Raw genomic sequence first — 57671 nt, 5'->3', positions numbered from 1 at the left:
CATTAGCAACCAGAGACGGAATCCGTCATTGGGATCTAGGAGCCAGTCGAGGAATGAATGCTTCGGTCCAAGTGGACCGGGGAGAAGCCAAGCAAATGAAGGCGGCTCAACGCAGCTCGATCACAGTGCGCGTTTGGAATGAGCAAGGACTGGTTGGTGTGACAAGCACCTCTGACCTCTCACCAGGAGGGCTCGACAAAGCCCTCAAGGGCGCATATCAGGCCAGTTCCTTTGGCAATACAGAAGACATCCCAGGCTTTTCTCCATTGGCAACGGCACCGATCCCCGAGCTTGATCGGCCGCTGAAACCCTCTCAAAGCATTCAGACGTTGCTCAGCACTCTGAAAGATGTAGAAGGCGAGCTGCTTGCCAAACACCCTGCGATCGAAACCGTCCCCTACAACGGCTTAAGCGAAGGCAATAGCGAAAGGATTTACCTCAACAGCGAGGGGGCACTCCGCCACATGCAACGCACGCAGGCCAGCCTCTACCTTTATGCCCGTGCCGAAGAAAGTGGCAGAAAACCACGCAGCGGTGGGGCCGTACGCGTGGCGCTCGGCAGTGCTGATCTTGATTTGGGTGGCTGCATTCAGGAAGCCGCCGAACGCACCATCAGCCATCTCAATTACCAACCGATCGATACCGGTCGTTATTTGGTCTGTTTCACACCGGAGGCGTTCCTGGACTTGCTCGGTGCCTTTAGCAGCATGATGAATGCCAGATCCATTCTGGATGGCGTCAGCCTGAGCAGCAAGGAATCGCTTGGCCATCAACTCGCCGTGCCATTTTTCAATTTGCACGACAATGGTTTGCACCCCGCTCATGTGGGAGCAGCTGCCTTTGATGGAGAAGGAACACCAACCAAACGTCTCTGCCTGATTGGCAACGGCACCTTGGAGAATCTGCTTCATTCCGAGGCAACGGCACGTCAATTTGGTGTGCATCCCACCGGTCACGCTGGACTCGGAGCCAAGGTTTCGGTGGGACCAGATTGGTTTGAGGTGAGTTCAAGCAAAGGAGTCAGCGGTGCGGCGAGCCATCTCGACCATCGCAACGCCGGGGATACTTTTGTGTTGATCGAGAGTTTGAACGCACTTCATGCAGGTGTGAAGGCCAGCCAAGGTGCCTTTTCACTGCCGTTTGATGGCTGGCTCGTCAAAGATGGTGAGCGAATCTCTGTGGAAGCAGCCACGATCGCTGGCGACATCCGCGATGTTCTGAAAGGAATCGTTCACTTAGAGCCCAACGAAGTGGTGACCCATCAAGGCGTTTCACCACATGTCTGGGTGGATGGCTTAGCGATTACAGGCGAGGCCTGAGCTCCCCAAGATGAACATTTTGTTCTGGGGCACGCCCGACTATGCGGTGCCAACTCTGGTGGCACTGCATCAAGCCGGCCATACGCTGGTGGGAGTGGTCACCCAACCGGATCGACGCAGGGGACGCGGGAAATCCTTGATTCCATCGCCCGTAAAGGCCAAAGCCCTTGAGATGGGGTTGACGGTGTTCACGCCACAACGCATCAAGCAGGACGAAAACTGCCAAGAGCAGCTCGCTGAGCTCAAAGCAGACCTATCCGTGGTGGTGGCCTTCGGGCAAATTTTGCCAAAGAGTGTGCTGAATCAACCACCACTGGGGTGCTGGAACGGCCATGGATCTCTGCTGCCCCGATGGCGAGGTGCTGGACCCATTCAGTGGTCGCTGCTTGAAGGGGATGCCGAAACTGGCGTGGGTGTGATGGCGATGGAAGAAGGACTCGACACTGGACCTGTTCTGATTGAGCGAAATCTGTCGATTGGGTTGCTCGATAACCACCACACCCTGGCCGAACGTCTGAGCGCTCTCACCGCTGATCTCATGGTGGAAGCCATGCCATTGATTGAATCAGCAGGACACGGATCCGAGCCCGAACGTAGAGCACGACTCAAGCTGATCGACCAGGCCGATCGCCCTGGAGAAGCGAGTTACGCCCGCATGCTCAGCAAACAAGACCATCAGATCGACTGGTCAGCCTCGGCACTCACCATTCACCGCAAAGTGATGGCGCTCTATCCCAATGCAGTGACGATTTGGAATGACAAACGCCTCAAACTCTTGCATTGCGAACCGCTTATCAAGCGACTGAGAGAGGAGCTCCCGGCCGAGATACATCCCCTCATCGGGCGCTGGCCTACAGGAGGTCATCCTCCTGGAATCGTGTTGGGAACTGAGAAGGGACTCGGCATCGTCGTCAGCACGAGCGGCTGTCCGATCCTGGTTCGTGCAGCACAGCTCGAGGGGAAAGGGCGGAGCCAAAGCGATTCCCTTCTTCAACAATTAAACGCTCAACCTCAACAGCAATTCGGCACGTTTACGTGACGCATAAGTGTTAACGACGATACGTCCTAGTGCTACGGGTGTCCTGTCGTCGTCGCGATGAACTTCCTGAACGACGACCCCGTCCACCGCTTAGGTCGAGGGGGGTAGCACTGAGAACGGTGGGCTCAAACCCTGGAACATTTTCTCGACGTAGAGACTCACCCGTAACGCGCTCAATCGCCTTCAAGAGCAATGCCTCCTCAGCAGCAACCAAAGAAATAGCGTGGCCGGTTTCTCCAGCACGACCTGTACGCCCAATGCGATGTACATAGTCTTCGGCAACGTTTGGGAGGTCGAGATTCACCACATGAGGGAGCTGCTGAATATCAATCCCCCTAGCAGCGATATCAGTGGCAACAAGAACGCGCACAGAACCATCCTTGAATCCCTGCAAAGCCCGGGTTCGTGCCCCCTGGCTTTTGTTGCCATGAATAGCAGCCGCTAAGAGCCCCTGCTGACTCAAACGTTCCACGACGCGATTCGCTCCATGTTTTGTGCGGGAGAAGACCAACACCTGCATCCACTCACCACTGCGAATCAGATGACTGAGCAGATCAATTTTGCGGGCCATGTCGCATGGATGAACAACCTGCTCCACAGAGCGCACGGTTTGATTGGCAGGTGCAACCTGAATTTGTACGGGATGGTCAAGCAAACCCGTCGCTAACTTTCGAATTGGCGCACTGAAAGTGGCCGAAAACATCAGGGTCTGACGACGATCAGGAAGACGAGAAATCACCCTTCGGATGTCATGAATGAAGCCCATGTCCAACATTCGATCGGCTTCATCAAGCACCAAAAATTCAACCCGATCGAAACGCACAGCACCCTGCTGAAGCAGATCTAACAAACGGCCTGGAGTGGCAACCAACACATCAACACCCTTTTGCAGACGCTGAATTTGAGGGTTGATCTTCACACCCCCAAACACCACTTCGCTGGTGAGCGGAAGATGCTTGCTGTAGTCACGAACACTTGCCAGCACCTGGGCGGCAAGCTCGCGAGTCGGGGTCAGCACCAAGGCCCGAATTTGACTTCGCCCTGGACGAGCCCCATGGTTGAGGCGTTCCAACATCGGAAGCGTGAAGCCTGCGGTTTTACCCGTGCCTGTTTGGGCAGCAGCCATCACATCCCGGCCAGAGATCACAGCGGGAATGGCCTGCAACTGAATCGGCGACGGAGCGGAGTATCCCTTCTCCTGCAGAGCCTTCAGCAACGGCTGACTCAAACCAAGGGAATCAAAACCAGAGGTTGCGGACTCCGATGCGAGAGGGGAAGCGGGAATGGCCGGGAGGGCGAAAGATTCAGCCTAGATCCACACCTTCAACACTCCGTATAAAGGATGCGAGCCTGATTCCAAATCTGGTCAAGGTCCTCATCCGACAGGGCAAGCGCTTGCGAATGCACCATCCCCAACCACTGACGTCGGTTCTCCAAGCCCGTGCCATCAAAAAACTCTTCACCCGCTGCTAACACCCTGAATTTCAAAAATTCAAGCAGAACTGAGCGAGTTTTAATGCGTTCTGCATCCTTCATCAAGATTGAACCACCAAGATTTAGAATCACTCACAAAGTGTTGCTCATAGAAGAGCAATGGTCTAGGCATGATCAGAAATTGTAAAAAAACAAACAAACAGTAAAAACTCAAGAAGGGAAATTGTCAGATTAAACAGAAACATCTAACAAAGGACCAGAATAAAAACCAGAACAGATCACACCCATGACTAAACGCCAAAGGACAAGGCGGCCTACACAAGACCAAGCCATGAACAATAGTTCGTCTCCTGTGATTAGGGATGTAAGACTTGAATGGTCTCAGGATTCACTCCAAGTTCAAACCATTCACTCAAACGAATATGATCGATATAGGGAACTAGAATTTCCAAGACTGATGAATTTTGCCAATGCCTTGCCTTGGTTTCTGGATGAGGACGATAGACTAAACCTGGAACATTAAAATCATGAACACCAACTGAACGCAAACGAATCTTCCAAAACGAAAAGGTTTCAGGCGGATGCAAATGGGTCCATTGAAGATCGCGAAATAAATAATCTGGATTCTTCAGTTGTAGTTCAGCAGGAGAAAAAGAAAGATTTAAGGTGCCAGGCCAAAACGGAGAAAGATCAAGTCCTAACGCCGCAAAAAATGGTGCTTGCATCGCAATCGTGCCCTTGGGGTAGGGAGAGGTCTTTAATTGGCCTGCGTTCAAAGCTTGACCAGATGCAACTCCGTGTCCCTCAAGAAGAACAGCAGGATGCCAGAGAAGGGAGGACATCAGCGCGCTTCTCTATGCGCACAGCGATCGCAGGGTCCATCTGGCAACACGGCGCAACGAAGCAGTGGGGTCAAAGCATTGAAGCGGCAATCAGAATCTCCAATCACCCAACCATGACCAACAAAGTGTGCATCGGCAGGCTGCTTTTGAGCTTTAACAAGTAGAACAATCGAAGAGAGTTCATAGCGACCTGAACGTAATTTATATCGATGCCGTCGTTGCATCACGAGATAACTGGCCTGATCATGAAGAAACCATTGCCCTGGCATTGGAGGATCAATCATCTCCATGCGGTCGAGCAAAACGAGATTGATGGACTGACGTAATTCAACAAGCATCAGATCAAACTTCGTGTGACAACGGCTCTTTCCGTTGAGAAAAGCCCCAAATCATCAATAGCGCAACTGTCAACAGCGTCCACCATTCGGGGGGTTGCAAATCCGAAAAGATCAACGTAAAAATAAGCTTGATGCCCACTAAAGCAACCGCCAGGTAACCAGCAGTTTCTAAACGTGTGTAAACGTCAAGCCAACGAATGAATAACCCCGAGGTAAAGCGTAATGCAACAACACCAATAAAGGCCCCCGTAATAACAAGAATAAGTTGGTCACTAATCGCAACAGCAGCAGCAACACTATCCACTGAAAAGGCCAAATCGGTTAGGGCCAATGCCACGATCGTTCGTATGAAGGAGATCGATGAAGAATGCCCTGGGGATCCGGTGGAAGTTTGGGAGACTGATGGCTTGAACCAGATATGAGACAAGAAGAGCCACAGCAGATAAACACCAGCAAGTAATTGCAATGGTTTGAATGCCAACACCCACTGGGCCAATAAAATCAAGGCAACTCTGAGAAAAAAAGCAATTGCAATTCCATAGTCGAGAGCTCTCTTTTCCTTAACCGGGTCTTTTTGCTTTCGAGCAACAGCAGCTAAGGCAATAGCATTGTCGGCAGAGAGCACCAACTCCAAAGCCACAAGCACTGGAAGGAGAGGTAAGAGCTCAGCCCATCGATCAACACCATCGAGAAAAGGCGTTAGAGATGGTAAGGCTGCTGAATCCATCCCAACAGCTTAGAAATGGTTAACCCCCTCCAGAGGCATGAAGACAAAGGTCGAGATTTGCCACATCGATAGCAACCGATGTGTAGTACGTGTCAGCTGCTTCGAAGGCGAACAGGAATTCGGCAGCTCATTAGGAGAGGCTGCTGATGCAGAGCAAGCAGAAGACCGTGCTCGAGAGCGCTTAATGGATCGTCTCATGAAGGCAGAGGCAGCCCCTGAGCAAAAGCCACCAGCGGAGAGGCCTATAAAAAGACAAGAGATGGGCGATGCCAAACAGCTAAGAGAACAACAAGCTGCGGGCAAAAACGAGCAGAGCAAATCAGAACCATCGCCATCGGCCCCACCTCAAGATCAGGCATCACAACCAAAAGAAATCGCAGAACCAAGCGAAGCACCCACAGACCCAGATGATTGGAGCGAAGAGCTCACAGCTATCGATCTACAACTCAAGCGCATCGGTTGGAGCCGCGAACATGAGCAAATGTATTTAGAGCGCGCATATGGCCATGGAAGCAGGCACAAATTAACGAGATATAGCGATCTAGTTTCCTTTCTGAATAAACTTAAAAGTTTCGAAATTGGTGCTGAAGCAGTTTCAGTGCCAACTCCTCTACGCAGAAGCGACTTGATCACTCAAGGCGACGAAATGCTCACGACACTGAAATGGGATCAAGAAAGCGCAAAGACATTCCTGCAATCAAAACTAGGGGCAACATCAAGACAACAACTCAGTGACGAACAATTGTTTGAGTTCAATATGCTGTTAGAAGAGCAGCTAATGGCAGCAACTTCCTGACTAGGATTTCAGGCTAGAAATGTAGTATATGAAAGCCGTTGAGGAATTTAAATAGCCGCTAATGGATTAACTTTTGGGGTCTATCGGCGGAGATTGGTTGGAGATTGTGAGCGCGAGGGGGAGCTGCAAGTACTCCTTCTATTAAATAATTAATCCCATAATCTACAAAGCTGCTGTACATCGCCAGTGCTAGAACTCGTTCTAGAGTGAAATAAACCCACAGGCTAAAACTCCTCCATCAGCGGTTAAGCCGAACTGGAATTGCAAAAGCAAGTGGCAAAACCGATCACAAGAATGGAGCCAAAAGTAGGGCTGCCATGAACCCACCCCTAACCCTGAAAAGCTCAAACCTGAAGTACATGACACGGGATCCAAAATTGTTAACCGTCGCAAGTGTCGCAAGCGAGACTTCTTAAGGTTTGCTCCATGGCAAAGGATTTGTGTGCGCATACCGTGACTGAATGGATGAGGCAAATTCAATGGACAACAACACTCCCAAGAAAGGTGTGCTCTGCATGAAGTGGGATTCAGATGGCGAGCTTTCAACCCATGACACCGATGCATTGATCAAACGCCTTGCTAAGGCTGAAAAATCTCGTCGTACCATGCTTGATCACCATGAACGAAGAAGATGGAGATCACGCATGAACGGTGACATGAATTGTTGCGACACACTTGCTAGTTAGTGATTGCGTCATTAATGATTGGTTAGCAAACAACAAAAGAAAATAATTTGAAAACTCAAATTCAACGCTATAGAAACTCGCATCAGCAGACTGTACAGAGATTTAGCTATAACCTAAATTAGATAATCTCGTAGATCTAGAATAACTTACAAGATTATTTTACATTCTGCATGTAGATAGTACATGCCAAACAATGAAAACACTGGGGATGACTGCCAAACAAGCATTTAGTCTCTAGTATTTGGATATGAACTGGAGTCGTTTCATTTGGCAAAGCAGAACGAAATCAACCTTCCCTATTCTAGGAAAGAGATGGTGGATTCACTCTGTAACAAATGGGATTTGATGCGCGACAGAGATAATCATTCTGAGCAGCTCACTTCCGAACAATTTCGAGACTTAGCGCGTACAGAAACTGATGATGAGCTTTTTAAGGATTGCTGCAATACCGCCAAAAAAGAAGGTCTAACACTATCTGAATTCATGGAACGCTATGTATAGGCAAGCCTTTAGACTAGAAATAAATATATCAATGAACTGAATAGAGATGCTTAAACAAGCAAAGAACTAGCCTCCCAGGCGTTTACAAACCTGTCAAGTAAAGCCATAGGATACTCTAAACAATAACTTTTTTATCTACTAAAGTAGAATTAAAATTGATCATTTGACAATCCATCGAGTCCATATAGTACATGTGATATTTCATCTACATTGACCCAACTAATCTTCTCATCATCAACATCAACAACTTGAATCACATGATGACCACTAGGATCTCTGGCTTCTTTCTTGCAAGAAATAACCTGTCCCATCCACCAACTGTGGTCTTTCTTGAGAGTTACTTGGTTTTCCCCTTTAACAATGATGTAATCACCGGGCTTTACACCCAGAAAGGCTGGATAAGCCACCTGTCCATACGGAAATGGCATTCGCTCCTTAGCTTCATAACTCATGACTTCTGCCCTTTCTTCTACAGATCTAACCCACACAACAAGGGAATGCCACTTTGGATAGCGAAATGTAAAGGAAACCTAAAGCCAAGATCCTGAAGAGCATTGCTTCGGCCAGATCGCATCATGGTGAAGGCAAACCCTATTGGTAACGACTGATGCAGAAGATGGGACGAGTGACGAGAACATCACCTAGCTCTTGAGCCCAAAACCAACACGCAGAATTCAATCAATCCCAAGAAAGAAACAAAGAAAATAAGTATCTTAAAAAGGGAGGGGGTCAATCACTCAATATCTCTTTGAATCATCAATTACCATTGGATTTAATATCAAAAGGCAAACAATCTATATTAATCGAGGATCACCTCAAAAAGTATCATAGCCTGAAAGAACGAGTGGACATTCAAGTTATGAATGCCTCACTGGAACCTCAATATGGATGATGTAGCAGGCTGCGAGTGAGAACTCCTCTTTCATTGACCCACTCGCAGCACTTTCTCTATGCCTGCCTGATCAACTGATTCAGATCAGCAATCAAAGACTTTGCACATGGGGGAGCCAGGATGGGTGTCACAGATATCATCCAGAACTTTGTCATTGTGACGGTTTGCTGGATTGTCTAATCCACCATTCTCCTTAGGATCAAACTCATCAGATGAGTGCTTTTCATTTGTGCTGTAAGGAACTTTGAACTTTTCGTACTTATCGGTGATGTCTGTCATGATGAGCAAATAAGAACATAGTCATCTTAACAAGAGTTGGCGTCCAATTGATTAAATGAATATGTCGATCAAGCGACCTGGTATCAACTAGCACGGTTGAATTGAGTGCGGGTCTGAAGATGTCAGTATTTCATACTATTTAGTTGACACCATTCCCATATCCTTTGAGCGACAACGTAGAAAACTGGACGTCAAGCCAAGTCACGCGAAAAACCATTTGCAATTCCCATGCTCAAATCAGTACAAAAACATTAAACCAACAACCAAACGCCCTAAAAAGTAAAAATAGAAACAAGAGATTATCAAACAAATTTCATCAATAAATATATATCTAGCAAGAACTATTGGCCAGGCTAGCTGTTAAGCCTATTAAAACAATAAGGGGATTTAGAATAAAGACAGGAGCCAACTTAATAGAGGGCTTACAAAGGTAAGTCAATCAACCAAAGAACCATCCATAGCTATGAAGACCAATACCAAGAAGATTCACACCGATATAACAAACACCGATCACAATTAAGCCTGCGCTAGCCACCAGGGCAGGACGCCTGCCCTGCCAACCTCTGCTTAAACGTGTATGCAAATACGCCGCATAAACCAACCAGCAAATCAGTGCCCAGGTTTCTTTGGGATCCCAGCTCCAGTAGCTACCCCAGGCCTCATTCGCCCACACGGCGCCGCTAATGATCCCAACGGTGAGCAACAGAAAGCCAACCGTAATCGTGCGGTAGCTAAGGCTGTCCAATAGTTCATTCCGAGTGAACTGCACGGAAGACAACTGAACCTCAGAATTTCCCACATTGCCTAGTGGAGTCGCTAGCGCAGCACGCCGATACCCTCCACTTCCAATCGAACTGCTGCGCAGTTCCAAGGCATGACCACGATCCGTGACCAAGACAGCCACTGACAACAAAGAGCCCACTAAAAGGGCGGCGTAACTCACCATGATCACGCTCACATGCATCACAAGCCAGCTAGAACGCAGCGCTGGAACAAGCGGGGATGCTTCTTGCAACTGGTCAGGAAGCGCAAAGCTCGCAAAAGCAATACAACCCAAGCCCATCGGGGTCGCCGCCGCCGCAACAATCGGTGTTGGCCAGGATCTCTCCACTAAAAGCTGAGTGAGCGTGCATGCCCAAGCCAGGAAACACAGCGATTCATAGAGGTTGCTGATCGGGAAATGCCCCGACTGCCACCAACGAAGAACGAGTTGAGCCGTCAAGGCCAGATTGGCCGTTGCAATCAACAGCGTCACAAGGCCAGACGTCTTTTCTGAGCTCACTTTCCAGAAGGAGAGCGGTAAGGCCAACAGCAAAAGGGCGAAAGCAAACAATCCGAGCCCAAGAACCGGATCCATCCCAGCCAACTCCATGAACCACTTCACCGTTAAACAACTTGATTCTGACGCGTTTGGTTACCGGCTGGCCTGCCGCAACAACACTCCACCTCCTGCAAGAGAAATCAATACAGGCCCCCAAGCCGCCAAAAGGGGAGCCAAGGTGCCTTTAACACCGAGGGAACTAAAACTAAAACTCAACACGTAGTAAGCAAAAATAAGCACCACGCTGATACCAAAACCCTGACTACGGCTCGTTCTGCTGTTGGGCTTTGCTCCAAGGCTCGATCCGATCAAACCAAACACCAAACAAGCCATCGGGACGGTGAATTTCTCTTGAATTCGAACTCTGAGCCTGCGAGCTTCTTTGCGGTCACCAGCATCAGATAAAAGTTGTTCAGCCTCAATGGCTTCAGATACGGTCATATTGTTGGCATCCTTTGGTAATTTTGCGATACGTAATGGTGAAGGACTCAGCGGATAGAGGTATCGATCAAAGTCAGCTGAAGTTGTACTTCCTGATGGAGTTAAAGTAAGAATTTTTCCATCATTAAACTCCCACTTGGCCTGAGACTCATTCCAATTGGCCTTATCAGCAACAAGCATCTGCGTAAAACCAAACCGAGAAAAGTCTAAAACAGTTACACCAATCATTGTTCCTTCGTTGAACTCTCGTGCATAGAATAATTGGGTTAAACCCTTTCGAGAACGTCCATCAGGACGGGACACTCGGCCAAAGCGAGAATAAACAATATTGTCACCCTTTTCAGCTGCAATAGCTTTACCAAGAGCACGTTGTAATGTGAATTCCGCAGAACGATTTGTTCGTGGCACGATCACGTCGTTAAAAAGGAACGAAAGACTTGTCATCAACAATGCCAAGGCGATCGCGGGTGCAACCATCCGTCTCGCGGTCACGCCAACGCTTCGTAGCGCAGTCAGTTCACTATTGGCAGAAAGACGGCTATAGGCAAGCAGAGATGCCATCAAAGTGGCCATTGGGAAAGAAATCACCAAAAAGCTTGGCAACTTCAACAACAGCACTTGAATGGCGATCGTCCAAGGAAGATTCGATTCAACAATCTTGCGAACCAGATCAAACATCACCCCTACCGATAGGGACACCACAGTGAATGCTGTAAGGGCAAACAACAATGGGCCGATCAGTTCACCAAGAAGCCAACGATCAATTAATGGAATTCGATGAACAAGCCTACGAAGCTGACATTGAGCTTCAATCCAAAGATCATTGATCACAGCTGGAAACCCTCCCCAAGATAATGACGTCGAACGAGTGGGTCATGGGCTACTTCATCGGAACGACCAGAAGCGAGGATGCTGCCATCGGTCAAGATGTAAGCCCGATCAGTAATGGCAAGGGTTTCTCGAACGTTGTGGTCGGTGATAAGGATGCCCATTCCTCGCTCGCGTAATCCATGGATCATTTGCTGAAGATCCGCCACAGCCAATGGGTCCACCCCAGCGAAGGGTTCATCGAGGAGTAGATAGCGAGGACCCTCTAAACCAACGGCAAGGGCTCGGGCCACTTCGCAGCGTCTGCGTTCACCACCCGAGAGCTGATAACCACAACGATGAATGAAAGGCTCGAGATGAAAATCCTCGATTAATTGATGGAGTCGGTGATGACTATCAACCTTGGAAAGTCCGCTTTGAACCAACACAAGTTCAAGATTTTCTTGAACAGTCAAGTGACGAAAGACACTAGGTTCCTGCGGTAAGTAGCCAATTCCAAGACGAGCCCTTTGGGGCATCGACAGGTCCGCGACGGGATGTCCATCCAAAAGGATTTGACCACGATCAGGCCGCAATAACCCAATCACTAAATTGAAGCTGGTGGTCTTGCCCGCCCCATTGGGTCCGAGCAAACCAATCACTTCACCTGGCTTCAGTGTGAGCGAAAGGGAGCGAACCAAGGTACGGCCACCAAGGGTCAGAGTGACCTGATCAAGACTCAAACTCATGGCGTTAAGGGAGTCTGCGCATCAGGACTCTGCTTTAACAACAAGATGGACTGAACTTGCTGACCTGGGATGGGGTTCGCAAGAGCATGTTCATCATCAAGGTTGTACGTCAAGCGTTCAGCGCGAATACTGTTTCCATCGTCCCGCACCAGATCTACATCTCCGCTTAAAACAAGTTTCTCTTCCCTGCTGAAGTATTGCGCCTGACGCGACGTTGAGACTATGCCCCTAGGGGGATAAACAATCCGAACATTCCCAATGGCTGTCACAACACCCGTGATGTTGTCGGCACTTTGCATATCCGATTCAATCGTAATGAAATTGTCTTCACCTGCAGCTGTCTGTGCACGTACAGGAAAAACACAACCAGCAAAAACCAACAGGGCAGCAATGGATGAGAGTTTGGCAGTCCAGGTGGTCATTGTGCGCGCGGGAATGGAAAAACAGTCCACTTTCATTATCCCAGGCAATGGACTTGAAACTTAGGAGTGGTCACGTAACTCAGGAAATGGAAGTGAGACAGGATCGGTCTGTCGCTGAAGTGCTTCCAATCGCAAACGAGCCTGATCTCGAACCAAGGGCAAATCGAGACCAAGATCGCCTCGTTCTGCAGAAGAAAGACGTCCAACACCTTCACCCAACAAGATTGTTGCACCTCTGAGATTTCCCCGCTCTAAATGAACATGAGCAACTGCAATTTGTAGAATTCCTTGTAGCAAACGGCGGTCAGGTTCAGCCGTTTCATGCCATATCTCCTCAAAAGCATCGTGTGCTTCATACCAGGAACGTCGATTGAAAAGATCGACGGCCTGCTGGAATCGAGGATCGAAATGAGCGCTCAACGCTTAGCCATTTTTTTTGCAGGTAACTTTCTTAAGCGCATGGAATCAGGAGTAACTTCAAGCATTTCATCAGGTCCGATGTATTCCAAGGCGCGTTCCAATGTCATCTGAATCGGTGACTGCAGCGAATCCAAAACATCTGCACCAGCAGAACGAATATTGGTGACCTGCTTGGCCTTGCAGATATTGATTTCCATATCTTGCTGACGAGTGTTCTCACCAATAATCATCCCTTTATAAACCTTAGTGCCTGGAGTGATAAAGAATTGACCACGATCCTCTGCTCCTTTCAGGGCATAGAAGGTAGCTGTGCCTTCTTCAAATGCAATCAACACTCCATTCCTTCGGTTATCAAAATCACCCAACATCGGACGATATTCAAAAAATGAATGGCTCATGATTCCTTCTCCGCGAGTAGCGCGAATGAATTCACCACGGAAACCAATCAATCCCCTGGAAGGAACCACAAATTCAAGCTGCGTGCGGTTGTCAGAGCCGGTTTCCATATTTTGCATCTCACCTTTGCGCGTTCCCAGCTTCTCAATGCAGCTACCAACAGCAGCTTCAGGAACATCCATCACTAGTGTTTCCACAGGCTCACAAGGTGTGCCGTCGATGGTGCGGAAAATAACCTGTGGCTGAGTTACTTGAAATTCAAATCCCTCGCGACGCATCGTTTCAATCAAAATTCCGAGATGAAGTTCACCGCGACCACAAACAGAGAACCGATCAGGAGAATCGGTATCTTCGACCCGTAGAGCAACATTCGTGAGCAATTCACGCTGCAGACGATCTCGAAGCTGACGACTCGTGACAAATTTGCCCTCTTTTCCAGCAAAAGGCGAATCATTGACCACAAAGGTCATTTGAAGCGTAGGCTCATCAACCTTGATCAGAGGTAACGCTTTTGGTTCGTCAGGACAAGCAATCGTTTCGCCGATGTTGACATCGTCGAAACCAGCAACGGCGACAAGATCACCTGCAGATGCTTCTTCGATATCTACTCTTTGCAAGCCTTCAAAACCTAATAACTTCATAATGCGGCCTTTTTTCACGCTGCCATCATCTTTAATAAGAGTTGCTTTTTGACCCTGTCTGATAACACCATTATGAACCCGTCCAATGATGATCCGGCCCAAGAAATCTGAATAATCTAGGGTGGTGATTTGAAGTTGTAGTGGCTTTTCAGGATCTCCAACAGGGGGTGGAACATGACGCAAAATCGCATCAAAAAGAGGACGCACATTATCACTCTCTGTTTTCATATCTGGCTTCGCAAAGCCTCCTAAACCACTACCGAATAAATAGGGGAAATCACACTGGTCGTCATCAGCACCTAGCTCTAGAAAAAGGTCGAGAACTTTATCAACAGCCGTTTCTGGATCGACACGCGCACGGTCAATTTTGTTGACGAACACAATCGGCCTCAAACCCTGTTCGAGGGCTTTTTTGAGGACAAAACGAGTTTGGGGCATGGGCCCCTCATTGGCGTCAACGATCAGCAAACATCCATCCACCATGCCGAGCACACGCTCAACTTCTCCACCAAAATCGGCGTGGCCAGGGGTATCAACAATATTGATTCTCGTATCTTTATATGTGACAGCAGTATTCTTAGAAAGAATAGTAATTCCGCGTTCCCGCTCTAAATCATTGGAGTCAAGAACGCATGTTGGAACGGCCTCGTTGTCACGAAAGATTCCGGACTGGCTGAGCAGGGCATCCACGAGAGTGGTTTTGCCGTGATCCACGTGGGCGATGATCGCTATATTGCGAATCGCCTTATTCGGGGCGCTCATGAGGTCCGTAACGTTATAAAGGGAAACTTGGTAACGCCCGCAGGCGCAGCCGCGACATGCTATCTCAAAGTGAGACTTGTAACGCTTGATTTTCGCGCCCGATGCGCAAACTGCCACGCGTCAAGCCTAGTTAGTGATCGATTTATTCCCTCTTCCATACTTCGGCTGAGAGGGAGCAACCCAAAAGAGCATCGCTTTAAGGCTGAACCCACCGCAGAGTTATCTGGGTGTCTTCATCGAAAAGGTCCCAGCAAAAACGTTTGATGCCTGTATGCCACAGGGCGTATACCCCCCCTATCTGGGGCTTGACGTTGAACTGAGTATTGCGACAGCCAAAATCCACTTTCAGCGGATGCTCCACACCACTTCGATCTGTTCAGGTGGAGATGCCTGCACCAGTCAAGCAATTAACTGAAGTTCAAATAAAAATCAGCTCTCACTCGATCCAGCACCCAAGCCAAGCCCCCAGGTCTCAAGGAACCAAAGCAAGCTCACTGGATTAGCAACCTTCAAACTGAAGTCTCTAGGGCGAGGGCCTGGCTAACAAAATCCCCTCTGCCCAAACGCCACGACCTATCGCTACAGCTTCGTTGAGATCCGTCGGACGCTCAAAATCGGCAACAACCGAGTGATCGCTCCCTCCCCAATGTCTTGAAGGGCACAGACCTGCTCCAGGCGCCAAACGAGATCAATCAGCAATCACCAACCACTAACGCTGAATCCTGTTCGGCTCAGAAATAGGAAGAAATAAACCCGAGCCGAGGTCGGCGTCTAGAAACTCAAGACACCAGCCGAATCTGCAGCCAAGAGCAGATGGGAAAGCAATTCTGGGGAAAATGATGCCTTCAGCGACCAAGAGCCAACTGACGTGCGGGTTCAAATTGACGCAAAGCATCGGCGGAGCCTTCAAAACGCCAATGCCAAGGCTCATAGCTCACACCCTGTGGATTCACTTCAGGAAAGGACAACGTGAAGTGATAACTGGCGGCGTAATCCTGCAACCAACGGAATGCTGGAGTCGTCTCAAACGAAACCGAAAGATTGGTATCTGGGCGGCTGCCATCGCCAAGATCAATCGCATAGCCAGTGCTGTGTTCGGAATAGCCCGGCGGAGCAGAAACCTTGGCCCGTTCTTCAGCCGTTTGATTTCTTTCAGATTTCACATCAAAGAAAATCACCTGCTGCAAGTTATGAGAGCGATAGCCACTGATCAGCCGCAGATCGATGCCATCTGAAGCAGCGGCACGGCGCATCGAATCCAACGCAAGGGCTGCATCCTGATGCAATTCAATTCCAGCCTCAACAGTCACAAGTTGGCTGAGAATCGCCTCGTCATAAGGAAAGTGTCCAAGCAGACGACCATCTTGATCTGGCGGCGCTTCAATCCCTTCCACCTCAGGAACGGGAGCCGAGGAAAACAAAAAGGAGCGACGCGCCAGCAAACCGGGCCCTAACCAAACAGCAGCCAAACTGCCTCCCCCAACAAGGAGACACGCCAAAAACACACCAAAACCTCTGCTTCGCTGACGAGGAGCAGGTTTTGAGCGACGGGCAACAGGAATGTCATCCCTGCTGCTTCGGCGAGTAGCGACGACCCTTCCCAGAGGAATCATGCAGTGTTGTTTCAATCGTAAGGGGGTCCGCTAGGGCCTAGTAGCCCTTTTCAAGATGCGTGATTAGTTTGAAATCAATGACCCGGCGGAGTTTGCTGAGATGCTGAGAGTTGCCGTTGTCGGTGGTGGACCGAGCGGATCCTGTGCCGCAGAAGTGCTTGCACGGGCCGGCATCAAGACCTGGTTATTCGAGAGAAAACTCGATAACGCCAAGCCTTGCGGGGGAGCGATTCCGCTTTGCATGGTTGAAGAATTCGATCTTCCGGATTCGATCATCGACCGCAAAGTTCGGAACATGAAGATGATTTCACCCTCCAATCGGGAGGTTGATATCAAGTTGGACCCACTCGGGTACGACGACAATGCCTATATAGGTATGTGTCGGCGCGAGGTGTTCGACTCTTTCCTGCGCAATCGGGCTGCCGAGTTAGGCACCACTCTGATCAATGGCTTGGTGCAAAAGATCGACACGGGTGACAAACGCCAAGGTCCCTACACCATTCACTACGCCGACTACAGCTCAGGCGGGCCCACCGGTGAGCTGAAAAGCCTCGATGTGGATTTAATCATTGGTGCCGATGGAGCTAACTCCCGCGTCGCGAAAGCGATGGATGCCGGTGATTACAAAGTGGCGATTGCGTTCCAAGAGCGCATCAAGCTGCCAGCAGAAGAAATGGCTTACTACGAAGATCTCGCCGAGATGTACGTAGGCACAGATGTGTCCCCCGACTTTTATGCCTGGGTGTTCCCTAAATACGACCATGTCGCCGTGGGAACAGGGACCATGCAGGAAAATCAGTCGCTGATCAAAGGTCTTCAGAAAGGCATTCGCGAACGCGCTCGTAAGCGCCTGTTCAAGGGCGAAGTCATCAAGGTTGAAGCGCATCCGATCCCAGAGCATCCCCGTCCTCGCCGAGTGGTGGGCCGCATGGCTTTGGTGGGAGATGCCGCTGGCTACGTGACTAAAAGTTCTGGAGAAGGCATCTATTTCGCGGCAAAAAGTGGTCGCATGTGTGCGGAAGCGATCGTTGAAATCTCCAAAAACGGCACCCAGACGCCTACTGAAAAGGAGATCAAGAACACTTACCTAAAACGTTGGGACCGCAAGTACGGAGCAACGTACATTGTGCTCGATATTCTTCAACGGATCTTCTATCGCACCGATGCTGCCCGTGAAGCATTCGTCGAAATGTGCGATGACCAAGACGTCCAGAAGCTGACGTTCGACAGCTATCTGTACAAAAAAGTGGTGATGATGAATCCCTGGCAGCAGGTGAAGCTCACCGCTCGCACCCTTGCCAGTCTTCTCCGAGGTCAAGCCCTGGCCCCCTCGACCTACGACTCCGTTCCTTCAGCGGTGGGTCGCTCCGATGGTGACTTTCTTGCCGACGAAGCCGCCCAAGCAATCAAAGCGCAGACCTCTGGTCATGCAGCCAAAAAAGGCGAGGCGGAGATTGAGGAAGAGCGCCCCAAGGTCACGGCAGGCTGAAACCCTGCTGAGGCATCAGGACTGGATGCAATCAAATTGCGCCAGTACTGATGCCTGATTTTTCAAGACACCAAGAAGATTGAGGCGATTGCGGCGGACATCGAGATTGTCCGCCATCACCATCACGCTTTGCGGACCATCAAAGAAGGCCTCCAGCGCTTTCGCAGCACCCTGCAACCCTTCTGCAAGTTGGGTGTAATTGCGGGATTGAGCAAGCGGAGACAGGTCGTTCAGCGATTGCAATAGAGACGCTTCGCTTGCTGATTCGAACAAATCGGAGACCACCACTCCAGAAGGGGTGAGCTGATCGACGCCAAGATCTCCTTTTTCGGCAAGTTTTGCAGCTCGTTGCACCACAGCCTGGACCGCCTGTAGGCGCTCATCGCGACGAAGCTGATGCAGCAAAACAAGACGTTCGCGAGCATCCACTGGATCGCTAAGCAAACGCGTATCGCCAACGGTCTCTCCGGCCACGGCTTGAACCAAATCGGCAGGGAAGCCATCCTCCTCAAATTGAGAGACCATCCGCTGGCGCAATAACAGCGACAGGTCGGCCACTAAGGCCTCAGGTTGGACCGCAAAAGAGGGGAATCGTTCCGCCCAATAAGAGGCAGCATCGGAAAGCAGGATCTGCAAAGAAAGACGCCAACCGCGATCCCAAAGGATCTGAACAATTCCATTCCCAGCCCGACGCAGGGCATAAGGATCAGATGAACCACTGGGGCGGTCGCCCTTGGCATAGATGCTTAGTAGCAATTCCAAGCGTTCCGCTAGGGCCAACAGCGCTCCTGCATCGCTGGAGGGAAGAGCATCTCCAGCACCACGGGGCTGGTAATGCTCAGCCACTGCAAGGGCGACCTGGCGATCTTCCCCCTCCTCTAACAAATATTTGCCACCCATCAAACCCTGTAGCTCAGGGAACTCGCCCACCATCTGGCTCACCAAATCATGTTTGCAGAAGTGAGCTGCTCGCTTGGCATGAATGGCAATATCTGAAGGAATAGAGAGCGATTCGATCAATCGCTCAGTCATCCAAGACATCCGCTCAGATCGATCGCGCAGGCTTCCGAGCCCCTTCGCGAAGGTGACGCGATCCAGGGCATCGCGGCGCGCCTCGCTCGGACTTTTCCGATCCACATTGAGGAAAAATTCAGCATCAGCCAAGCGGGCCCCCAACACTCGCTCATTGCCCCGCACGATGGTTGCGTCGGCACGATCGAGGCCATTGCTCACCAGCAAAAACTTGGACAGCAGGACGTCTCGAGCCTGAAGAGCCAGTGGATCGTAATGAGCGTTCTCCCGTTTCAACGGGACATAGCGCTGGTGGGATTGCATCACAGTGACAATCACCTCAGGTGGCAAATCGAGATAACAATCAGCAATCTCCCCACTCAGCACCCTGGGTGCCTCCACAAGATCAACCAATTCTTCAAACAAACCTTCAGGACAATCAACAGAGGCAGAACACGCTGTGGCCTCCTTGTCCAACGCTGAGCGAATCAATTGCTCCCGTTGGGATCGATCCACCATCACTCCTGCCTTCGCTAAGGCATCGAAATAATCATCCGCATGCTCGATCTCCAATGTGCTGTCGCGGAGACGATGGGATCGACTCAAGCGACCGCTTTGAACGGGTGGTTGCGCCGCCGAAAGGGCAACCGGAATCAGCTCAGATCCATACAGCGACACCAGCCATCGCACGGGACGGCTGAAGCGCTGATCGCCATCGCTCCAGCGCATGAATCGCCTGCCTTGCAAGCCATTGATCCAGGCAGGAATGCGCTCATTGAGCAGGGTTGTGGTGGTGTCACCTGGGGTGCAAACACTGGCAAATAAACAAGGCCCCTTTGGAGTATCACGCGCTTGGAGTTCTGCTGGATCCACACCGCAACGCTTGGCAAAACCCAAAGCAGCCGGACCAGGTTGGCCATCCACCAGGGCCTGCTTAACGGGAGGTCCCTTGCGTTCTTCCTCTAAATCAGGCTGTTGATCAATCAACGACTCCACCACCACAGCAAGGCGTCTTGGCGTCCCAGACACCCTCACTTGGCCATGACTTAAGCGAAGGTCCTTCAAATCGGACACCACCATTTGCTGAAGCTGCTTCAGTGCCGAGTGCACGAACTCTGCGGGCAGTTCCTCGGTACCGATTTCAAGGAGGAATGTTGAGGACACGCCGATTGGATATGTAGGAATTGACTGTATTGGAAGCCGCTTCGCTAGTTTCAAAAGACCTATCCCTTGATTCCGTGAACGAAGGTTTGACGACAACCTCAGGGACGCAAGAAGCAGGGCGTGATCGGATGCTTGATGGCCCTTCAATACCTACAGAATCAATCGACACAGCTCTGTCTAAGGCTGAAAAGCGAAAGCTCTACAGCGGGCATCTTCGAGAACCCTTATTAACAGAGCTGAGTAATGAAGAGATTCGCTTTAGTGAGGACGCAGTTCAGCTCCTTAAATTTCATGGGAGCTACCAACAGAATCATAGAGAATTAAGAAAAACGGATAAAATTAAGTGCTGGCAGATGATGCTTCGCCTTAGGAATCCAGGAGGAAGAGTACCGGTACAACTTTTTTCGGCTCTCGATGACCTTTCCAATCAGTACGGAAACGGAACACTACGCATCACAACACGCCAAGCCTTTCAAATGCATGGCATCCCCAAGGCAGACCTTAAAACAGTGATTGGCACAATCATTAAAAATCTGGGATCTACTCTAGCTGCCTGTGGTGATATCAATAGAAATGTTATGGCACCAGCAGCTCCATTTGAAAATAATGGATACCCAGCTGCCAGAAAACTTGCTGACGAGATTGCTGATCTACTGAGCCCAAAAGCAGCTGAGGGTTCTTACTTAGACATGTGGGTTGATGGTGACCTTAGTTATCGATTCAAGCCCGCAAAGCCTGTCAAGAAAGCCCGCGAACGACAGTTCGATGAAGGTATTTTTTCGGGAAGCAAGGATGAACCAATTTATGGCGATACATACCTTCCTAGAAAATTCAAAGTTGCCGTTACCGTACCTGGAGACAACTCAGTCGATCTACTGACGCAAGACATCGGGCTCGTTCTATTCACAAACAAGAACGGAAGCATGCGCGGATGCAATGTTTATGTGGGTGGAGGCCTAGGAAGAACGCATAATCAAGAGGATACTTTTGCACGAATCGCCGATCCCTTGGGTTATGTAGAAGCCGAGAATATCTTTGACCTACTGCAATCAATCATGGCGTTGCAAAGAGACCATGGAGATCGCGAAGTTAGAAAGCATGCTCGCATGAAATATCTTTTGCACAATCGTGGAATTAAGTGGTTTTGCGAAACCTTGATCAAAGACTATTTCAAAAAAGAAATTAAAAGCTTGATCAATGAACCACCTGCAAAACTAATGGATTACCTGGGGTGGAACCGCCAAAAGCCAGGGCTATGGTTTGTGGGTCTCCCCTTCATGTGCGGCCGGCTTGAAGGAAAGGTCAAGGCAGGAATTCGCTCCATTGTTGAAAGATATCAGTTGGAAATAAGACTCACCCCAAATCAAGATTTACTTCTTTGCAACATCGGCTCCAGTCAAAAATCATCCATTAAAAGTGAGCTAGCCGAATTAGGGTTTGAACTGCCAGCAGAGGTCCCTCCTCTTGTTCGCCATGCCCTTGCCTGTCCAGCCTTACCCACCTGCGGACTGGCCGTCACCGAATCGGAAAGAGTTCTTCCCGATGTACTTGAAAGACTGGATTCCCAGCTCAATCAATTAGAGATCAAGAAATCCATTCTTGTCCGCATGACCGGGTGCCCAAATGGATGCGCCCGTCCTTACATGGCCGAACTTGGTCTTGTAGGAAGCGGCGTCAACCAATATCAGCTCTGGCTAGGTGGCAGCGCCAATTTGCAGCAGCTGGCTCGTCCGTTCCTACAGAAGATGCCTCTTGAAGACCTTGAAACAACGATCGAACCCTTGCTTCAGAGTTGGAAAGATGCTGGAGGGCGGCGTGGCTTTGGCGAACACATCACCAAACTTGGTGATGCCACCGTTCAAGAGATGCTCAAGGTTCCAAGCTGAATAACTCTGGAACCCGTCCATAGATGGCACGATCTGCTTGAACGGTCCAAGCCCAAAGCTGATCACCAAAACTGAAGTGCCACCACTCATTCGGGTGACGCACAAATCCCGCCTGACTCAGCACACGATGCAGCAAACAACGACGGCTATGAAATAAAGCAGCGGTCCCATCAGGATGCTCCACTGCTGCATCAGCATGGTGAAGCGGCAAAGACTCCGGTCCGATCGCATCGATTTCCCCCCCCATATCCAAGGGGCTGCCCTTTGCATCAATGAGAGTGAGATCCACAGCAGCACCGGTGCTGTGGGGCGGCGGTATCAAAAAATCAGAACTTGGTGGAGCCCAAAACCGTGCCACCTCAGAGCGAACGCTTTCCAAACGATTCAGCTGTTCTGAATCCTCCGGATCAATCCCTTGGCGTGCACACTCCTGCTCAATGGCGTGGTTCACCATGAAGGCTTGAACGGACACAGGACGCCAAGCATCGAAAATTCCAAAACGAAGTGGGTGGAGTCCAGTCCCCATCGTGATTCCTTGAAGATGAACTTGAGCAGCGAGCAAACGGCTCCTCACTCCTTGACGAAGACAAAAGGGGTCTGCTCCATTCCCGTAGGGCGCCCCCAATGACACATAGGGATGTGGCTCCATGCAGGTCAGCACAGAGCGCAGCGGTCGCAAGGATTCACCGCAATCGTCAATCGAGACCGAATGCCATGGACGCTGCATGGTGAAAAGACAATGAAAACGCTGTCAGCAGATTGCCAGTTTCTTAGTGGCGACGCATCGCGCATGCGCTGTTGATCCAATGCATAGCTAATTGAGTTGCACAGCTGCTGCAGCTCGCTTGCGTTGCTGTTCCAACAACTCACGCATTTGCTCGTAAGACTTGAGGTCGGGATCCTCCTTCAGGATGCTCGCCGCCTCATCCCTGGCTTCCTCCAAGACAGAGCCATCGTCCGCCAGGCTGGCGAGCGCCAAATCGGGCAAACCCGATTGACGGGTACCCAGCACCTGACCAGGACCTCGAAAGCGAAGGTCCATCTCAGCAATCTCAAATCCATCATTGGAACGGACTAAAACTTCAAGGCGTTGTCTGGCCAAAGGATTACGGCTGTCGTTCACGAGTAAGCAGTAAGACGCAGCTGCTCCACGGCCCACCCTTCCCCGCAACTGGTGCAACTGAGCCAAGCCAAACCGATCGGCATGATCAATCACCATCACACTGGCTTCAGGAACATCCACCCCCACTTCCACCACGGTTGTAGAGACCAAAATCTGCGTGGCACCGCCAGCAAAATCAGCAATCACGGCCTGCTTCTCAGCACTGGCTAATCGGCCATGCAGCAGACCAACATTGAACTCTGGAAACACCTCCTCCGAGAGCTGACGATGCACATCAACCGCTGAACGCAGATCAACCTTTTCTGATTCCTCCACCAAGGGAAGCACCACATAAATGCGCTGCCCCTGAAGCACCTGTTCACGAATGAGTTGATAGGCCTCCTCACGCTCAGAGCTCTTCACAACCTTGGTGCGAATCGGCGTTCGACCCGGAGGTAGTTCATCGATCTGACTCACGTCGAGATCACCATGGAGCGAAAGCGCCAAGGTTCGCGGAATCGGTGTGGCGGTCATCGTGAGCAAATGGGGTTGCAGTCCCTTGTCGAGAAGACGGTTGCGTTGACGCACTCCAAAGCGATGTTGCTCATCAACCACCACCAATCCCAGACGTTCGAACTCGACTGGATCCTCCAAGAGGGCGTGGGTTCCCACAAGAATGCGCAAGGTGCCACCGGAGAGATCGCTCAAAATTTGCCGTCGGCTGCGACGTGAGGTTGAACCAGTAAGCAGCTCGACGCTGACGTGCAGTGGAGGCAACCAACTACACAGACTGCGGTAGTGCTGCGCGGCCAAAACCTCTGTTGGCGCCATCAAGGCTCCTTGCCACCCAGCTTCCACCGCACGCAGCAGAGCAGCAATTGCCACAACGGTTTTTCCGCTTCCCACATCCCCTTGTACGAGCCGCGCCATCGGTTCGGGGCGCTCCAGATCCTGTTCAATGTCCGAGAGCACCCGCTTCTGAGCACCCGTGAGTTCAAACGGGAGAAGAGACAGAAAGCGACCGACCAATCCATCGCTTTCCAAGCCCCCAAGGAGCACAGGCGCTGAGCGCTGACGCAGGGCGGCTCTGCGTTGCATCAAGCTGAGCTGAAGGAGTAGGAATTCGTCAAACACCAAGCGATGACGCGCTTGCTGCAGTTGCTCACTGGTTTCCGGTCGATGGATGGCCACCAACGCTTGATCGCGAGCCAGCAAGCCTCGCGCTTCACGGCGCGACGCAGGCAGGGGGTCAGGCCAAAGACGAACAGCGGGCAAAACCGCTTCCACCAAGCTTCGGAAACGATCGGCAGTGAGCCCTTCGGTGAGGGGGTACACAGGCAACAACCGGCCGATCTGGCGAGAACGCAACGGTGCGTTGGCGCTCTCCATCACCTCAATGATGGGATCTTGAAAGCTGACGCCATACGGCCCACTTTTGACCAAACCACTCACCGCCACGGTGGCGCCAGCGGGGTACTGACGGGTCTGGCCATGCAGGTACGCAGGATTACTAAATCGTTTCCCTGCCAAAAATCGCGTCACCTTGATGCGACCGGTGGGGTCTTGAAGCTGCAACTCAATAATCGAAAGATTGGGGTTGCGAGGACTGGTGAATCCATGGGATCGACGCACCGTGGCCACAATCGTTGCGGTTTCTCCAGCCTCCAACGCCTCAATTCTGCGTAAGGCGGAGTAATCGACGTAGTCGCGCGGGTAGTGCTGAATCAAATCCCGAACGACAAGCAGACCCAGGCTTGCTAGACGTTCCGCCAACTTGGGACCAATCCCATGAACCCTGGCAAGCGGTGACTCCAAATCGAGCGTGAAAGGTAAGGCAGCAGATCCACCGGAAGCCTCTGGAGACGGCGAGACCCTGATCCGCGGGGCGGCCATCGGTGCCGATGGCTCCAGGCGAGCGCGCAAACCGTGAAGCCACTGCCGCGTACCAGTGACGAGCCTGCGGCGACCGGCATCACCGAGTTCGGGATACGCAGCAAAGTCAGTTGCTAAAGCCTGCAGACGCACCAAGCTGTCATTGGGCAAAGTCACCGGGGGTGGCGTTGCCAATTGGCGGCTCAAGAAGGTATGAAACCGTTCATGACGACCTTGAAGATCGAGAAATCCCTTATCCGCTTCTAAGGAGAGGGACTGCTGCAGCGGGCGAAGCCAGACAAGAAAACATTCCAAGCCCTGACGATCCAACGCCGGGGTCAGTCCTGAGCTGTCGTCGGCGGATTGGGCCACCACTGACTCTGCACCTCCAGACTGGTAAGACGGCTTTGCCAATGCCGCTGCTGCTGCACCATTGTGAGCAGATTGCTGCGATGTTGGCGCAATCGGTACCGGCTATGCCGAAGCGAACCGTTGTCATATTCAAGATCAGCGGACCTCACCAAAACGCTGAGGATGTCCAACGACTGATCTTGAGAGGGAATGGGCAAGGGAAGCTTGAGCCGTAAAAGATTCGAGGGCGATGGAAGCGCCTGCAGCTGTCCAGCGATCGCAGCATCAAGAAGCGTGGTGGGAAGAAGGCTGCTCACCAAACCTGCTCTCAGCAACTCAACATTGAGGGCATGGGACAAATTTCGAATCCTGCGGCTTAAGGCAGCGTCCTGTCCGTCAAGCCAGTTCAATAACTCAACAGGCATCGAGGGGAGCAATTCCTCCTCCAGCTGATTTGCTGGGACAACGGATGCACCAAGTCGAGAGGCATCGGATTCAAAACTCACTGGTTCGCTAGTCGAATCACCCTGCTGCATGGCCTCACCAGCCATCAAAAACAAGGAACGCAACAGATCAAAGTCAGCCGTCGTGCCGTCGGCAGAAGACTCAGAATCAATCGGATCTTGAACAGGCTGAGGCGGTTCTTCCACAGGCTCAATGGATGGGTCCTCAACCACAGCAGCATCCATTCTTGGAAGCAAACCCTCCAGAAGATCGGGATGCTCAATGGGAGGGCTAAGGCTCAACTCAATCCCGCCACGATTGATCTCTTGCGGTTCACTCTCAGCATCAGCCTGAAGAGACTGGCTCACCTCGCGTTGGGCTTGTTGGCGAAACTCCGATGCTTCTTTCTGAAGACGCCTGGCGAGATCCATGAGCTGCTCAACAGTCATCAGGCTGGAGCAGCGTTGTATCAGTCCATCAAAAGTCTGCTGAAGTTCAGCCTGTTGCTCCGAAGACATCCGCGATAATCGCTGTCCCCGTTCACACAAGAGATGACCGAGGGCATTGCGAACGCTAGGCAACAAGAGGTTGCGGAGAAGTTGTAGATAAAGCGCTTGCTCTCGATACAGCAAAGGAGCCAGACGTCGGCATCGTTTTTGAAGCCGACGCAACTGTTCCTTGGGGGCGTAACCGCTCGTGGAGTGAGTCTCAGCCGTCAAAATCAGCTGTTTGTCATCGATGCCACTTCCGTAGCAAAGTCGACCTGCTCGATTTCAATGCCTTCACCAAGGGTGTATCGGGTAAAGCGACGAACCTTGACGTTTTCACCAATTTTTCCAGCCACTTCCTTGACCAAATCGGTCACGGACATTGAGCTGTCACGAATGAAAGGTTGATCCAACAAGGACAATTCCTTCAAACGTTTGCCGATGCGTCCTTCGACAATCTTGGCCTTCATCTGATCTGGCTTGCCATCCAGATCATCGCGACCCATTTCGATCGATTTCTCACGATCAATGATGTCTTGAGGAATGTCGTCGGTGCTGACGTATTCCACGTTGGGGCAAGCTGCAACTTGCATCGACACGTCGCGAAGCAATCCCTGGAAGAGATCACCACGGGCGACGAAATCAGTCTCACAGTTGAGCTCTAGCAACACACCCACGCGAGCACCCGTGTGGATGTAACTGCCAATCGCTCCTTCTGCAGCTGCACGACTTGATTTCTTTTCGGCACTTGCGATGCCTTTCTGACGAAGCCATTCAATGGCTTTCGTCGTATCACCGCTGGTTTCTCCCAGGGCTTTCTTGCAATCCATCATCCCTGCGCCAGTTTTGTCGCGCAGTTCTTTAACCAGCTTGGCTGAAACGGCCGCCATGAGGTGAATTAAGTGGGGGGTCTATGAGAATGCCGCTACGGCTATGAGCACGCAGCGGCGAAAACTAAGCATCTAGGGCAGATGATCAGCCCTGGCCATCATCGCCACGGCCATCCTGGCCGCCATGACGACCTTCGTTGATCGCATCAGCCAAACGGCTCAACACCAGCTGAATCGAACGGACCGCGTCATCGTTGCAAGGAATAGGCACCTCACATAAGTCAGGGTCGCAATTGGTGTCCAACATCGAAACCAACGAGATGTCGAGCTTGCGAGCCTCAAGCACTGCGTTGGTTTCACGGCGCTGATCCACAAGCACCACGACATCGGGAATCCGACGCATGTTCTTGAGACCACCCAAGTACTTCTGCAGACGCTCGAGTTCACGACGCAGAACCGCACCTTCTTTTTTGGGGCGCATCGCGATGGCACCACTCGATTCCATCCTCTCAAGGTCTTTGAGACGATCAATCCTGGCCTTCATCGTGGTCCAGTTGGTGAGCATTCCGCCCAACCAGCGCTGGTTCACGTAGGACGATCCGCAGCGAAGGGCTTCTTGAGCCACAACTTCAGACGCCTGCTTCTTGGTGCCAACGAAGAGGAAACGCTTGCCGCTACGCGCAGCTGAACGCACCCACTTATAGGCGTTGTTCATGCAGACAGCTGTCTGCACCAAATCAATAATGTGAACTCCGTTGCGCGCGCAGTAGATGTAGCGCGACATCTTGGGGTTCCAACGACGGGTCTGGTGACCAAAGTGGGCACCAGCTTCCATCATCTCGGCGAGAGTGACGACAGCCATGTTTGTTTAGGGTTTCGGGTTCGCCTCCACCTGTCAGGTATGGCGTGTGGTGAGCAAAAACTCAGAGCACAACATCCAGCACCCGAAACGGACAGGTGTGCGGGGTGAATAGGACGCCTTAATTTAACAAAGAGTCAGTTCATGTTTGGGAACACGCTGTCAGGGTGATCCTCAACGGGCCAATCTTCATTGACGCCACCGATCAGCAATTGATCCAGCTTCACAACATCAGAGTTGAGTTGCTTCAAAGCGTTGATTAAAACGTCTAGAGCAATGCCGTCACTGGTGCCCAAATCCAACCAGCAGCGAGCCCACTCCTCGTGGTACTCCAGCTGACCCATGTTGTGCATCAAGGCCGGCATCGCTGAGGAGGCATCGTCGTTGTCGTAACTCATGAAGCTCAGGTCCTCGGCTTCTTCATGCACCTGAAGGTTCTCGGCATTGAAGCCACCAAGCCGACCGATCACATACCAGCTGTCAAAGATGCCATCCACATAATTTCGCTCCCCTTGACCAGGAATTTCACTAAATCGAAGCCACACCCAGCAATTAAACGGATCAACCTCTCGAAAACGAACGTGCATGGCCTATTGGAGACCTTCGCATCATCGCTGTCTCAAAAGAGATCGGCCATGATCATGATCAATCATGCTGAACACAGCACTGCAATCAACAGAAGCATCTGAGCCCCATGCTGGAGCTGAACGACATTCAATTCCGGCCGGCGACGTCAGAAGGCGTGGTCCTCAACGACATCAACCTCAAAGCATCGCCAGGCGAGCCGGTGTTGATCTCAGGCAATAGCGGCAGTGGCAAAACGAGCTTGCTCGAAGTCATCAGTGGCTTAGCGGGAGCACAGAAGGGCTCAATCCACTGGAATCAACAAGCGCTCACGCGACGGCAAAGGCGTTGGCTCTGTGGCGTGGTGTTTCAGTTTCCTGAACGGCACTTTCTGGGATTAAACGTGTCTCAGGAATTAAAACTTGGCCACAAACGGCTTACGAGTGAGGAGCGAAGCAATGTGCTGAGGCGAGTAGGGCTAGGCGATGTGGATCTGCGACAGGCCCCAGAACGCTTGAGCGGAGGGCAACAACGACGCCTTGCCTTAGCCGTGCAGTTGCTGCGCCGCCCAGACGTGTTGCTGTTGGATGAACCAACCGCTGGTCTTGATTGGTCTGTGCGTTCCGAAGTGCTCGAATTACTTCAAGATCTCGCCACAGATCGGTTACTCATCGTGGTGACCCATGAACCGGATCTCTTTGAAGAGTGGAGCGGAAACCATTGGAGCTTGAGAGAGGGACGTCTCCACGCTCTGTCACCATTGCCGCTGTGATGAACAAACGCCATGGGTGACTGCCTTGTCCGGGCCACGGCAGCTGGCGGAGGCATCAGGCTTGTGGCGGTGATCACCACAGAAGCCACTCGCGAAGCGAGGCGGCGGCATCGCCTGTCCTACTTAACGACGGTGATGCTCGGGCGTGCCATGAGTGCTGGGCTGTTGTTAGCCAGCTCGATGAAGGTGCAACACGGCCGTGTGAACTTACGCATTGGCTCCGATGGGCCGATCGGTGGACTGTTTGTCGATGCTGGCAGAGATGGTCGCGTGCGCGGATATGTAGGTCACCCAGAACTTGAATTAGATCCCATTGAAGATGAAGCTGGTCACTACAGCTTTGATTTCAATGCTGCTGCAGGCACGGGCTACCTTCATGTTGTACGGGACGAAGGAAAAGGGGAACCATTCAGCAGCACTGTTGAATTAGTTCGTGGAGGAATTGGAGAAGATGTTGCTTCGTATTTGCTGCACTCAGAACAAACACCCTCAGCCGTATTTGTTGGAGAAACAATCAATCAAGAAGGGCTAGAATGCAGTGGCGGCCTGTTAGTACAGGTGCTTCCAAAAGCTGCAGAAGAACCGGCACTGGTTGCTTTACTGGAGGAACGTTGTCGCGAAATCCAAAACTTCAGTGAACATCTGCGTGATTGCCAAGATCACCTTGAGAATCTGCTTAAAGATGTTTTTCCTGATTTAGATCCTCGGCCGATTCCAGCTGGAGAGCCGTTACAAACAATTCAATTCTCATGTCCTTGCAGCAGAGAAAGAAGCATCAACGCAATGAGATTATTTGGTAAGGATGAGCTCAACACGATGCTCGAAGAAGACAAAGGCGCTGAAATCACATGCCACTTCTGCAGTGAAGTTTACAAAATCAATGAAGAAGACTTATCGGCACTGATCGATAGCTTATGAATTTCTAACTCAAAGCAATAGCAATGTTCCAGCAAGAAGAACTAAGTAGGCTGGCAATGCTTCGAGGAGAATCGGATTCAAGGGCAATCCTGACTGGGTGGCGAACAGGGCAGCAATCACCGCTCCAAGAACCAAACCCAAAGCCACAAGGGCCAAACTCCAACCCAAAGCACCAAGTGGTTTTCGACCACGCTTGACCTGAGAAATAAACAAGCCAATCGTGGAGAGTGCTAGCACCAAGTCGACAGCTGTTGGAGCCGCAAGCAGCAACAACAAACCGATGCCTCCAGCGATGACTCTCACCAGCAACCCTTGACCTTCCACCAAACTCAAGCTCGGAAGAAAACCTGCAGAGTTCAACTTGGGACTTGGCAGGGAGAGGTTACGAATTCTGGTTAAGAGAGCAGAGGGATTAACCGGCGACGATGCGGGCGTCGATGCGCTTTGATCCTCAAGACGAGAGGCCGTGACGGCAGCGGAACTAATCGTTCCAGACTGTCGTTCGCGCAAACGTCCCATCAATACTGCGTCGTAGGCGGTTTCAATACGAGCTCTAGCCATTGGATCATCACCAGCGGCTTTCAGAGACGTTTCACGCGCTCTTTGTACCTCCTCAAACCCAGCATCAGCAGAAATCCCGAGCCTTTCATAAGGATCCTGGGACTCTGAGCTCGAGCCGAGATCAACCCCTGATGCCATTAATCCACTTCAGTCTTTAAAGAGCGTATCGAGCGGAGCTCACAATCGGGAGAGCTGAGTTGAATCAAAACAGAGGCTGCCCATGCTTAAAACCTTGGACCTTTTCAAGTTGCAGTCTGCAATGGGGCACTTCAGCGCTGTCGAGCCATTTTCTACGCTTAATCAAAGGCATCTGGGGGGGAAGGTGATATCCCTCAACCACTTCAACACGATCCTGCCCGGGACGAAAACACACGTACTCCGTCCCTCCGTCGGAGCATGGACGTAGAAGCCAGACGTGACGCATCACAAACAGATCCATTCGATCAGTCTGGCGAGCATGAAGCGATGTTGCGAGAGGTCTAAAGCAGCGATCGCTACTCAAAGACTGATTGGCTCAACACCACTCACCACAGGAGCAACAGTACTGAGTTCAAGTTCTGGGTGCTCCTCAACTAGCTGGTTCAAATTCCATTCGTTTTTGAACAACAACACGGGGCGATTCCATGCATCACGGACGGTCTTGCAATTAAAGATACGACCCACATCCTCCAAGGAAGACCAACCACCCGTCACCCAGCGGGCCACCTGAAAACCAAGAGCTTCGAGACGAGTATCAACGCCATACTCATTTTCGAGGCGATACTGCACTACTTCCAACTGCAACTGGCCTACGGCAGCAAGAATGGGATCGCGCTTACTTTCGTCTGTGTCATAGAGAATTTGAACAGCACCCTCCTCACGTAACTCATTAACGCCTTTACGAAAGCTTTTAAATGCAGAAGGATTCGGATTACGCAACCAGCTGAAGATCTCTGGACTAAAGCAGGGAATTCCTTCATATTCAACCTTTGTTCCGGTGTAAAGCGTATCTCCGATTGAGAACATACCGGGATTATTTAAACCAATCACATCACCGGGGTAAGCATCTTCAACAACAGCCCTATCTTGACCAAAGAGTTTCTGAGGTCGCGAAAGACGGATGGTACGACCAGTGCGGGCATGACGCACAGACATATCTTTTTCAAATCTCCCACTACAAACACGAACAAAAGCCACACGGTCACGATGACGTGGGTCCATATTGGCCTGAAGTTTGAAAACAAACCCGCTGAAATCTGGGCGCAAGGGATCAACAGGACCATCAATACCAATACGAGCTACTGGCTTTTGGGCCATATCCATAAACGCATCCAGGAATGGACGCACACCAAAATTAGTCATGGCCGATCCGAAAAAGACCGGAGTTAATTCACCGGCATGAACCAATTCAAGATCAAGTTCTGCACCAGCTGCTTCAAGAAGATCAAGATCCTCAACAGCCTGAGCTAGCAACTCTGGTTCCACTAAGTCTTGTAATTGCGGATCATACAAATCAAACAGCTTTTCCTCAGACTGACGACCGCGCTGAGCACGGCTGAACAGGACAACCTGACGTGTACGACGGTCGATCACTCCACGAAATAATTCACCGCTGCCGATCGGCCAATTCACAGCCCAAGGTGTCAGGCCTAATTCAGCCTCAATTTCGTCCAACAGAGCTAAGGGCTCTCTACCAGGACGGTCCATCTTGTTGATGAACGTAAAAATTGGGATCTCACGCATCCTGCAAACCTCAAACAGCTTGCGTGTTTGAGGTTCCAGACCCTTCGCAGCATCTTCAAGCATCACCGCGTTATCAGCGGCAGCAAGGGTGCGGTAAGTATCTTCAGAAAAATCCTGGTGACCAGGAGTATCTAGCAAATTAATCGTGCTGCCGGAGTAGTCGAATTGCAGCACTGTCGACGTAATCGAAATACCGCGCTGTTTTTCAAGCTCCATCCAATCGGAAGTAACTTTGCGTTGCTCCCCTCGAGCCTTTACAGCACCAGCTTGCTGAATCGCACCTCCATACAGCAAGAGTTTCTCGGTGAGCGTGGTTTTTCCTGCATCTGGATGGGAAATGATCGCAAAATTGCGACGACGGGCCACAGCTTCAGCAAGACCATCCTCACCACTTAATAAGTCCAACGGCTCGCTGCTCTCAGTTCCCAAACGCGTGCTCATGATCTCGCTGTTGACACCACCAGCCTGACAGTCAATGGTCGAGGCAACATCAAGGTCACCACCATCCACAAACCTCAAGGTATCTGTCACCAATCTCCTTGACCTTGAATTGACTCAGTCCAGCTAGCTCAAGCTGTTCAGAGACCTCGTCTACCGTGAAGGCAGCCTTCAGGGATGCTCGAAAGTCGCGTTGCAAGACGGAAGGGGCCTCACTGACATAGCGATCACAAAGCGCATCAACCTCAAGCTCATTTGAGGGTCGGCGTAAATCGCGATGCAACATCAACGCATTGGGTGCAGAAAGCTGCTTGACAGAAGCCCATAGCGTTTGGGGGGCATGGAGATGATGCAGAAAGCTATTGCTAACAATGACAGAGGCACCTTTTATATCCTGTATATCATCAAGACAATAATGGCTTAAATCAACAAGTTGGTAGTTCAAATTCGTAATAGCAGGCCTTCGACAAAATAGTTTTTGATTGGCCATGCTGATCATTGAAGAGGCCCCATCAATGCCGATCACCTCTGACAAGGGCAAACAAGCTGCAAGCCTCTCAGAAATATTCCCAGGACCACAACCTAAATCCAGAATCAAACTACCTGGAGGGAGAGTGCTGCAGAAATGATCAATCAGTTCAAGCAAACGTTCAACAAAAGAGTGATCACCAGAACTAAAATCTGCCTCTGCATAGGCAATCACCTGATCAGATGCATTCATCAACTCCGGTTCAGGACAACGTTGCATCAGACTTCAGGACAATGAGACTCAACAAAGCACTCTGTGGGGTGGTGGCAAGAGATCTCAATATCATTCTCGACAACAACTTGAGCCCAAGCAATGTCAAACCAAGACAAAAAAATCATTTCTAAGCAAGCGGAAATGGTTGCTCTTGGCGTGGGAGCGATCCAGAGGGGGCTGAAACTGAGTCAACTTAATCATCCTTGCGCTGATCTGAGTCTCATGGTTGAGAGTAGAAGCACAACAAAACAGGACCACTCAAACCATTGAACGCCAGTTCCGTGGGTGACTGCAGCGAAGGCACTTAACCATGACCAATGGTCGCTGAGTACAAAGTTCCATCGTGGCAGCGAAGCGGAATCTAGGGATAAATCACGCCATTCTCACAGCCAAAACACTGTCAATGGTGCTCATAGAGACTTGCGGACCCCATTGGTGGCGTTAAGATTGGGATAGGACAAGCCAACTATCGCTAGTGACTCTCACACCAAGCCGCACTGAAAAGCTAGATACGCAAACCACTGGACTCGCTCCTACCAATGGCGACTTCCCTGCAAGTGCGCCCGCAGCCAACCCTGTGTTTTATCGCACTTACAGCCGGCGCTTACCCAAAGGACGAGAAAGCTGGAGTGAAGTAGGGGAACGAAACCGATCAGGTCTCCTGAAACTTGGTTCCCTCAACGCTGAGGAAATGGATTTATTGGCAAGGATGCAGGCTGAGAAAAAAGCACTTCCCTCGGGACGCTGGCAGTGGATTGGTGGAACCCCTTGGATCGAAAAGCCTGAAAATTTCTCAGGGGCCTACAACTGCACCTCCACAAACCTTGTGGATTGGGAAGCGTTCGGTCTGATGATGGATCTAGCGATGATGGGGTGTGGAACAGGCGCCATCATTGAGCCCCATTTCATTGATCAGCTTCCAGTTGTCACCAACCCAATTGATATCTTAAGCGTTTCGAATATTGGCATTACACCTGCAGAAAAACGGCAAGAAACTACCACTTACAGCATCAGTGATCACAACGTTTCAATCAAGGTTGGCGACACCAGGCGAGGTTGGGTTGATAGCTACCAACTGCTCCTAGAACTGAGTAGTGATCCTCGTTTCGAAGGGCGAAACGTCAGTGTTGAGATAGACCTTTCTGACGTTCGTCCCGTCGGGGAAACCCTCAAGGGTTTCGGAGGCATGGCGAATCCAGTGAAACTGAAAGATCTATACGGTCGAGTCGCCAAATTGCTTGGTAAAGCAATTGGCCGAAAGCTCACATCGATTGAATGCTGTCTCCTCATTGACGAAGCAGCCGTCACGATTGTGGCTGGAAACATCCGTCGCAGCGCAGGTATGCGTCAATTCGCATCCGATGACACAGCCGCCGCTGGAGCCAAGGAAAACTTGTGGCAACAGGATTCTGAAGGGAACTGGAGGATTGACCCTGAGCGTGATGCGCTGCGGATGGCCAACCACACCCGCGTTTATCACACCCGCCCAAGCAGAGATGTGCTGCTGGAAGCTGTCACACGGCAATTCCACAGCGGAGAAGGGGCCATTCAATTCGCCCCCGAAGCACTTGCTCGCTCTAATGCTGATTTGCTATCTACACAAGAACTAAGAAGCGAATTTATCGAGATTTACTGCGACCAAGGCCGTCAGGAAGCTGGTCGCTGGCTTCAACAAAATCATGGTCCGATCTCTGAACAGGAACTCGAGCATCGACTAAGCCGTTACGGCTTAAACCCTTGCGGTGAAATCCTCGGCGCAGATTTTCATTGCAACCTCGCAGAGGTGCATCTCAACCAAATTGACCCTAAAGACGAGCAATCTCAACGCGACGCCTTCAGAGCAGCTGCTCTTTCAGTTGCGTGTCTGCTCAATCACGAATTCGAGGTGGAACGCTACCGCCAGAGTCGCGCCTGGGATCCAATTGTGGGTGTGAGCTTTACTGGCTTGTTTGACTTCTTCGTTCATGCTTTCGGCACAGCTTGGTTGAAGTGGTGGGAAGCTGGGAGACCAGAAACCGAAGAAGGCCTCAACTACAAGACGCAAGAGGCTAACTACTTGAAGAGGTGGAAGTCGATCGTGAATGAAACCGTCTGGGATTATTGCGACCGCCATGGTTTACGGCGTCCAAATCGCTGCACCACAGTTCAGCCAGCCGGTACAAAAAGCCTGCTCACAGGTGCTGCTCCAGGATGGCATCCCCCCAAAGCTCAACGCTTTATCCGCAGGATCACATTCCGCAAAAATGATCCTGTAGCAATGGCCTGCATGGACTATGGCTACACCGTGGTTCCCTCTCAGTCGGACAAGGATGATCAAGGTCGTCTTTTGAATGATCCATTTGATACACGCTGCACGGAATGGTTAGTGGAAATTCCAACAGAAGTGAGCTGGGCCAATCTTCCAGGAGCAGACACTGTGGAGATCAATGCGTTTTCGGCGTTGGCACAGTTTGACTTCTACATGCAAGTCCAATCGAACTTCACCGCCCACAACACATCGGCAACGATTGAATTTCGTGAGCATGAGATCGAACCATTAACCGATGCTCTTCACAAGACCATCCAACAGGGGGGTGGATACATTTCTGCAGCGCTCCTTGCTCGATTCGATGCGAATGCAACCTTCCCTCGCTTGCCATTCGAACCAATCGATGCACAAACCTATGAGCGCATGCAGAAGGAAGTCATTGAACGCCGAGTCAACAATGACTTTTTCGACGCATTGCAAAGGTATGACAATGGAGAGCTTACGGAAGCAGGTCCGGCTGGATGTGATTCAGACAAATGCTTATTACCGTTAGCAAAGCCGAATAGCTAAACAATCAAAAAGGGCTTAGGCACAAAGCTTAAGTCCTTTTTTTATGTCAAGAAATCGCCTCAGACAAATATAAGACTAGATCACATGGCACAAGACTTATGTCTGACTGCAATTGAACTAAAACTTACTAGAAACAAATTTAAGCAACAGCAATGGGTTTAACAACTGGTCAAAGCATACAAATCAAAAAGGATCAATACATCAACAATGCACACAGAGCACTCAAAAGCCATGAGACCTTAACTTTTTTGGACAAGTTAGTAATCACTTCCTTGGTAAAATTTATACCGTTACAGGCTTAAAAAAACTCGTAGGTAAGTTCCAGCCTTAATGTTGGCGAGATGATAAGATATAAAGGCCTCAGGGAGAGGTGGTCGAGTGGTTTATGGCTCTGGTCTTGAAAACCAGCGTGGGTGCAAGCCCACCGTCGGTTCGAATCCGACCCTCTCCGTTGCAATAACAAACCCAGTCTCTGACTGGGTTTGTTATTGCCTAAGTGCCTGAACAATCCCTACAGATGGAGACTGGGAGGATCACGGTGGGGACAGCGATGGAAAGGCCCCAACATTTATGCAACCAACTCCCGGTGCTCGATCAACTTTGATGCAAGTTGTTTTTTTGCTCGCTCGACTTTCTGACGAACACGCTCACGGCTAATACCGATTTCGTTGGCAATCGATTGAAGGCTTTCATCATCAACAACATTGCGGCGGAGGAGCACTTGGTCATTATTTATGGCAGATTCTTTTTGCACTTCCAACCTATCTCTTACTATCTCCCACTGGAATTTATCGATATTGAGGGTTGACTGCTCATCGCAAAGCAATTCATTGAGAGTTGAACCATCACCATCGCTGCCAAGCTTCATATCCAAGGAAGTAGTTCTTTTTGCTACTAGGGCATGGCGAAGGTTTTGTAGCTGCACATCACTAATTTGAAGGTGCTCGCAAATCTGCTGTTCATTCAATCCAGGAGGGAGATGATTCAGCTTGAGAAGCATGTGGTGCATAGAGGTTGGAACCCTGATGGTTGATGCTGTTTGGTCAATTGCCCTGCTAATCGCTTGCCGGATCCACCAGTAGGCATAGGTGCTGAATTTGTAGCCAAGTTCTGGATCAAATTTCTCCACTGCTCGGTTCAGACCGATGCAGCCTTCTTGAATCAGATCACCAGATTCCAATTGGCCCATCTGGCGGTGCATGTACTTCCGGCTGACATTGACCACAAGCCTGATGTTGGCTTTGATCATCCGCTCCTTGGCTCGTTGACCAGCCCGTTGTTGGCGAGGTGTGGCCTCTAGTGATTTACCGAGCTGTACAGCAGTTCCAAGCGTAATTTCTTCAGCTGCCGTGAGCAGTGGAATACGCCCCATCTCGGCTAGGAACTGATCAATGTTGCCGTTAACCATGAATGGCATTCAGTTCGGAAAAGTGGGCCATAAATTGCACGATCGCGTGCATCGGCATTCGCAACTGTAAAATCCACCACCTTCGCAGAGACTCGCATATCAGAAAGACACCATGATTGGTGAGGAGCTCAGACTCAAGCCATGCGTCTGGCCAGGCAATGTCCACTTCTGTTCGAGTCTTCAGCGAAGGTCCTTGAGATCACATATTGATCTATTTATCGAGCTGGATAAACAGTCTTGTTTTCTGCATGACACCTAGTCACACCTTTTTGGCACTGACAGTCGCAACAGTAGGGAAGAAGCTAGATCCTGAGATAACTGTCCACCCCCCCCCGGTGCATAACGGGGGGTGCAGGGCATTAAGGAATTAAAATTGTCGAAGAGGTTTATTTAGCAGATGAAGCCCAGTAGCGACGATAGATCGACTGCGTTTTGGGTAGGGCAAAAAGGACTGCCATAGCAAGATTGGATGTTGACTATGTCTCTAATAGCTCGATTGAATGATGCGCACAAGTATTCAATGGCACAAAGAAGCGAATATTGGAATATTTTCAGGATTCAACGTGGGGTAGTATTTACACCTATCAATATTGAGAATGCCCCTGAGGTGGTTGAGTGCAAAAGCCAAGAGCGGGCAAGTCAATCGTCTCTGAGCTGATAAACCAATGTTATTCTTAGCAAGGTATCTCAAGCATCAATAGCCAAACTCGGAGAAGTTTTAAGGCTGACAATACATATTGTCAGCGAATCATTGGGGCCATCACAGGTATTTGAAGAACTAAGCAAAGATAACTTGCTTTAAAGACAGAGCATGAAAGAACAAAACCAAGATCCTGCAAGAAATAACTTCACACCCAAGACACAATCGAGGGCTGTGCACCAGAATTCTGATGTAACACCTTAAAGGAATCTGGATCGAATGGAAAATTTTGTCGATGTACGACTCAGTGCAGAAGAGGCTGAACTAATCGACTTTGCCCTAGACCTCGTGGTGGATGCTTACGGCAAAAACCTTGACCAAGGCGGAATCGTTGATCAGCTCAAGGAAAAATACAGAGGTACCGAAGCAAGGGCTTTTGTCGACCAGCTCCGCAGACGCTGCTACATCGCTACTGATCTGGACTAAACGGCGAAAAGGATGAGAGCAGAACATCATTCATAGACACGCATGGGTCAGTTGAATGATGCAAAATTCTCAATCAAAAAGAATGGAGACTAAAAGCAGACTTGAGTTGATGCGAAGATCAAATGGTTATCCAGTACAAACACAAGAATAACTGTAGATGCCGAATATTTTGACAAACAAAATGCCTATAGGGCTCAGGCGGAATCGGTCAAACAATTTTTGGATAAACATCCGACTACCACTCAAAGAAGCCCCTTTGAATAGAATCCACACATCAACACGTAATACAGATCAAGCTAACAGCCTCACCCGAGCCTCCTAAGGAGCACCCACCGCTAATGGTCCGATCTCAAGAAACATAATAAAACTGAATATGATGCATAGCGATAGCTCCAAATCACATCAAAGAACTCCTGAAAATACTTTACCAAATTCTAAACAAATCCACCAAAACTCAAACATGATTACCATCATGGCCTAAAACTCTTCATTCACGAAGAGAGTACAGACAGACGATCTAGTTTATATTATGAATTAAACCATCTTTAGTCGGAGCATAAAGTATCAGATCAAACCACTGGGCAAATTTCTCGCATACCAGTATTCAACACTCGGTTTGGATGTGAACACTTTGCTTGCTATTGGGGGCCACCTGCGAGAAACTAACGTCAATAAGTAAAATTACTCATGGTTGATATCGAACGGCTTACTCCTGATGGTTGGAAACCAAGTGCCACCCAGGCCGCCGATATTCATGCTGCCGTCAGCTATGCGAAAGAGCTGTGCATGGAAGAACCTTCCACATACAGAGTTCTTCGCAACAAAGATTTGATCTGTCTCGTCAGACAGCAAGGCATCATCTGGATCAATGCAAGCTCAGAGGTCATGGGAGAAACCCAGATCGAGGAAACTGTCTCGGTTTGACGAGACAATGGATCAAGGCTCTGACTCACGCAATCGATCGGAATTCCAGCACCAACCAAGACGTTGATTGTTCAGATCACACCACAAAAACAACGGGCACGACTTCCTCTTATTCCTCTCCATAGTCCTAACGGATACAGGATACGGTGACCTTCAAAAAGATCCCGGCAGAAGTCGAAGGTTATGAACTAGCGTTTTTCAATAGATACTATTTTCATTCAAACCACCCCCTTGCTCTATTTGCTCAATGGATTGTTACCTCTAACGCCCTTTGTTCACCAGTAAACCACTTCAGATGCTTACTGAGTGAAAATTGTTAATACTATAAACGCCAATTCATCCAATATATCACCACCAATCCGGAAAGTATTGATCCCTGAATACAAATTACTCAATCAACCAATAAAACCATTGGCAACACCAAGCAGGCATGAGCGCATTCGTACTATCAAATTCGCTTCGCTGCCTTTGTTGCTGACAGCAAAAAGCCCCACATAGCTCAGCTAAGCGGGGCGGGTGATGGGGAATGCCAATCATGACACACTTTGCTCTGTTTTCCACAAAATCAGCCATTCAGCACCGTAGAGCTCACTTTCTCCACAACATGTGGGAAAAGTGAGCTGCGCTTTGCTGATCTGTGGAGCGCTAGCTCAAATTCGTGGAGAACAGCTCATCTGAACAGTTGGAATCGACCTATCCTTCAATGGGCTGGGTGATGGGGATCATTCCAGTGAACGCTCCCTCAATCTCGAGGGAATTATTTTTACACGGATGAGAAGAAAGCTCTCAGCGGCATGCTTGGGAGATGGCAACGAACACTCAATAAAACCTAGCAACGGCTAAAGCTCAATGACTAGTTAGCCTCGGAATCATCTTAATGTTGAGAGCCAATATAAAATCCCTTCCCAATAGTCACTAATCACGGCAGTAGAGAATTATTGATCAGATAATACTTTCAACAGCGTATATCAATCAATATTTACACTAAAAGCAAAACTAACGGTCGGATCGAACAGCCTTTGAAGCACTGATAATGAGATTATTGGCTGGTAATTCTTGAACGTGCATATTTTTGAATTCAAGATCAAAACAAAGTTTCTCCACAGCTTCAAGATCACGTACCCCCCACAACAGATTGCGATCACGCAACGATTGATCAAAGGTCTCATTACTCAAACTCGTATGAGAGCCATTACGACGAAAAGGTCCGTAAAGAATCAAGCGACCTCCAATCGGAAGGTTTTCAGATGCCTTTTCAATTAACGATTTACAGCAGGTCCAAGGGGAAATATGAATCAGATTGATCGCAACAACAACTTTTAATTGAACTCTAATCTGTTTGGGAAGCGGCCAAGGCGAGTCAAGAACATCGAGGCATAAGGCTTGCGGCATCTGATCACTCAGACACTCATGCTCAATCCAAGCATTGATACTTTTGCAATGTTCTGGATCAGAATCACTGGCTTGCCACAAAATGCCAGGAAACCGTTGCTGAAAAGTAATGGCATGTTCACCACTTCCACTTGCAATTTCAAGGACAGCACCATGTTCAGGCAGAATTTCAGCAAGTGCATCTCCGATTGGGCCACGATTCCGTTCCGTTGCCGGGAAATAGAGACGATCTTGATCAGAAGGTAGAACCATCACTACAAACAGGTTGAGAAATTAAGTAGTTAAATTCAAAATGAAAAGATCAAGCTGTTATCTCATAATACAAATAACTTTCCTATATTAGCTCACCCCCATACGGCATGAATAGATCAATCCAACGCAGCTGAACCAGAAACCCGCTGGTGCTGCACCACTCTCTTCAAATTGCCAAATCAATAGAAACCACCGACTTAACATTCACCGCCGAATTGATGTTAATCACAGGCCAAGGAGATCGATCTGAACCATGCTCAGTGAACAGCACTTGTTCATCTGAGATAGAAGTGATCAGCAACGATGCAAGGAGCACATCGTCTCCTGCACTAGGGATTGGGATTGAAAACAGCCTAAAAGCCTCTCTAGCGTTCCAATGCTCTGCTACGGCTCTGTTTATGACATGAGCTGATGTCATGGAACACAAGCAGCAAAGCGGTAACCCTTATGCGAGGGCGTAATTTAGTTGGCAAAAATACGCCCCTGAGGGGCCTAGCAGCGATGCCCCATCCATCACGACTGGCTGCTCTACAGGCCATTCAACAACGCAAACCAATGGCTTGCGTCACAACTCCATCCCTGGAAGAGATCTGGGCCAGTGATGTCTTCACACTGGCGCGCATGAAAAATGCACTCCCCAAGGAAGCTTTCAAGGGGGTTCGTCGCGTGATCCGTGATGGAGGCAAATTGAACTTGGAGGTCGCTGACGCGGTTGCTCAGGCGATGAGGGATTGGGCCGTCAACAATGGTGCTCACTATTACGCTCACGTCTTCTACCCACTCACAAACTCAACGGCTGAGAAACACGACGGTTTTATTAGTCCTCAAAAGGATGGCCAAGCGATTCATGAATTTACGGGGAAACTTCTGATCCAGGGAGAGCCTGACGGAAGCTCCTTCCCCAATGGCGGGATCCGCTCCACATTCGAAGCCCGTGGATACACAGCTTGGGACATCACTAGCCCTGCATATTTGATGCGAACGCCCAATGGCATCACCCTATGCATCCCCACCGTATTTGTAAGTTGGACAGGGGAAGCTCTCGACAAGAAAACCCCACTCCTGCGCTCGAACGCAGCAATGGATCGCCAAGCGCAACGGTTGCTTCGTTTGCTTGGCAACAAGGACGTGGCTGCAGTGAACAGCTCTTGCGGCGCTGAACAGGAATATTTTCTGATCGATAGTCAATTTGCAACGCTCCGACCAGACCTCCTCCTCGCAGGCAGAACACTGTTCGGCGCTCCCTCACCCAAGGGGCAGCAATTTGACGATCATTACTTCGGTGCGATTCCTGAACGGGTTCAGGTTTATATGCAGGACGTTGAACACCAGCTGTACAGACTCGGAATTCCTGCAAAAACCCGACACAACGAAGTTGCTCCTGGACAGTTCGAAATCGCGCCAGTCCATGAAGCCGCCAACGTAGCGACCGATCATCAACAAATGATCATGACTGTGCTTCGCAGCACGGCAAAACGCCATGGGTTTATGTGCCTCATGCATGAAAAGCCATTCGCTGGCATCAATGGATCTGGCAAGCATGTGAACTGGTCAGTGGGCAACAGCACGCAGGGCAATCTTCTAGACCCTGGCTCAACTCCCCATGACAATCTCCAATTCCTCTTGTTCTGCGCCGCTGTGATCCGTGGCGTGCATTGCTACGGCCCGCTTTTAAGAGCAGTCGTTGCCACGGCAGGAAATGATCATCGATTAGGAGCCAATGAGGCTCCACCAGCGATCATCTCGATGTACCTGGGCAAACAACTGGAAGAAGTCTTCCAGCAGTTCCAGCGTGGCGAAGTGACCGGAAGCAGCACAGGAGATCTGATGCGTCTGGGTGTCGACAGCCTGCCTGAGTTCAAGAAGGATGCTGGTGATCGCAACCGAACATCGCCGTTTGCATTTACAGGCAACAGATTCGAATTCAGAGCTGTGGGATCTGGCCAATCAGTGGCTGGTCCATTGGTCGCGATGAATACCGTTCTCGCTGATTCACTGGAATGGATTAGCGATCAAATCGAGACACACTTGGCCTCAGGCCAATCCTTGGAACAGTGTGCAGCAGACGTCCTAAAGCAAGTGATGGACCAACACGGTGCAGCCGTCTTTGGAGGTGATGGATATTCCGATGCATGGCATCAGGAGGCCACCGAGCAACGGGGATTGGAAAACCTACGCAACACCGCCAACGCCCTTCCAGTGCTGCGCCGGGGTGACGTGAAGGAGCTATTTCAGCGACAAGCTGTGATCTCACCAGTGGAATTAGAAAGTCGCTACGAGGTGTACAGCGAGCAGTACACCCTTGCAGTAGAGGTTGAAGCCAAGGTTGCCCTGAACATTGTTCGGACACAAATCAGCCCCGCTGTTCAGAAACATCTGGGCTCATTGGCACGAAGTATTAGCCAACAACAAGCTGTAGGCCTGAACCCTGATCAACGAACTCTGCAATATGCGGCAGAGCTACAGCAACGGATGCAGGATCAAATCAATGCTCTCGACGATGAATTGCACCAGCTGCATCACGGCGACACCACTGCATCAATGAACCACGCAGCAAACGTTCTTCTGCCGCGTCTTCTGCAACTGCGGGATGTTGTGGATGGACTTGAAGGCCTCGTCGATGACGATCGTTGGCCGCTTCCTTCCTATCGGGAGATGTTGTTCGTCAGTTGAGCAAGGAGCCCGTCTTGGCATCAACCTGGAAACTTGTAGGTCGCAGCATGCTCTACGGCCTCTACTGATAGGTGCAGCCTTACCAATTTCTACAGCAGGGGAACAGTCCCATCCCACCCAATTGTGACCGTGGGACATGATCGAGGCAGGTGGCAAGCAAGTAGAACCCTAGACATTTGTCACTTGGTAAAAAATGCCACAACCTTGCTTGAAACAATCATGCTGAATGGAACAGCACGATAAAAGCTTTATGGGCTACGAACCTGGAAGTACCGATTGCCGGCTGTTGATTGATGCAAAGCACCATCTCGAGGAAGCACTGTTGACCTTATATGCGATGCCGCACACAGATCACATTCAAAGACAATTGAAAGCCGTCTACCGACAGCTTGAAGGAATGCATGATCTCAAACGAGCCGGCGGATCTCAGGTGTCGCTTCAGAGTGCCGATTGGTATTCAGAATCCACCAAATCATGAGACAGGGACGACCATTCAAAAGAATTCATGATTTCTCAACGCTGATCGGCCAGAATTGAAGGGAATCAACCCCTCGTTGCATGTTTGAGAACCGCGATCGACCCGCCTGGGTGAACTGGCTGTTTCTTGCGATCTTTTTGTTCAGCTCATGGCAGCTCGCCGGATTTTGGTTTGAGCAGCTCCATGGCTAAAGACACAATTGCGGACAATCCTTGAGAAAAGACGTAAACATGATTATTAAAAATCAAACTTATTTTAGCCAGCGAATGAAAGATTAGGATCTAGATTTAACCATATAGAAAACAATTATAGGCTGAAACAAGTTAAAATTCGGTAAGCAGAAAAAAGGAAGAGCCCCGACAATGTGGAAACTAACTCTCCTGGCAAAGAATTATGAGTCTACAAAATCTCACCATTCCATAGCTCGCGAAAATATTTACAGTTTTTTCTCCCTTTTAATAGCTCCTCGAGCAATCTTCATGCTTCCCATCATTTCAAGAGCCAACGGCTGTGTATGGTTGAACCATCGCTCAATGGCTTCAAGCTCTTCCTCCTGATACTTCCCAAGCAACTCAACAAGACGAAGATCCATCTGTTCCCCTAAGATTTAACTTAAAAATTTTAGTTGTTAAAAAAAGTGTATCGGCAAAAAACATCACAATCAAGAGTGATATATGAAATCAAGGCCTGTATCTAAGCTAGAGGCCCAAAGCCGTGCATGAGCACAGCAAGCCTGAGGCAAGAGCAAAGTTACTGAAAATGACACTCCCACGAAATTTCAATCGATTATAATCACGGAAGATCAATATCTAAAAGACTTCACTTTCTCTATCCTGCCTCTCATTCCATAAGCATCCTTCCAAACCCGATCTTGAATTAGCTTATTTTCATAGCCCTCAAATAGCTGTTCTTTTGGCTCATACTCGCACATACGTGAATGAACTTTAATTCCTTTTGTAGGTTGGTTATCAAAAAAAATTTCACTAATTGATTCCATCACAGCGCTAAACCGCTCAGAAAGCCGTGAGTTGCTTAGAAATTACTTAATCTTCTCGAACTGCTGGATGTTTGAACAAATCAACAAATTTGTTTGTTGAAACAAAAACCCTACTCGTGTTAAGGCTCACACAATCTCCAGAGATCCTTGACGCCTGCTTGAAATCCAACAATAAGATTCACTTGTAAAATAAATAGAAAAGGGTTAAAGGGCCAGAAGCTTATTAATCACTTGCTTGATCATAGGGATAATGATTAGGAACAAAAAACTGTTCATTAATCGGTGGTCTATTATAAGAACCCTGTTTTGGCCTTGGTGGTAGTTCAATCGCTGGTGGCGTCATATCTTCCCATGGCACCTTGCTAAGAACATGCCTTAAACAATTAAGTCTTGCTCGCCTCTTATCGTCGGCTTCTACGGTGAACCATGGCGCTTCCGGGATATTGGTGCTGGCAAACATCACATCCTTTGCCTCAGAAAACTCGACCCAACGATTGCGTGCTTCAAGGTCCATCGGACTGAGCTTCCAACGCCGGGTTGGATCATCAATGCGGGATTGAAAGCGTTCCTCTTGTTCCGTATCACTCACGGAGAACCAATACTTCAACAACAACACGCCACTGCGAACCAACATTCGCTCGAACTGAGGACAATCCTCAAGGAAGGCTTCAACCTCATTAGGGGTACAAAACCCCATCACCCTCTCCACACCAGCACGGTTATACCAGCTGCGGTCAAACACCACAATTTCACCAGCAGCTGGAAAATGTTCCACATAGCGCTGGAAATACCACTGCGTTTTCTGCTGATCAGAAGGGGTTCCCAAAGCAACTACTCGGGCGCCACGGGGATTCAAAGGTTCGGTTAAACGTTTAATCGTGCCTCCCTTACCAGCTGCATCCCGTCCCTCAAACAGGATGATCATGCGGAAGCCCTTTTCCTTAATCCAGTACTGCATTTTGACGAGTTGTGTCTGGAGCATTTCCAGTTCAGACTCATAGATTTTTTTCTTGAGTCGTTCGGCCCGGGCCAAGCTGTTGGGCTCTCCTCCATCAAGTACAGGCATCTCCTGATCAGATAGGGACTTGGACGCATTGGGTTGGGCTGTGTCTTTGCTGTTGCCGTTGTGTTTTGACTTTTTGTTTTCCTTATGACCCATAACAAAGTGATCAGCACCATCCCATTGGTGCCTCCCAAAACAAAAAAAGGAGCAGGGCTTCAGCTTTTCGAAACGTTCTCTACCAAGAGTTCCATCGGAAATGACAAACGAATAGCGAAGCGCCCTGGAACCTTCAAGTCATTCCAATCCTCGGCATAACGGCAATCGAGGTGGCCACCATGGAGACGCGCCACATGCGCAACAATGGCTAACCCCAATCCACAGTGGCCCTGTCCTCCACGCGAAGAGTCGAGGCGGTGAAACGGTTGAAGGGCCTGCTCAAACAAACGCTGAGGCATGCCATCACCCTGATCCCAAACCTCAATCGAGCACTGATCAGCAGTGCGCAGCAACCTCAACACCACAGGGGCTTGTCCATAGGTGAACGCGTTGTCAATCAAGTTGGCAACAGCTCGACTCAGGGCAACTGGCTTGACCATGACCTCCAATGTGTCCAACTGAAGCTGCAGTTGATCGGCGGGATGACTGCTCGCCACCTCTGCCAGCAGTTGATCCAAAGGAACGGGCACAGAGAGTTCTTCATCACCGCCACCTGCAAACAACAGGAACTGACCTGTGATTCGTTCCAGAGACTGCAAGTCACCGGCACAACGTTCGCGTTCTTTTGCGCTGAGTTGAGGTAAGGACAAACGAAACTGCAGCCGAGTAATGGGTGCGCGTAAGTCATGGGCTATTCCAGCGAGCATGGTGGCTCTTTCGTTTCGATTGGCGGCCAAACGTTTCACCATTGCATTGAAACGGCGCGTAAGGCGCTGAACCTCCGGAGCCCCACGAGCAGGAACAGCATCAGGGTCGATTCCGTCCCCAACCCGTGACAAGGCCTTTTCCAATCCTCGTAACGGGGCCTCCACCTCCACAAGGAGGAACAGGCCGCCACAAATCATGCCAGCCCCAACCAGTGATAACCCCAACAACGTGGGTTCAGGCGGCCAGCTCATCGGGGCACGCACATTCACGCGCAGCCAAATCGGTTCCAGCGGTGAGATCAGCTCAATCCAAATTCCGCGTTCGCCCTCGTGATCTTGATCCGCCACGACCATCGGACAATGGGAGAGGCGCTCACAAAGCTGCGTCTGAAGCGCTTTCGCCTGGCGTTGAAAGCCTGCGGAAGGAAGCTTTTGAACCGGTTTGGGGTGGACCGCAACGGTGAGATCAAGACCGGTGAGTTCAGTGACCAAATGGGGTGGATAGCGCTCTAGAGCCAACTCCGTGAGCCTTACATTGAGCGCCAAATCACGGCCAAGCTGCACCGTCTGAAGCTGCTCAAGCTGCTGTCCAAACAACACCTGTAAAACCAACAAGCAAAATGCCCAACTGCCAAGAGCCAGGCCACTCCAACCGAATAAAGTTCGCAATCGAACTTGCCAAACCCGTGGGCTCATTCCAGCCCTCAACGCGAACGAGGTTGTCCATCAGGAACGAAGACGTAGCCGTATCCCCATACCGTTTGGATGTAGCGAGGTCGCGCAGGATCGGGTTCAACCAGCTTGCGCACCCGCGAAACTTGCACGTCCATGCTGCGACTATCCGTATCAGACCCTGGTCCGCGAGCTAGCTCGATGAGCCGTTCTCTGGACAGAGGTCGGTGGGGATGCTGCACGAAAGCTGCCAACAAGCTGAACTCACCGCTGGTAATAACGACAGGCGTACCGTCGCGAAACAGGGTTCTGGCGGAAAGATCAAATTGATTCTCTCCGAACGTCACATCACCGCCTTCAGCAAGGGGAGTGCCAGCAGGAATCGAGCTACGCCTTCTAAGCACTGCTTCGATGCGTGCTGACAACTCACGGGGAAGAAACGGCTTAGCGAGATAGTCATCAGCCCCTTGCTCTAAACCAATAATGCGGTCAACTCCATCTGCTCTGGCCGTCAACATGACCACGGGTAGATCGTCACCAGCATCTCGCAAGCGACGTAACGCTGTGAGGCCATCATCTCCAGGCATCATCAAGTCGAGCACGATCAAGTCTGGGCGCTGAAATTCCAGCCTTGCCTCAAGCTGCTTGACATCACTAAGACAACGAACGTCATAGCCCTGATCGATCAAGTAGGTGCCCACCATCTGACGAAGCTCCGGATCGTCATCCACGACCCAAATCATCGAAGCTTTTTTGGGAGGCGAATTCGAAGCGGTGCCAGAAGGTTGGGTCATCGCCACAGCAATTGAATGCTCCGATCGTATGGAGCATCAAGCAAACTGTCTCGCGGAGGTGGACCATGTCACAGTTAATTGACGATCTGTCATCACGCAGACATCTCTTGACCAATCACACTCCATAGTCTTCTGTGATGGAAAAGTGGGTCACTTTCACACTCGTTGCACTGGGGACAGGTGTCCTGCTGCCAGACCAAGGTGTGCAAGCCAACCCTGTGCGTCATTACGGCACCCGGATGGAGGCGTTATTCGTTCGAATGGATGTCAATCGTGATGGACGTTTGGAGAGAAGAGAAGTCATTGGCAAGCCGTACCTCGAACGGCAACTACAACGGAATCCAAGCCGCAAATATTTATTGATTGAGGACATCAGGCCCGCTGCTAAATACCCAAGCGGGCTGAGATTGCAAAAACGATTTCAACAAGCCGATCGAAATTTCGATGGCCAACTGGATCCCAAGGAGGTGGCATCACTTCCCTGGCTTCAGCGCAATTTCAAAAGCCTGGATCTCAATGGCGACGGCGGCCTAACCATGAACGAACTTTGGATGATGCAGCGTTCACTCGCCCCGCGTCCACGATCACGTTGAGGCAAGGCTTCATTAGCAATTTGCTTACAGCCGGCGCTGGCGAGCCGAACGAGAGCTTCCTGTCGGAGCGTTTGGAGATTGAAGCGCTTGTCGACGCGCTAATGGTCGAAAAACAACAGCAAACGTGCGAACTAATCGAATCAAACCTGAGAGAAGCGCCAACAGACCCAACACGAGAAGTGCTGCAATCAAAATCACTGCTGACAAACCAAGAAACGCTTCCAACAATTGGCTGAGGCCGCGAATCAAATCAGCAATCGCTTCACTCACAACAACGATTGCATCGACCTTTGTCGGCAACCAGCTCAAACTGGCGAGCAGGCCAGTCCCTAGAAGTAATAGAAGAACTGACTCCAACAACATCCGCCAAACAGGCAACCGCTTGGATTGTCGTTTGCGTTGACTGAAAAGGCGACGTTCTCTCTGAGTGCGAGGCAGACGGGGGATGTTCTTCGGGGTCATGACACTAATGACAACTTCAGGCGACGCATCCAGCGCTCAAATTCAATGAGAACCAACTCATTCGGGCAGTCGATCAAACTGAGATCTCCAACCGTGCAGTCTCCATAACCACTGTGATGAAGGGTGAGTTGATAATCAGAGCCACTCAAGCCACAAACCTCTGGATCGCTGCGCACAACAACATCCAGTGAAGCTCCAATCCTTGCGACACGACGTCTCAGATCAGACCAACTGGAGGACATTAAAAACAAGCAGTCAAGGCCAATATATGGGCGAAAACCGCGACAGGCTCAACGCGATGGATCGGCTTGTGAAGGATCGCTAACCGGGTCTGTACTAGGAGCCTCTACAGAGTCAGTAGGAGCCTTGTTCTCTTGGCTGGGCAATGGAACAACCATGGCCATGACCCCAACCACAACAAGTGCAACTCCACCAAACACAGGTGCAGCTAAACGACGAACCAGCGGGACCCGCTCCACTAATTCACGACGACTCAAGGGGTGATTGATGATCTCGGGCCAAGGAATGGCCACGCGATCGTCAGAACAAAGAGCATCTAAACAACGCAAAAGATCAGCCAGATCAGCATCATCCAACTTGATTTCCAAAGGGGGAACATCGGGCTGACTGCTCGTGAGTTCCAGCTGATGTCCACCATCCACAGGGCGAATGCTCACTGGATGATGAGACCATCCTTCAGGCCGTGAAACTCCTGATATTTGATGGCGTGCATAGGGAAAGACAACAGCCATCAACGCTTCGAGGTGATCGCGTTTCCCCTCCAATTCAGGAGCACCGACCAATTGAAGACGCCAAGCAGACAAGATCCCAATCACGCTGTCGCCATGTCCAGACGAAAAGTCAGGAAGTCCATCCACCTCAAGCCTGGCGGCCGTTTGGTCATAGCGATAAGAGAGTTTGAGCATCGAGATCATCAGGGTGTTGGGTCAAGAAGACTGGCCCGAAGCCGATCCACTCCTCCGGGACCTGCAGCAAGCGCCAGGGTCAAAACAAGCTGTCGTTGAATCGACTCAGAATGATCAGTGCTGAGCAAGCGTTGAACAGCACCCCGGCGGAGATTGAAGCGCTCAGCAATCAAATCCCTCAGGCGTTGGTCCACTAAGGCCCAGCGCTGCTTGCTGAGATCAGCGGGTTCACGACTTGACAGAAGTTGGTGAAGCATCGGATAAAGCCGATCAGCCATGGCACAGAGAAGCCTGATAAGAGCTTCTGTTTCAGCCGAACCAAGTCTTCCACGACGCGTAGAGCGTCGAAGCGGATTGTGACATCGACGCTTCCAAAGCTCCACCCGATTAGGGAACAGACTTTCGAAGCCGAGTTGTTGGGTGGCCCAAAGCATGGCCTCCCCACCATTGAAATCCAAAGACTCCACAGTGAGCAACAAGAGATCGAGACGCTCCATCCCACGACGACCAAGCACAGCTGCTGGAAAAGACGCTTCTTGGAGAGGAGTGACTGTTGCTTCAGTCATAGGTGGGTGGCGTACCGATTCGAGTCATACCGCTTCGATTTCAATCAAGACAGACTGGGTGCAGTGCTAACACACGATCAGAAAAGCCGGGCAACAGCTTCCTCATCAGCAACCAGAAATGTTTGACCTTATCGAGACAATCCAACTCTAAGGCTTTAAACAATTCTTTCAAGGGAATGGTAGCAACAGCTTGAATTGACACAAGATCCCAGCCAAACAAAAAAAACGAAAGAGCAAAGCAGGAGAAGATTCTTACCTCCAAAATCTTGCTAGCCAATCACTAACACGCTGTGAAAATTAAACAGCAATCACGCAACAAAGAAGCAGCAAAGCTCCTTCAATTGACTCCCTAAAAAGCGAAAGGTCTACACTCATCAACAAGGAGACTCGAGCTGAGTGGAAACAATTAAAACAATTAAATTGCATATTGAAACTAATATTCTAAACCAAAAGATGCTTTAGCATTTGCTGATAATATAAAAATGAGAACAATTTTCAAGCTTCTCATGTTTTTGCCCTATTCATTCGGAGCGGATCAGCAACCAAAACTGCTCAAGGCGCAAGAGAAATCAAGCTCATCCATGGCCATATCTGCGATGATTGCCTGCAAGTTTCACCAGAACGCGTCCTTGGATCTTCGTCACTACGTTCAAGATATTCAAGACTTTCCAAAACCAGGAATTCTCTTTCGTGACATATCGCCAATGTTGCGTGACCCCGTGGGTTGGGCCGATGTCATGAATCGTCTTGGATCGCTGTGCGATTCGTTGAAGCCAGACCTCATTGTGGGTATTGAAGCCAGGGGCTTCATTGTGGGGATGGGTCTGGCAACGCAGAAGAAGCTGGGATTTGTTCCAGTACGCAAGCCAGGAAAACTCCCTGGGAAGGTGTATGGAATTGATTACGCCCTGGAGTACGGAACTGATCGTCTCGAGATTCACGCAGATGCCATGAGAGACCAACCGAAAATTTTGGTTGTTGATGACCTCCTAGCAACAGGCGGTACTGCCTCGGCCACGGCCGATTTAGTCAAGAAGGCTGGCGGTCAATTGGTTGGTTGCGCCTTCATCGTGGAACTCACAGCTTTAGGAGGACGCGAGCGTCTTCCAGACGACATCCACGTTGAATCTTTGATTCACTACTCCTGAGCTTGCTGCCAGTCCAAAACATCTTGGTAACCCTGCAAACTGAGCAGTCCAAAACTCCAGAGCACCACTGGCAAGGGGGCCTGTTCCAATTCGGCTTGGCGCAGGCCAAGATTGATGGCACTCGTACTCAATCCAAGTTTGCCCTGCAAGTAGGCAAGCAACGCAGCGGATGGCTTGGGTTGCGGGTCACTACTAATGACCATCAAAACCAATCAATGGCACTCAGTTTGGCAAGTTGTGCAGAAGAGTGCTTGGTCCATCCGACATCGCCTGAAGAGAAACACGGCGAAACAAGGGAGAGTGCTTGAGCATGAAGAGACCGAGTCGTCGGACGATCAGAAGTGCTGACTGACGGTTGGAGAACAAACGAACGAGAAGATCTGTGGCAAGGCCAACGGTAATCAGATCAAAAAAGCGGAGCCTGGTGTAATTGCCTGGCACAGCTTTTAGCCCACGCCGAACACAGGAAGCAGACGTCATCAACTGAAGGAGAGTTTCAGTATCTCGCCAACAAAGATTGAGCCCTTGCCCCCCTACAGGGTGACAACGATGACCAGATTCACCAACGAGAACAACATTATCTCGATGCAGTTTTGGCGCAAAACTAATTTCTAAGGGGAAAGCAGCGGGTGAATCGAGCAACGAATCTGGCTCAAGACCATGGGGAAGAATTGTGCAAAGCTCATCAAGAAAGGCCGATGTGTCAAGACCAGCTAACTGGCGACATCGATCAAAAGGAGCACTCCATACAACTTGAAAATCATTATTGCCCAGAGGAAGTATGGCTAACGGACCTTCTGGCCTAAAACATTCGAAAGCTTTTTCTGAATCGATATCACGAAAACGAACTTTTGCAGTCAAGCAGCCCTGCGCATAAGAGTGAGACCACCAAGGTAATCTGAACTGTGTTCGCGTCGGTGAGCGAGGGCCATCCGCTGCGATCACCAAACCAAAATCATGACTAAAAAAAGCTGATTGATTGGCCGCTTCGCCGAGAAAAAGTTTAACGTTATTAGAACTCTCTAGATGGCTCATCAAGAGCTTCATCAAAGCACAATGATCCAAAATCCATCCAACAGATTGTGATGGTCTATTTGCTGAATGAAGATCTAATTCTGTAAAATTTACAGATTGGTCAATACCACGATCTTCAAGACTCAAGGTCTTAAAGGGTGATAAATAAGGCAACAACTCATCCCAAAGGCCTAATCGCGTTAGGAATCTTCTTGAAGATTGAGTTAAAGCATAGGCCCGACTGCGAGAACAGATTTGGTCCGCACTCAGTGGGTCAAAGAGATGAATTGAATAACCAAAATTTGCAAGCCCAAAGGCAAGCAAACTTCCAGTTGGACCGGCTCCATTGATCCGAATCGGAGCTAAGTAGCCGGTCATCACTGAGATCAGCCGATGCCGAGAAGTCCACGGGTGAAGGCTTCACCACCCATGGCCAATTCAGTTGCAAGCAAGGCGATAAAACCGAGCATGGCCATACGACCGTTCAGCTTTTCTGCGCGATCATGGAAACCCCAACCGCTCTCAACGTCCACAACTTCCATGCGTGGCTCTGTTGCGAACGCGTTGAGACGGCCGCCGTCTTCTGTGGTCACAGTTGCGCCACGGATGGTTGCTGCGTTTGTAGAAGCTTGAGTCATGGAGAACCTGACGGTGTTTAAGAAGTGTAACCCATTTGTGAAGAAACTTTACGCAAGCGCATTCGGCAGAGGTCTTCGAACGCAGGTCGAAGCAGATATGGGTACTCTCCAATCCAGATCCGAAGGCTGGGAAGCCAAGCATCGGTTAGAGCGCCCAATCTCGAAAAATCGTTGCGGTCGCTCAGCACCACACAACGGATCAACACTCCGGTGCGAATCGATGCATGCTGCTTGGTCATCGGGAAGGAGATCCGTCCGAGATAGCCATCCTCATCAGCCAGCTCAAGCACCATCCACGTCCGTCGGTTTTCAATCAATTCGAGCTGGCCGCGATCATCAGCCTGCTCCCTTTGATTTTCAACTCGCTCCTGCCGAGAGGCCTTAACAATCTCCCCTTCAAAAAGAGCCGCCGAAGGATACCGGCGCAAAACGGCGTTTTTTTGACCGGCTTCCAGAATCGGCCCCCACAGCACATAGAGCAAAAACACAACTCCCATCAGCAGCAAAATCGAGCCCCAACGACTCGATAACTGGCTCTGACTGATCAAAAGAGTGATCACTCCCCCAATCGTGGCAATCAGCACACGCTGGAGAACTTTTCGAGGATTGCCAAGTGAAGCTTTGAATTGTTGACCAGTGGCAACAGCGGGAATCAACCGATGCAACTCACCAGGACGAAGCGGAATCAACATCGTGCCAACCTCTCAAAGAAGACGCTCGAGGCCATAGACCAGTGCCTGCAACTGTCGAACCTTACGGACGCAAAGCAACACGCCTGGCATATAGGCAGCCCGATCAATCGTGTCGTGCCGCAGGGTGTAGGTCTCACCAGGGGAGCCAAACATCACTTCCTGATGAGCCACTAGGCCAGGCAATCTCAAAGAATGCAACCGCAGTCCACTCGGACGCTGCCCACCACGGCTTCCAGCAAGAGATTCATGCTCATCCACTTCTGATTCATTGAATTGTTTGCCTAGCTCCTCCATCAGTTCGGCTGTTTTGATGCAGGTTCCACTCGGAGCATCGGCCTTGCGGTTGTGATGGAGCTCGGTCAGCTCGGCATGGTCATAAAACCGAGCAGCAGCGGCAGCCGCCTGCTGAAGCAACACCATCCCCACCGAAAAGTTGGGAATCACAGCCCCACCAATGGATGCCTTGTCGGAAAAGGATTGAAGGTCAACGAGTTGGGCGGGTGAAAGCCCCGTGGTCCCAATCACGGGATGCACTCCGTAGGCAATCGCAGCTCTGGTATTGGCATACACCACAGATGGATGGGTGAAATCCACCATGACGGCTCCTTTCCCTGGCCCTGCATCACGAACGGCCTGACTCGAAGCGCACAAGCAGCCTTCTAGATCAGCAGTTACAGCCACCTCAAGGGCATGAAGCCCCAGTAATTCACCGACGTCTTGGCCTTCTTTGCCGGGCGTGTTGTCCACGGCACCCACCAAATGGCAATCAGGAGCCGCTTGCACAGCTCGAATCACTTCAGCACCCATTCGACCCAGCGCACCGGTCACCACAACGGGTATCGAGCCGGTCTGGATGTCGCTCATGAAGGTGTTGCAGATGAACTCAGCCTATGGGGCCAGGCGCGGATGTAACACGAAATGCAGATCTCAAGCAAAGCGACAAACACACCCGTAGGCTTCTTTACATTGCTCAGATGCGCTGATGTTTACACAGGTCCGTTCCGCTGATCGTCGGATTGTTCCTGCTGAGAACAACAATCATCAATCGGTCATGAAGGCCGTCTACGTCGTTCTTGAACCGCAATATCAAAGTGCGTTAACGCAAGCAGCGATCAGTCTCAATGCTCAAGACGGTCCCATTGGGATTGAACTCTGCGGATATCTCATCGAGGAACTTCGTAATGAAAATAATTATGCAGATTTTCAAAAAGACATAGCTGAGACCGACGTTTTTATTGGATCCCTTATTTTCATTGAAGATCTTGCCCAAAAAGTTGTTGATGCAGTCAGTCCTCACCGCGATCGACTGAAGGCAGCAGTCATCTTCCCCTCGATGCCGGAGGTGATGCGCCTCAACAAGTTAGGCACTTTCTCAATGGCTCAACTCGGCCAGAGCAAAAGCGCGATTGCCGGCTTTATGAAAAAGCGAAAAGAAGCGGGTGGTGCCGGTTTTCAGGACGCCATGCTCAAACTCTTGAACACACTTCCAACAGTGCTCAAGTATCTGCCTGTCGAGAAAGCGCAAGATGCTCGCAGCTTCATGCTGAGTTTCCAATATTGGTTGGGTGGCACTCCAGACAATCTGCGAAATTTTCTGTTGATGCTGGCCGATAAATATGTTTTTCCCGCATCAGAAGGGAGTGATCGTCCTGATTTAGATGTTGCAGATCCAGAAGTCTTTCCTGATTTAGGAATTTGGCATCCACTGGCACCTCAAATGTTTGAGGATTTAAAGGAATACTTGAATTGGACGGCAAGTCGCCCAGACCTCAACGACAAAGCTCGCCAGGGTCCAATGATTGGTCTCGTGCTTCAACGCAGTCACATCGTGACCGGAGACGACGCCCATTACGTGGCAACCATCCAAGAACTTGAATTCCGTGGTGCACGCGTCATCCCGATCTTCTGCGGAGGTCTTGATTTCTCAAAACCAGTCAATGCGTTTTTCTACGACCCGCTCAATTCAGAGCAGCCTTTGGTGGACAGCATTGTCTCTCTTACAGGTTTTGCCTTGGTTGGCGGTCCAGCACGTCAGGACCATCCCAAGGCTGTTGAGTCGCTGAAAAAGCTCAATAGGCCTTACATGGTTGCCCTGCCATTGGTCTTTCAAACCACACAGGAATGGGAAAAAAGTGATCTAGGCCTTCATCCAGTGCAAGTAGCACTGCAAATCGCGATTCCAGAATTAGATGGCGCAATTGAACCAATTGTTTTGTCTGGGCGAGATGACGCCACGGGCAAAGCCCACACTCTTCAAGATCGCATTGATGCGATTGCTGAGAGAGCGATCCGCTGGTCATCCCTACGCCTGAAACCAAGGGCAGAGAAAAAACTCGCGATTACCGTTTTCAGCTTTCCCCCAGACAAGGGAAATGTGGGAACAGCAGCGTATCTGAATGTTTTCGACTCGATTCACAGGGTTCTGGAAGAGATGAAGGCCAAGGGATACGACGTGCAGAACATGCCACGTGATGCCAAGGCACTCATGGAGACAGTGATCAATGATCCCGAAGCCCTTCAAGGTTCACCAGAACTCTCGATCGCTCATCGAATGAGCGTTGAAGAGTATGAGCGGTTAACACCCTATTCCGAAC

The 57671-nt window shown here is 50.2% G+C and carries 57 protein-coding genes and 1 tRNA gene (2 of these 58 running past the window's edge); 17 read left to right on the top strand and 41 right to left on the bottom strand.

Annotated features, from left to right (window positions below; all coding sequences use genetic code 11):
• Together SynPROS91_RS05415 and fmt are read left to right on the top strand one after the other, a co-directional pair.
• Positions 1-1319: the 3' portion of a TldD/PmbA family protein gene (locus SynPROS91_RS05415; protein ID WP_186519059.1), read on the top strand. Its footprint begins 49 nt before the window's first position; 1319 of the gene's 1368 nt are visible here — the last part of the coding sequence; its start codon lies beyond the left edge, outside the window; its stop codon occupies positions 1317-1319.
• Positions 1320-1329: 10 nt separating this feature from the next.
• Positions 1330-2358 (top strand): methionyl-tRNA formyltransferase, encoded by a 1029-nt coding sequence (gene fmt / locus SynPROS91_RS05410; RefSeq protein WP_186519057.1) that lies wholly within the window; start codon positions 1330-1332, stop codon positions 2356-2358.
• A gap of 10 nt (positions 2359-2368) precedes the next feature.
• Here fmt and SynPROS91_RS05405 read toward each other — a convergent pair whose 3' ends face one another.
• The 5 genes from SynPROS91_RS05405 to SynPROS91_RS05385 all read right to left on the bottom strand — a co-directional run bounded on the left by SynPROS91_RS05405 (position 2369) and on the right by SynPROS91_RS05385 (position 5699).
• On the bottom strand, positions 2369-3574 hold the full coding sequence (locus SynPROS91_RS05405) for a DEAD/DEAH box helicase (RefSeq protein ID WP_222929404.1): 1206 nt from the start codon (positions 3572-3574) through the stop codon (positions 2369-2371).
• A 107-nt stretch (positions 3575-3681) separates the two neighbouring features.
• On the bottom strand, positions 3682-3924 hold the full coding sequence (locus SynPROS91_RS05400; RefSeq protein ID WP_255439958.1) for a hypothetical protein: 243 nt from the start codon (positions 3922-3924) through the stop codon (positions 3682-3684).
• Positions 3925-4148: 224 nt separating this feature from the next.
• Positions 4149-4634 (bottom strand): hypothetical protein, encoded by a 486-nt coding sequence (locus tag SynPROS91_RS05395; protein WP_186519053.1) that lies wholly within the window; start codon positions 4632-4634, stop codon positions 4149-4151.
• A complete protein-coding gene (locus tag SynPROS91_RS05390) occupies positions 4634-4972 on the bottom strand; it encodes a DUF6464 family protein (RefSeq protein ID WP_186519051.1) in 339 nt (112 codons plus the stop codon). Before SynPROS91_RS05390 ends, SynPROS91_RS05395 begins: the two co-directional genes overlap by 1 nt.
• Before the next feature lie 4 nt (positions 4973-4976).
• Complete coding sequence (locus SynPROS91_RS05385) at positions 4977-5699, bottom strand: hypothetical protein (RefSeq protein WP_186519049.1); 723 nt, start codon at positions 5697-5699, stop codon at positions 4977-4979.
• Between the two features lie 37 nt (positions 5700-5736).
• Here SynPROS91_RS05385 and SynPROS91_RS05380 point away from each other — a divergent pair, with 37 nt between their 5' ends.
• Both SynPROS91_RS05380 and SynPROS91_RS05375 read left to right on the top strand, forming a co-directional pair.
• A complete protein-coding gene (locus tag SynPROS91_RS05380; protein ID WP_186519047.1) occupies positions 5737-6495 on the top strand; it encodes a hypothetical protein in 759 nt (252 codons plus the stop codon).
• Positions 6496-7448: 953 nt separating this feature from the next.
• Positions 7449-7682 carry a hypothetical protein gene (locus SynPROS91_RS05375; RefSeq protein WP_186519045.1) on the top strand — a complete coding sequence of 78 codons (234 nt, stop codon included), beginning with the start codon at positions 7449-7451 and terminating at the stop codon, positions 7680-7682.
• A 149-nt stretch (positions 7683-7831) separates the two neighbouring features.
• Here SynPROS91_RS05375 and SynPROS91_RS05370 read toward each other — a convergent pair whose 3' ends face one another.
• The 9 genes from SynPROS91_RS05370 to SynPROS91_RS05330 all read right to left on the bottom strand — a co-directional run bounded on the left by SynPROS91_RS05370 (position 7832) and on the right by SynPROS91_RS05330 (position 16425).
• A complete protein-coding gene (locus SynPROS91_RS05370; RefSeq protein ID WP_186519044.1) occupies positions 7832-8134 on the bottom strand; it encodes a DUF3104 domain-containing protein in 303 nt (100 codons plus the stop codon).
• A gap of 524 nt (positions 8135-8658) precedes the next feature.
• Positions 8659-8853: a hypothetical protein gene (locus SynPROS91_RS05365; protein ID WP_186519042.1), complete on the bottom strand. Its 195-nt coding sequence runs from the start codon at positions 8851-8853 to the stop codon at positions 8659-8661.
• Positions 8854-9292: 439 nt separating this feature from the next.
• On the bottom strand, positions 9293-10210 hold the full coding sequence (gene ccsB, locus SynPROS91_RS05360) for a c-type cytochrome biogenesis protein CcsB (protein WP_255439957.1): 918 nt from the start codon (positions 10208-10210) through the stop codon (positions 9293-9295).
• A 57-nt stretch (positions 10211-10267) separates the two neighbouring features.
• A complete protein-coding gene (locus SynPROS91_RS05355) occupies positions 10268-11446 on the bottom strand; it encodes an LptF/LptG family permease (RefSeq protein WP_186519040.1) in 1179 nt (392 codons plus the stop codon).
• Positions 11443-12171, bottom strand: a complete 729-nt coding sequence (gene lptB / locus SynPROS91_RS05350; protein ID WP_186519038.1) for an LPS export ABC transporter ATP-binding protein — start codon at positions 12169-12171, stop codon at positions 11443-11445. Before lptB ends, SynPROS91_RS05355 begins: the two co-directional genes overlap by 4 nt.
• Complete coding sequence (locus SynPROS91_RS05345) at positions 12168-12629, bottom strand: LptA/OstA family protein (protein WP_255439955.1); 462 nt, start codon at positions 12627-12629, stop codon at positions 12168-12170. Before SynPROS91_RS05345 ends, lptB begins: the two co-directional genes overlap by 4 nt.
• A 24-nt stretch (positions 12630-12653) precedes the next feature.
• Positions 12654-13013: a DUF309 domain-containing protein gene (locus SynPROS91_RS05340; RefSeq protein ID WP_186519036.1), complete on the bottom strand. Its 360-nt coding sequence runs from the start codon at positions 13011-13013 to the stop codon at positions 12654-12656.
• Positions 13010-14812 (bottom strand): translational GTPase TypA, encoded by a 1803-nt coding sequence (gene typA, locus SynPROS91_RS05335; protein ID WP_186519034.1) that lies wholly within the window; start codon positions 14810-14812, stop codon positions 13010-13012. Before typA ends, SynPROS91_RS05340 begins: the two co-directional genes overlap by 4 nt.
• Before the next feature lie 845 nt (positions 14813-15657).
• Positions 15658-16425, bottom strand: a complete 768-nt coding sequence (locus tag SynPROS91_RS05330) for a M15 family metallopeptidase (RefSeq protein WP_186519032.1) — start codon at positions 16423-16425, stop codon at positions 15658-15660.
• A 100-nt stretch (positions 16426-16525) separates the two neighbouring features.
• On the opposite strand from SynPROS91_RS05330, the gene chlP reads away from it, so the two are divergent.
• Positions 16526-17914 (top strand): geranylgeranyl reductase, encoded by a 1389-nt coding sequence (chlP, locus tag SynPROS91_RS05325; RefSeq protein WP_186519030.1) that lies wholly within the window; start codon positions 16526-16528, stop codon positions 17912-17914.
• A 15-nt stretch (positions 17915-17929) separates the two neighbouring features.
• Here chlP and glyS read toward each other — a convergent pair whose 3' ends face one another.
• Positions 17930-20089 (bottom strand): glycine--tRNA ligase subunit beta, encoded by a 2160-nt coding sequence (glyS, locus tag SynPROS91_RS05320; RefSeq protein ID WP_186519028.1) that lies wholly within the window; start codon positions 20087-20089, stop codon positions 17930-17932.
• A 128-nt stretch (positions 20090-20217) separates the two neighbouring features.
• On the opposite strand from glyS, the gene SynPROS91_RS05315 reads away from it, so the two are divergent.
• Positions 20218-21975 carry an NADPH-dependent assimilatory sulfite reductase hemoprotein subunit gene (locus tag SynPROS91_RS05315; RefSeq protein ID WP_186519498.1) on the top strand — a complete coding sequence of 586 codons (1758 nt, stop codon included), beginning with the start codon at positions 20218-20220 and terminating at the stop codon, positions 21973-21975.
• Here the strand turns inward: SynPROS91_RS05315 and SynPROS91_RS05310 are convergent.
• From SynPROS91_RS05310 to SynPROS91_RS05285, 6 genes are all read right to left on the bottom strand, one after another.
• Entirely contained in the window at positions 21959-22702 is a 744-nt protein-coding gene (locus tag SynPROS91_RS05310; protein WP_186519026.1) for a M15 family metallopeptidase, read from the bottom strand. The genes SynPROS91_RS05315 and SynPROS91_RS05310 overlap by 17 nt on opposite strands.
• Positions 22703-22789: 87 nt before the next feature.
• Positions 22790-25324: an ATP-dependent DNA helicase RecG gene (gene recG, locus SynPROS91_RS05305; RefSeq protein WP_186519496.1), complete on the bottom strand. Its 2535-nt coding sequence runs from the start codon at positions 25322-25324 to the stop codon at positions 22790-22792.
• Positions 25288-26463 (bottom strand): hypothetical protein, encoded by a 1176-nt coding sequence (locus SynPROS91_RS05300; RefSeq protein ID WP_186519024.1) that lies wholly within the window; start codon positions 26461-26463, stop codon positions 25288-25290. The genes recG and SynPROS91_RS05300 overlap by 37 nt, the downstream gene beginning before the upstream one ends.
• A gap of 2 nt (positions 26464-26465) precedes the next feature.
• The gene (gene tsf / locus SynPROS91_RS05295; protein WP_186519023.1) at positions 26466-27122 is read right to left on the bottom strand and encodes a translation elongation factor Ts; all 657 of its coding nucleotides are present in this window, start codon (positions 27120-27122) and stop codon (positions 26466-26468) included.
• An 85-nt stretch (positions 27123-27207) separates the two neighbouring features.
• Positions 27208-27924, bottom strand: a complete 717-nt coding sequence (gene rpsB, locus SynPROS91_RS05290) for a 30S ribosomal protein S2 (RefSeq protein ID WP_006852470.1) — start codon at positions 27922-27924, stop codon at positions 27208-27210.
• A gap of 134 nt (positions 27925-28058) precedes the next feature.
• A complete protein-coding gene (locus SynPROS91_RS05285) occupies positions 28059-28508 on the bottom strand; it encodes a DUF3531 family protein (RefSeq protein WP_186519021.1) in 450 nt (149 codons plus the stop codon).
• 107 nt (positions 28509-28615) lie between these two features.
• On the opposite strand from SynPROS91_RS05285, the gene SynPROS91_RS05280 reads away from it, so the two are divergent.
• Together SynPROS91_RS05280 and hslO are read left to right on the top strand one after the other, a co-directional pair.
• Complete coding sequence (locus tag SynPROS91_RS05280) at positions 28616-29257, top strand: ABC transporter ATP-binding protein (protein ID WP_186519019.1); 642 nt, start codon at positions 28616-28618, stop codon at positions 29255-29257.
• Positions 29258-29269: 12 nt separating this feature from the next.
• A complete protein-coding gene (hslO, locus tag SynPROS91_RS05275) occupies positions 29270-30175 on the top strand; it encodes an Hsp33 family molecular chaperone HslO (RefSeq protein ID WP_186519017.1) in 906 nt (301 codons plus the stop codon).
• A 9-nt stretch (positions 30176-30184) separates the two neighbouring features.
• Here hslO and SynPROS91_RS05270 read toward each other — a convergent pair whose 3' ends face one another.
• The 4 genes from SynPROS91_RS05270 to SynPROS91_RS05260 form a co-directional block, all read right to left on the bottom strand.
• On the bottom strand, positions 30185-30874 hold the full coding sequence (locus SynPROS91_RS05270; RefSeq protein WP_186519015.1) for a CPP1-like family protein: 690 nt from the start codon (positions 30872-30874) through the stop codon (positions 30185-30187).
• 64 nt (positions 30875-30938) lie between these two features.
• Entirely contained in the window at positions 30939-31175 is a 237-nt protein-coding gene (locus SynPROS91_RS12180) for a hypothetical protein (protein ID WP_255439954.1), read from the bottom strand.
• A gap of 59 nt (positions 31176-31234) precedes the next feature.
• Positions 31235-32899 (bottom strand): peptide chain release factor 3, encoded by a 1665-nt coding sequence (locus tag SynPROS91_RS05265; protein WP_370586796.1) that lies wholly within the window; start codon positions 32897-32899, stop codon positions 31235-31237.
• A gap of 55 nt (positions 32900-32954) precedes the next feature.
• Positions 32955-33617 (bottom strand): trans-aconitate 2-methyltransferase, encoded by a 663-nt coding sequence (locus SynPROS91_RS05260; protein WP_370586788.1) that lies wholly within the window; start codon positions 33615-33617, stop codon positions 32955-32957.
• A gap of 496 nt (positions 33618-34113) precedes the next feature.
• Between SynPROS91_RS05260 and nrdJ the strand changes: the two genes are divergently transcribed.
• Together nrdJ and SynPROS91_RS05250 are read left to right on the top strand one after the other, a co-directional pair.
• Positions 34114-36456, top strand: a complete 2343-nt coding sequence (gene nrdJ / locus SynPROS91_RS05255) for a ribonucleoside-triphosphate reductase, adenosylcobalamin-dependent (protein WP_186519011.1) — start codon at positions 34114-34116, stop codon at positions 36454-36456.
• Between the two features lie 364 nt (positions 36457-36820).
• Positions 36821-36907, top strand: a tRNA-Ser gene (locus tag SynPROS91_RS05250).
• A 117-nt stretch (positions 36908-37024) separates the two neighbouring features.
• Here SynPROS91_RS05250 and SynPROS91_RS05245 read toward each other — a convergent pair.
• Positions 37025-37864 (bottom strand): sigma-70 family RNA polymerase sigma factor, encoded by an 840-nt coding sequence (locus tag SynPROS91_RS05245; protein WP_255439952.1) that lies wholly within the window; start codon positions 37862-37864, stop codon positions 37025-37027.
• A gap of 919 nt (positions 37865-38783) precedes the next feature.
• Here SynPROS91_RS05245 and SynPROS91_RS05240 point away from each other — a divergent pair.
• A complete protein-coding gene (locus SynPROS91_RS05240) occupies positions 38784-38990 on the top strand; it encodes a hypothetical protein (protein WP_186519007.1) in 207 nt (68 codons plus the stop codon).
• A gap of 687 nt (positions 38991-39677) precedes the next feature.
• Positions 39678-39914 (top strand): hypothetical protein, encoded by a 237-nt coding sequence (locus SynPROS91_RS05235; RefSeq protein WP_186519005.1) that lies wholly within the window; start codon positions 39678-39680, stop codon positions 39912-39914.
• A 996-nt stretch (positions 39915-40910) separates the two neighbouring features.
• Here SynPROS91_RS05235 and SynPROS91_RS05230 read toward each other — a convergent pair.
• The gene (locus SynPROS91_RS05230) at positions 40911-41558 is read right to left on the bottom strand and encodes a DUF938 domain-containing protein (RefSeq protein ID WP_186519003.1); all 648 of its coding nucleotides are present in this window, start codon (positions 41556-41558) and stop codon (positions 40911-40913) included.
• Between the two features lie 501 nt (positions 41559-42059).
• Here SynPROS91_RS05230 and SynPROS91_RS05225 point away from each other — a divergent pair.
• A complete protein-coding gene (locus SynPROS91_RS05225) occupies positions 42060-44231 on the top strand; it encodes a glutamine synthetase III (RefSeq protein ID WP_186519492.1) in 2172 nt (723 codons plus the stop codon).
• A 250-nt stretch (positions 44232-44481) separates the two neighbouring features.
• Positions 44482-44709 carry a hypothetical protein gene (locus SynPROS91_RS05220; RefSeq protein ID WP_186519490.1) on the top strand — a complete coding sequence of 76 codons (228 nt, stop codon included), beginning with the start codon at positions 44482-44484 and terminating at the stop codon, positions 44707-44709.
• 436 nt (positions 44710-45145) lie between these two features.
• Here the strand turns inward: SynPROS91_RS05220 and SynPROS91_RS05215 are convergent, their stop codons facing one another.
• From SynPROS91_RS05215 to SynPROS91_RS05200, 4 genes are all read right to left on the bottom strand, one after another.
• Positions 45146-45301 (bottom strand): hypothetical protein, encoded by a 156-nt coding sequence (locus tag SynPROS91_RS05215; RefSeq protein ID WP_186519001.1) that lies wholly within the window; start codon positions 45299-45301, stop codon positions 45146-45148.
• Between the two features lie 628 nt (positions 45302-45929).
• Complete coding sequence (gene ppk2 / locus SynPROS91_RS05210) at positions 45930-46772, bottom strand: polyphosphate kinase 2 (protein ID WP_370586795.1); 843 nt, start codon at positions 46770-46772, stop codon at positions 45930-45932.
• A gap of 152 nt (positions 46773-46924) precedes the next feature.
• Positions 46925-48268: an ATP-binding protein gene (locus SynPROS91_RS05205; RefSeq protein ID WP_186518997.1), complete on the bottom strand. Its 1344-nt coding sequence runs from the start codon at positions 48266-48268 to the stop codon at positions 46925-46927.
• 8 nt (positions 48269-48276) lie between these two features.
• Positions 48277-48987, bottom strand: a complete 711-nt coding sequence (locus tag SynPROS91_RS05200; RefSeq protein ID WP_186519489.1) for a response regulator — start codon at positions 48985-48987, stop codon at positions 48277-48279.
• 188 nt (positions 48988-49175) lie between these two features.
• Between SynPROS91_RS05200 and SynPROS91_RS05195 the strand changes: the two genes are divergently transcribed.
• Complete coding sequence (locus SynPROS91_RS05195) at positions 49176-49631, top strand: EF-hand domain-containing protein (protein WP_186518995.1); 456 nt, start codon at positions 49176-49178, stop codon at positions 49629-49631.
• Between the two features lie 24 nt (positions 49632-49655).
• On the opposite strand, the gene SynPROS91_RS05190 is transcribed toward SynPROS91_RS05195, so the two are convergent.
• From SynPROS91_RS05190 to SynPROS91_RS05170, 5 genes are read right to left on the bottom strand one after another with little or no spacing between them, the layout of a single operon-like run.
• The gene (locus SynPROS91_RS05190; protein ID WP_186518993.1) at positions 49656-50093 is read right to left on the bottom strand and encodes a hypothetical protein; all 438 of its coding nucleotides are present in this window, start codon (positions 50091-50093) and stop codon (positions 49656-49658) included.
• Positions 50090-50335 carry a hypothetical protein gene (locus SynPROS91_RS05185; RefSeq protein ID WP_186518991.1) on the bottom strand — a complete coding sequence of 82 codons (246 nt, stop codon included), beginning with the start codon at positions 50333-50335 and terminating at the stop codon, positions 50090-50092. Before SynPROS91_RS05185 ends, SynPROS91_RS05190 begins: the two co-directional genes overlap by 4 nt.
• 48 nt (positions 50336-50383) lie before the next feature.
• Positions 50384-51019, bottom strand: coding sequence for a DUF4335 domain-containing protein (locus SynPROS91_RS05180; RefSeq protein WP_186518989.1), 636 nt, complete (start codon positions 51017-51019; stop codon positions 50384-50386).
• Positions 51020-51027: 8 nt separating this feature from the next.
• Positions 51028-51585, bottom strand: a complete 558-nt coding sequence (locus SynPROS91_RS05175) for a DUF3038 domain-containing protein (protein WP_186518987.1) — start codon at positions 51583-51585, stop codon at positions 51028-51030.
• Between the two features lie 40 nt (positions 51586-51625).
• Entirely contained in the window at positions 51626-51862 is a 237-nt protein-coding gene (locus SynPROS91_RS05170) for a hypothetical protein (protein ID WP_186518985.1), read from the bottom strand.
• A 352-nt stretch (positions 51863-52214) separates the two neighbouring features.
• Here SynPROS91_RS05170 and SynPROS91_RS05165 point away from each other — a divergent pair, with 352 nt between their 5' ends.
• Positions 52215-52733, top strand: coding sequence for an adenine phosphoribosyltransferase (locus SynPROS91_RS05165; RefSeq protein WP_186519487.1), 519 nt, complete (start codon positions 52215-52217; stop codon positions 52731-52733).
• Here SynPROS91_RS05165 and SynPROS91_RS05160 read toward each other — a convergent pair.
• The 5 genes from SynPROS91_RS05160 to dapB are packed head-to-tail and all read right to left on the bottom strand — an operon-like array spanning position 52724 to position 55941.
• On the bottom strand, positions 52724-52936 hold the full coding sequence (locus tag SynPROS91_RS05160; RefSeq protein ID WP_186518983.1) for a DUF2949 domain-containing protein: 213 nt from the start codon (positions 52934-52936) through the stop codon (positions 52724-52726). The genes SynPROS91_RS05165 and SynPROS91_RS05160 overlap by 10 nt on opposite strands.
• Before the next feature lie 19 nt (positions 52937-52955).
• Positions 52956-54125 (bottom strand): FAD-dependent monooxygenase, encoded by a 1170-nt coding sequence (locus tag SynPROS91_RS05155; protein ID WP_186518981.1) that lies wholly within the window; start codon positions 54123-54125, stop codon positions 52956-52958.
• Positions 54126-54133: 8 nt separating this feature from the next.
• On the bottom strand, positions 54134-54385 hold the full coding sequence (locus SynPROS91_RS05150; RefSeq protein WP_186518979.1) for a high light inducible protein: 252 nt from the start codon (positions 54383-54385) through the stop codon (positions 54134-54136).
• A 17-nt stretch (positions 54386-54402) separates the two neighbouring features.
• Positions 54403-55077 carry a hypothetical protein gene (locus SynPROS91_RS05145; RefSeq protein WP_186518977.1) on the bottom strand — a complete coding sequence of 225 codons (675 nt, stop codon included), beginning with the start codon at positions 55075-55077 and terminating at the stop codon, positions 54403-54405.
• Positions 55078-55089: 12 nt separating this feature from the next.
• Positions 55090-55941, bottom strand: coding sequence for a 4-hydroxy-tetrahydrodipicolinate reductase (gene dapB, locus SynPROS91_RS05140; RefSeq protein WP_186518975.1), 852 nt, complete (start codon positions 55939-55941; stop codon positions 55090-55092).
• A gap of 118 nt (positions 55942-56059) precedes the next feature.
• Here dapB and SynPROS91_RS05135 point away from each other — a divergent pair, with 118 nt between their 5' ends.
• Positions 56060-57671, top strand: the 5' end (the start) of a protein-coding gene (locus SynPROS91_RS05135) for a magnesium chelatase subunit H (RefSeq protein ID WP_186518973.1). 2402 nt of this gene lie beyond the right edge of the window; only the first 1612 of its 4014 coding nucleotides appear in the window; it begins with the start codon at positions 56060-56062; its stop codon lies off the right edge, out of view.

The organism is Synechococcus sp. PROS-9-1 (assembly GCF_014279775.1).
GTDB lineage: Bacteria > Cyanobacteriota > Cyanobacteriia > PCC-6307 > Cyanobiaceae > Synechococcus_C.
Note: the sequence above shows the minus strand (reverse complement) of the source record. Positions and strands in the feature narration are given on the sequence as shown.

Excerpts from the sequence above, each read along its gene's own strand:
- SynPROS91_RS05280 (WP_186519019.1), top strand. The coding sequence starts at position 28,616 with ATGCTGGAGCTGAACGACATTCAATTCCGGCCGGCGACGTCAGAAGGC.
- SynPROS91_RS05240 (WP_186519007.1), top strand. The coding sequence starts at position 38,784 with ATGGAAAATTTTGTCGATGTACGACTCAGTGCAGAAGAGGCTGAACTA.
- SynPROS91_RS05245 (WP_255439952.1), bottom strand. The coding sequence starts at position 37,864 with ATGGTTAACGGCAACATTGATCAGTTCCTAGCCGAGATGGGGCGTATT.
- SynPROS91_RS05160 (WP_186518983.1), bottom strand. The coding sequence starts at position 52,936 with ATGGTCATTAGTAGTGACCCGCAACCCAAGCCATCCGCTGCGTTGCTT.
- SynPROS91_RS12180 (WP_255439954.1), bottom strand. The coding sequence starts at position 31,175 with ATGGATCTGTTTGTGATGCGTCACGTCTGGCTTCTACGTCCATGCTCC.
- lptB (WP_186519038.1), bottom strand. The coding sequence starts at position 12,171 with ATGAGTTTGAGTCTTGATCAGGTCACTCTGACCCTTGGTGGCCGTACC.
- SynPROS91_RS05395 (WP_186519053.1), bottom strand. The coding sequence starts at position 4,634 with ATGTCCTCCCTTCTCTGGCATCCTGCTGTTCTTCTTGAGGGACACGGA.
- ccsB (WP_255439957.1), bottom strand. The coding sequence starts at position 10,210 with ATGGATCCGGTTCTTGGGCTCGGATTGTTTGCTTTCGCCCTTTTGCTG.
- SynPROS91_RS05270 (WP_186519015.1), bottom strand. The coding sequence starts at position 30,874 with ATGGCATCAGGGGTTGATCTCGGCTCGAGCTCAGAGTCCCAGGATCCT.
- SynPROS91_RS05195 (WP_186518995.1), top strand. The coding sequence starts at position 49,176 with ATGGAAAAGTGGGTCACTTTCACACTCGTTGCACTGGGGACAGGTGTC.
- SynPROS91_RS05200 (WP_186519489.1), bottom strand. The coding sequence starts at position 48,987 with ATGATTTGGGTCGTGGATGACGATCCGGAGCTTCGTCAGATGGTGGGC.
- hslO (WP_186519017.1), top strand. The coding sequence starts at position 29,270 with ATGGGTGACTGCCTTGTCCGGGCCACGGCAGCTGGCGGAGGCATCAGG.
- ppk2 (WP_370586795.1), bottom strand. The coding sequence starts at position 46,772 with ATGCCTGTACTTGATGGAGGAGAGCCCAACAGCTTGGCCCGGGCCGAA.
- SynPROS91_RS05345 (WP_255439955.1), bottom strand. The coding sequence starts at position 12,629 with ATGAAAGTGGACTGTTTTTCCATTCCCGCGCGCACAATGACCACCTGG.
- SynPROS91_RS05150 (WP_186518979.1), bottom strand. The coding sequence starts at position 54,385 with ATGACTCAAGCTTCTACAAACGCAGCAACCATCCGTGGCGCAACTGTG.
- SynPROS91_RS05230 (WP_186519003.1), bottom strand. The coding sequence starts at position 41,558 with ATGGTTCTACCTTCTGATCAAGATCGTCTCTATTTCCCGGCAACGGAA.
- tsf (WP_186519023.1), bottom strand. The coding sequence starts at position 27,122 with ATGGCGGCCGTTTCAGCCAAGCTGGTTAAAGAACTGCGCGACAAAACT.
- SynPROS91_RS05215 (WP_186519001.1), bottom strand. The coding sequence starts at position 45,301 with ATGGATCTTCGTCTTGTTGAGTTGCTTGGGAAGTATCAGGAGGAAGAG.
- SynPROS91_RS05145 (WP_186518977.1), bottom strand. The coding sequence starts at position 55,077 with ATGTTGATTCCGCTTCGTCCTGGTGAGTTGCATCGGTTGATTCCCGCT.
- SynPROS91_RS05235 (WP_186519005.1), top strand. The coding sequence starts at position 39,678 with ATGGTTGATATCGAACGGCTTACTCCTGATGGTTGGAAACCAAGTGCC.
- SynPROS91_RS05175 (WP_186518987.1), bottom strand. The coding sequence starts at position 51,585 with ATGACTGAAGCAACAGTCACTCCTCTCCAAGAAGCGTCTTTTCCAGCA.
- fmt (WP_186519057.1), top strand. The coding sequence starts at position 1,330 with ATGAACATTTTGTTCTGGGGCACGCCCGACTATGCGGTGCCAACTCTG.
- SynPROS91_RS05330 (WP_186519032.1), bottom strand. The coding sequence starts at position 16,425 with ATGATTCCTCTGGGAAGGGTCGTCGCTACTCGCCGAAGCAGCAGGGAT.
- SynPROS91_RS05185 (WP_186518991.1), bottom strand. The coding sequence starts at position 50,335 with ATGTCCTCCAGTTGGTCTGATCTGAGACGTCGTGTCGCAAGGATTGGA.
- SynPROS91_RS05190 (WP_186518993.1), bottom strand. The coding sequence starts at position 50,093 with ATGACCCCGAAGAACATCCCCCGTCTGCCTCGCACTCAGAGAGAACGT.
- SynPROS91_RS05385 (WP_186519049.1), bottom strand. The coding sequence starts at position 5,699 with ATGGATTCAGCAGCCTTACCATCTCTAACGCCTTTTCTCGATGGTGTT.
- rpsB (WP_006852470.1), bottom strand. The coding sequence starts at position 27,924 with ATGGCTGTCGTCACTCTCGCCGAGATGATGGAAGCTGGTGCCCACTTT.
- SynPROS91_RS05310 (WP_186519026.1), bottom strand. The coding sequence starts at position 22,702 with ATGCAGCGTCCATGGCATTCGGTCTCGATTGACGATTGCGGTGAATCC.
- SynPROS91_RS05390 (WP_186519051.1), bottom strand. The coding sequence starts at position 4,972 with ATGCTTGTTGAATTACGTCAGTCCATCAATCTCGTTTTGCTCGACCGC.
- SynPROS91_RS05285 (WP_186519021.1), bottom strand. The coding sequence starts at position 28,508 with ATGCACGTTCGTTTTCGAGAGGTTGATCCGTTTAATTGCTGGGTGTGG.
- SynPROS91_RS05260 (WP_370586788.1), bottom strand. The coding sequence starts at position 33,617 with ATGAATGCATCTGATCAGGTGATTGCCTATGCAGAGGCAGATTTTAGT.
- SynPROS91_RS05225 (WP_186519492.1), top strand. The coding sequence starts at position 42,060 with ATGCCCCATCCATCACGACTGGCTGCTCTACAGGCCATTCAACAACGC.
- SynPROS91_RS05155 (WP_186518981.1), bottom strand. The coding sequence starts at position 54,125 with ATGACCGGCTACTTAGCTCCGATTCGGATCAATGGAGCCGGTCCAACT.
- SynPROS91_RS05380 (WP_186519047.1), top strand. The coding sequence starts at position 5,737 with ATGAAGACAAAGGTCGAGATTTGCCACATCGATAGCAACCGATGTGTA.
- typA (WP_186519034.1), bottom strand. The coding sequence starts at position 14,812 with ATGAGCGCCCCGAATAAGGCGATTCGCAATATAGCGATCATCGCCCAC.
- dapB (WP_186518975.1), bottom strand. The coding sequence starts at position 55,941 with ATGAGCGACATCCAGACCGGCTCGATACCCGTTGTGGTGACCGGTGCG.
- SynPROS91_RS05180 (WP_186518989.1), bottom strand. The coding sequence starts at position 51,019 with ATGCTCAAACTCTCTTATCGCTATGACCAAACGGCCGCCAGGCTTGAG.
- SynPROS91_RS05370 (WP_186519044.1), bottom strand. The coding sequence starts at position 8,134 with ATGAGTTATGAAGCTAAGGAGCGAATGCCATTTCCGTATGGACAGGTG.
- SynPROS91_RS05365 (WP_186519042.1), bottom strand. The coding sequence starts at position 8,853 with ATGACAGACATCACCGATAAGTACGAAAAGTTCAAAGTTCCTTACAGC.
- SynPROS91_RS05315 (WP_186519498.1), top strand. The coding sequence starts at position 20,218 with ATGCTTGATGGCCCTTCAATACCTACAGAATCAATCGACACAGCTCTG.
- SynPROS91_RS05220 (WP_186519490.1), top strand. The coding sequence starts at position 44,482 with ATGGGCTACGAACCTGGAAGTACCGATTGCCGGCTGTTGATTGATGCA.
- SynPROS91_RS05265 (WP_370586796.1), bottom strand. The coding sequence starts at position 32,899 with ATGAGCACGCGTTTGGGAACTGAGAGCAGCGAGCCGTTGGACTTATTA.
- chlP (WP_186519030.1), top strand. The coding sequence starts at position 16,526 with ATGCTGAGAGTTGCCGTTGTCGGTGGTGGACCGAGCGGATCCTGTGCC.
- SynPROS91_RS05205 (WP_186518997.1), bottom strand. The coding sequence starts at position 48,268 with ATGAGCCCACGGGTTTGGCAAGTTCGATTGCGAACTTTATTCGGTTGG.